Raw genomic sequence first — 57,671 nt, forward strand, 5'->3', positions numbered from 1 at the left:
GCGTGTAAGTCACATCCGATGATTGAGGAAAGAACTGCGGGTAGCGAGTTTCTAAATCTTTGACTTTTGCCATCGCTCCCCATCTTTCATAGCAATAGTGCGCCTCTTTCATGTAGGTTTGAGCAATCTTTGACCGACGGCGCTCTAGATAAAACTTGGCTGTTAATTCGTAGGCTAACGCTTCTTCTTGAAGATACTCATTATCTTTAGCTCCTTGAATCGCTTGTTCATAGAACTCTTCTGCCTCAAGCAACTCACCCAAAACTCGTGCTGTCTCTGCCTCAACGAGATGATATTTGTGCAGATAGTTCATCGGCGCATGATCTGCCCAGTGCTTCATTTTTTCTTGTCCGACAGCAACTTTTTTGAGAATTTCTGACCGCACTTGAGTACTGCTTCCAGAATAGGTTGCCAGTCTTGCCAAAGAATCATAGAGATAGTACAAAGGCTCAAGGGTTGAGCCAGTTAATCGGATCAAATAAGTTTCTGCTAGGGCTGCGTTTTCAACGGCTTGGGCATATTCAGAAAAGAGGTAGCATAGGAAAAGTTTGTTCAAATGTACAATAAAGAAAGTGCTTCCATCATTTGCAGCTTCATACTGTGGCAGTTCAATCTCCTCGTTGTAGGATTCGCCGATGAGGCGGGTTGAGTCGATCGAACCTCCCATTAAGTTGATGACGACTTGTCGAAATATTTGATTCCAAGTTAGTGCTGTTTCTTGTTTGATGTGATGGATTGCTTCGCCATAGATCACCATATCCCGTTTAACCTCTATGAGTTCTTTTCCATTGACGTAGAATTGACAACAGTGAGTATGAGCACAGTAGGCAGCAGACTCTAAATCTCCAGTTTCTAGCCCAATTTGATAGCCTTCAAGTAATGGCTGCAATAATTCTCTAGTATGTTTTTTCCAGTGAATGATGAAGTCATTGACAATCAGCAATGTTCTAGCTTTGAGTGCGTGATTATGAGACTGTGACAATAGATTTAGAGCAAGCTGTCCAAATTGATAGCCAGTCTCGATATTTCCGATCATTCCACAAAGGATTAACCCAAAGGTGGCATACGCAAAGGGAGACACAAACGCATTACCATACCGGATCGATAAGTTGACTTGTTTAGCCGCAAGCAGAGGTATCAAATTAGAAGCAGCAATTTGGGCAGCGATCGTAATACTGGATAAGATTCGCATCGCCGCTAGCTTGCTCGGTTCAGTCATCTCTGGCAAATCGATCAAGCTCTCAACCTCTTTCTCATTGAAGAGAGCGGTGATTGCATCTAGTTCAAGACGAATATCCGATTGACTGGGCGTTTTAGGAAAATTAATTCCCAGTTGCTCTAACACTTGTAATGCTATATCGATTGCTTTTAAGGGCTGGTTCTGTGCAATATCGATTTGAATTTTGACTTCGTAAACTTTTACAGTTTCGAGAACCGTTTTAGCTTCTTGTAGCACGATCGCTGCCCAGTCTTCTACCTGTTCAAACTCGCCGCACAAGTACGCAACTTCTGTTGTTTCTACAGATAACGCTAAGGTCAAGTCATAGTTGGTTTGCCAGCTAGAGGCTTCTAGCCATTGTCTCCCTGTCGTTAAATAGTTGCTTGCCGTACTATACGCGATCGCCCCTTTTGCTTTCTGACCTGCGATTAAATTCAATCGAGCAATCTCATTACGTTTGGTTTGATCAGAGACAAGCTCAGTTCCATGATTAAGATGATCGACAATCTCAAACAACCGCTCTAATCGCTGTTCTGGCAACGTTTTTTCGAGGAGATTACGACCGATTTGCAGATGAACCACTTGTTTGCACGACTCATCAATCAAGGTATAAGCCGCTTGCTGGACGCGATCGTGCGAAAACTTATACTCTTGAACTAACAAATTCTCATCCAAGTCAGACAAGGGCTGAATTAATCCAGCTTGAATTGCTGCGAGTAAATCTTGGGAAATTGCTTCAGGTAGTTCTTCACAAACAATTGCCAACGTTTCTAAATCAAATTCAGCCCCGACACAAGCCGCTAAACAGAGAAGTTGCTGGGTTGCTTCTGGCAGTTTCTTTAACTGACGCAACAGCAGCTCTACCACATTATCCGTAATATCTTGAGCTTCAATCTCAGCCCGATCCCACTGCCAGTTCAACTGTTTCGCATCAAAAATCAATAAATTTTCGCGATACAGCATCTTCAAAAATTCACTCACAAAGAAAGGGTTGCCCTCGGTTTTAAGTGACACAACCTGGGCGAGGGAACGAACAGTATCAAGACTGCGATGTAGCGTCTCAGTCAGCAATTGACTCAACGGTTTCAACGCTAGGGGAGTTAGAATAATCTCCTGAAGCACTGCCCCTTGATTTCGCAGTCTCTCCAGTGTCGAAATTAATGAATGTGTTGGAGTAACTTCATTATCTCGGTAAGCTCCGATCAAAAATAGATACTGGGTTTGCTCGTCGAGTAAGATCAGTTCGATTAACTTCAGTGTTGCAGAATCAATCCACTGTAGGTCGTCTAAGAAGATAACTAGAGGATGCTGCTTTGAGCAAAATACCCGCACAAACTTTTGGAACGTAAGATTGAAGCGATTCTGCGCTTCTGTGGCTCCCACTTCGGGTACAGGCGGCTGCTTGCCAAGGATCAACTCCACTTCGGGAATGACATCAATGATGACTTGTCCGTTGCTGCCCAAAGCGGTGAGGAGACGCGATCGCCACACTTCCATCTGTTCGTCGGGTTCCCCCAAGAGTTGCTGCACCAATTTTTGCAGGGCATCGACGATCGCACTGTAGGGAACATTGCGCCCAAACTGATCAAACTTACCAGAGATAAAATAGCCGTGCTTTGCCGTGATCGGCTTATAGAGTTCTTGCACTAATGCAGTTTTGCCAACGCCAGCGTAACCAGAAACCAGCATCAGCATTGGCAATGCGTGGGAAACAGATGAAGCGGATGACTGAATCGCACGATGCACAGATTCGTCATCCGCCACAAAATCCGTTACCACTACTCTTTCAAATGCCGCCAGTAACGCTGCAATCTCCGCCTCTCGTCCGTACAGCTTCTGAGGGATACAAAACTGTTCGGAAACATCTTGCAGACACAACGGGATAGAGTCAATTCGCCCAATTTCTGCCAGTTGTTGGGCGCAGCGTTCGAGATCGGTTTTGATTCCCCAAGCACTCTGATAGCGATCCTCCGCATTTTTCGCCATCAGTTTCACAATCAGGTCTGAAACAGGTTGGGGAATTGCAGCGTTCAATTCGTGCGGCGGAATCGGTGGTTTAGCAATGTGGCAGTGGACTAACTCCAGAACATCCTGGGTCGGAAACGGCAACTGTCCCGTCAACAGTTCGTAGAGGGTTACACCCAGCGAGTAGAAATCGGTGCGGTAGTCGAGCATTCGATTCATCCGCCCGGTTTGCTCTGGCGACAGATAGGCAACCGTTCCTTCCAGAAGATGGAGGCTTTTGAACGTGGGATTGGCGCGATCGAAGCGAGTGGCAATGCCAAAATCAATAATTTTGATCACACCCGTATTCGGGTTAAAGACAATGTTGCCAGGATTAATATCTTTATGGATGACATTCGCAGCGTGAATTCTGCCGAGTGTGTCCGTGAGAGCGATCGCCACATCCAGAAAAATCGGCAAGGGCATGGGACAGAAATCAGATTGCTGTCGCATCCAATATTCCAAAGATTCTCCACCAAAGTCTTCCAGGAGAATAACCAGTGTACGCTGATGGTCATGCTGGCTGTATGCCTTGATCACGCCTTCGATGTCAAGGGAGCGAATTATTTCATACTCCTGCCGATAGCGCGTTAATTCCTGAGCAGAGGGATAATCTTGCTTCAGAACTTTGGCAACAACCGCACAAGTATCTTGCTCTCTAATCCCGCGATACACTAGAGAAGCCGGACTCTCATAGATTTTGCTGTGAATGGCGACTCCAGGCAGGGTAATCATTCAACTCTCTCCCGATGAAGCGTTGCGAGCCGTCTCCCAAAGTATACCGCTTGCCAAACTTCAGAAACAGCCTTCATCTACTTTGAAAGATAAAGGTTCCAATTTTGTTTAGCAATTTCAGGATCGGCGGCAACTTGTTCGGCACAGTTGAGACGAAGATGACGATCGCCAAACGGGGCATTTACTAACGAACAATGATGCGGACGATCTGACCCTGGATACTGATTAGGCTGAAAGAATTGACAGGTTACACACATCTTTGCCACCGAAATCTGTCCCTGTTGTTGAAGCTTGCGAATCATTTTGATCAATCCCCGCAGAAAGATGACTTGTTCCTCCTCGGATAGCTCATCCACGGTGTTTAGCAGAAAGTCAGACCAGGACGCTGTTTGTGTTGCGCTCTGCTGTCCTTGAGGGGTTAACGTAAGGGCGATCGCTCGTCCATCTTGAGGCGATCGCGTTTTTTGCACTAACCCTTTCTCAACCAGCGACGTAACCGCATCACTGGCAGTAGCAGCCGTGACTGCAAGATGTTTTGCCACCTCTGACAACCGCATTCCAGCGTTGCCTTTGTCAATCAGAAGTGCCAGGATTTGCCCTTGAGTCGGTGTTAAGCCTTGTTGTCCAGCATCCTGCCAGGACTGACTTTTCAGCGCCAACCCAATTTTTTCTAGCCCAACCAAGATATGTTGCTCGATCGCGCTTGAAGCATCGAAGGGGTTTTCGCTGACATCAACAATTGGGTTTTCAGCGGGAAGGGCTAATTCTGTGTCGCGATCGCGTTGAGTGCTGTCCATGAATACTGACCGTATAAGGCACTAAGTACGTGATTAGCCCCATCAACCAGCGTTCACAGGTCATTTCCTCGCGTAACACAGCACTGCCATGATTCATCGCAAAGAGTAACGATCCGACAACGAGAGCCACTTTTAAGGCAGTGGGTCGCAGGGCTGAATCAGTCCAGACAGTGTACCAAAACTTCAGCGTTTTCAGCATGGCATCCTCTAAGCGGACGAAAAGGCAGATCTTTAAGCGCGATCGTGCCAGTGGCAGCACGGGTGACAGGGTGTTGCCCACAAAACATTACTTGCCTAGTTTCTGGGTCACTCCTTTAACGATGTGAAGGTGTTTTTCGATGCGCTCAATCACTGCTGTTTCACGCATATGCCCAAACCATCCATCTAGCAATTGCAGGTTTTGGTCAACCAGAAGAAAGGTGGGTGTCCCTGGTAAATGATTCAGCGTAAAGGTTGCTGATGTTTGGGTGTGTCGCTGCAAATAAGTGTTCACCTTCTGACGCAGTACGGCTTGCTCTGATGTGGGCAGGCGGTCAAAATCAGGGATTGCTTCAGTCGAAATCTCAATGTTTTCAGATGTTACGAGTGCTGCACCTGTAGTAAATTGATCGACTGCAACGGAAAAGTCGATCGTTTGAGAGTAAAACTCTCCTAATGCTTGCCGAGTTGCTCCAACCAGTTTCATCTCCGTCAGAAGCAACTCTGTATTGGCAGCAGTGTTGTACTGAAAATCTTCAAAAGCCGTTGAGAGTCCCAAGATATTCAAGCCCAACTGACGATACTTCCAATACAACTTGTTGACGAGGGGAAAACCGTAGATGAAACAACCAGGACAGTTGACTTGAAATACAAACAAAAGATTTAGCGCTTGGAGATCAAATGAACCTTGTAAGACACGATCGATCTTGAGTTGAATTTTCATGATGCTAATCGAGTAGGGTTGCCATTGACAGAAATCAAGCGATCGAGCCGAATCTCAGTTCCGTCTTTGAGTTTCAAAAAATCGGCATGGTTCGCAGCATACACATCCACAATCTGATCCTGAACTTCAACGACTTCTCCAGTTCCAGTGTGGTAGGAGATCTGACAAGTTTGCCGCAGCGTTGCCAAGGCTTCTAGCTGATCGTGAAACCCACAGTCCACCAAATAATAGTCATCCATTACCCAATCTCCTTCCAGTAGTTGTTAGCAGCCGCGGTGCCTTTGGCTCACGCTTCGCGTGTTCGTGGCAAACTCAGTGGCAACCGTTTGTCCTACGGCAATCAACATCATGGCATCGTTACCATAAACTTCCCGTAGCTGTTTGCGCTTCTCTTCATCGGGTTGAGTCAGCTTGATAATCAGTCGCGCAGTTTCACGGCTAATTGCCGTCCTTCCTCCGGTGTTTCGGTGATCAACGAGTTGTTAGGAACCAGTGTAATCGTATCCATTTCTGTCCTTCTAATAGGGGTTGACGGTGATTAGATGAAGTCGGGAAACCTGGTCACTAATCAGGTTGACTAATCCGCTATTTCTCGACCGCTGACAAATTCAACTGTTCTGGTGGGTAGCCTGTACCTTCCAGCATTAATTGAGCCACAACTCCATACGCCTCTATCCACGCCTGCTGCACGTCAGAAGTCCAGGCTGTGCCCAGACTTATTTCAAAAGCTTTCAGCAAGCTACTGCCCACCATTGGATAATGTTGCGGCAATACACCGTACCAAGCGTGTCGAGTGCCCAAGCTTTTTAACGTATCGCTTAAAACATCTGGTTTACCCAGGTTATTGACGGTAAAGACGAGAGATTGAAACAGTTGTTTGCGCTGCTTTTCCATATTGGTGTTGGCAAACAAAGGCTGGATTTCTGGATAGTCTGTAAACAGCACTGTGTAAAACTGTTTAGTCACTTCTGAACTGTTCGCTTTAATCTGAGCAAAGCTGCTCTCTAGCAATTCAACATTGAGAGCCATTTAATTTTCTCCGTTATTGAGGTTGCACACTGTAGGGAAGACTTAAATCCCCTGAACTAACGCTGTACGCTTGATAGACACCAACCATAGGGAGTTTTTTGTTTGTGGCATTCACCTGCATATAAACAACAACGCCATCAAACTTGAACTTTGTTTTGGATTGAATGCGTTGAGCCGGAACCAAAACACTGAGCTTGTTACCTTTTAGCAAAACAGGGAAACCAGGAGAATCAAAATACATTGGCATACCGGGATTGGTCGGTGGAAGCACAACAGTTTTGTCAGCTTTGTCGAACTGTTTGACCGATAAGTTACCGGGAACACGATCGTCCTTGACCAGTACGACCCAATGACTATGAAAAATGATGCCATCATCAGCATAGTTCGAGTTGTTGTTCTCATCCCACAGTGGCGTATCATCGAAGTCTGGATGAGATGTAACTGCTAGTGCCAAAATCCCTTCGACCTTCCCAAATCCAGCATCTTCGGGTTTTAGAGTCGTGGGAAAGACGTAGCCTAGCACAGGTGCACCATCAAGGCTACCCTTGGGTTGGGGCAATGTTTTGCCAGCCGTTCCTTTCACAGTTTGCTCGAAAATAAGTAAATCTGCGTCTTTGAGATAGCGAACGCTGGTGCCCAAAATCTCTAGATCCGGTGATTTTGGAGTTGGCACAACTTGAGTAGTCGTTGGTGATGTCACGGATTGAGTCGCAGGACGGGCATCTGCTTTAAGACTGGAATAGAGCATTGTCAACGCGAGGCTTAAACCAATACCGAGCAAAGCAATGAGAAAACGTTTCATCACAACCTCCTGTTGTATGAACGAAGAGCTAAGGCGAATAAAAGTAGTTAAATGCTATGCGTGCATACCGTCAATGCGCTACGGCGGTGATGCCTTTGCGTAGTGTAGAGAAGCATCAATTCCGGCGGAATACAGTTGATTCACTATCAGCAGTAATTAACCTCAGAAACAAAAGTGAGGTATTTTTGCGAAAGCATCGTTGATGGTGAACTGTTTATCGAAAGTAGGCGTGATGCCAAGACCAACAAAGCTGTAAGAAAAACAATCCCATCGCCAGCACGACAACACTAAATACTGACAGTGAGAACACTAGAAAAACATTAACAAATTCCATGAGTCCCTCCAGATTAGAAATAGGCATCTTTAGCATAGGGAGCACACCAAAGCGTCACCTGTAGCGTGATGGATTTGAACCAGGCTTGATACATCTTTTCAACGTCTTCCGCGCTGTGTCCCTTGTTTGACAGAAAAGGCTTGATGGTGGCTGTGATCGGGTAGATGAAGGCAATCAAGTACCGCATCCCAATATGAGGAGCGGCTTCAACGTGATCGGTCTGGTTTTTCTTAGCGTAAGTGTGGCGCAGACCGATTTCCTGCTGATAGTTCAGCCAATCCTGGTCATACGGTCGATTACAGGTGTCTAGAATCCATTGAGCGAAGCGTTTGCGAACAGCACTCAAGTAGTCAGAGTTTGGTTGTCCTGCATTGCTGAAGTAATAAAGTAGATGAGAGTTAGCAGCAACAAAGCCGTACCAAACATCGAGTACCGCAGCAATTTGGTCTTCCAACACGTCTCCTGCCATCCGTAAATATCTTTCATCTTCATCGGTAAACAAAACGGTCTGTTTGAGCAGTTCCAAATCGTTGAGTGTCAACGGTGAATGAGCGGTTTGTTCAGTTCCAAAGGTATAACCTGCGATCGCGTTCATTGATCAATCTCCTTGTCATGAGTGAGTCGTGAATATGTTTGACAGAATGCTTTAAGAGTTGGCTGATCAAGGCATCAGTAGAAAAGAGCCATGATCGCATTTACTTAGGACTCCTAAATAATTACATTTCCATCAGCAGTCTGTCAAGGAAGTTGTGCGAGAATCTTTGCCGAGATGCTTATCCCTCTTTTGTCTAGAAACAAAAGCTAAAAGCCTTGCTATTGTTGCGCTTTGCTCTTTTGTTATTAGAAAGTACAGAGAGCGATCGCACTTTCGCCCAGTGCTACCATTCAAAAGCAACAAGAGGTTGCAATCACTAGCACTGTAATTACAACAGCTAAATAGCATCAGCCTAGAAAGTAAAAGAGAAGCCCATAACCCATTGAAGCTAAATTGAGGCTGATTAACTACCTCTAACTTCATCTACTTGAAGTGTATAAAGTTTGAATGCTTGATGTCTTTCAGATTCTTATGAAGTTGCGAACTTGCTTCGATGTCATTTCTGGGAATTGCTTAAACTGTTGCCTTAAATGACTTCGACTGAGCGGCACGAATTAGCGTTGTTGCTAGTTCTCACCCCAGAGTCGAGAGGCGGAATCAGGATTGACATTTTTAGCGGCACGATTTAGCAAAGTGCGTTGCCAATTCGGTGCTAACAAGGGACAATCTGCCAGTTCAGCCGCTGCTTCTCGATTGTTCAAATCATGGTGCATAATTTGGTTTGCCCGTGTGATCGTCCACTGTGGAAAAGGGCGATTACCCCTTCGGGGAACTGCGTAGCAACCGCGCAATATAAGTTCCATTCCTGCCTCAACCGCGCCTTCTTTCAGTACACGGAAATACCAACCGGTCTGTCCAGTGGATTGAACTTGTAATGCTAGATCCCAGATTCGCCAGCGACGCGACAATTTCCAGTACGGCTGACGAGGTTGGGATATCTGAACCTGAGCTTCACCAATGTCATAGATATCTCCAATACACACCGATGCTTCAGTTTGATCGGTAACGGTAAAATTCTCCCCAAAATCTCCGTAAGAGAGATTAGGCAAATTCAACCGTGCTTGCCAGGAGGGATAGTGTTCAGCCGCATATACCAGCACTGCTTTTTCAACACCGCCATGATGTTTGAGATCGGCTTGACCATCTCCAGCTAAGTTGGTGCTGCCAAGCCAGATCCTCCCTTGAACTGGTTCTTTGAAGAATCCAGTAGACCAGGGGCGATCCATTGGATTGGGTGCATTTGCAACACCAAGCAATTTGGGCAGTCCAACCTGAATCGAAAGGATTTGGGCAACCATTTAGCCCTCCATGTTAGTATCTAATTGATTAGGACTCCTAAATAGTAAAAGAAAACTTGCCTGTATGTCAAGTTATTTTCCTGATTAAAGCTAATCTTCAGCTTTGAGTTTCAGTTAACGAGAACGATTGAAGTGAGATAATGTCTATAATTACTTGGTTCTGGAGAATAGCCAATAATTGCTGTAGTACCTCCCAAAAAAATGCTATCTTGTCTGTCAGGCAATATAATGAAAGTAAGTCGCTTGATATGCAAACTTATGGACAGTTCGATCGACACCCTGCTCAAGTCTGAATTAACCAAACTAGGACAACAGTTACGTGCTTTAAGAACTGAACGAGGTTGGACTTTAAACGAACTGAGCGAACAAGCAGATGTGTCTGAGGCATACTTGTCGCGCTTAGAATGTGGCGAACGACAGCCCTCACTGGCAGTTCTGTTTAACTTGGCACGAGTCTATGGTGTTTCACTGCCCGACCTATTTGGCTCGACTTTAGAAAACTCAAAGCCAGCAATTCCAGAACAAAAAGCTTCTGCGGGTGTTGTCATTCGTGCAGGCGATCGTCTACTTCAAGAAGGCAATGGGCTGCGCTACACTTCCCTCGCTGGCGGGAACCATCTCGCTGATTTGCATCCACTTCGAGTGATCGTACCTGTCGATCGACCCGCAGAACATCATTATCAGCATAGCGGTGAGGAGTGGCTCTATGTTCTCTCCGGTCAGTTAGTTCTGACGCTAGTAGACGAGCAGTTTTTACTCAATCCGGGTGACGCAGCTCATTTTGATGCGTTTCTCCCACACGATATCTCGGCAACCGGAGAGCAAGACGCTGAGATTCTTCTAGTTGCCTGTACGCCCACACGTTCTTTATTGAAAAGTTACCTCTCCGAGAAACAACCATGAGAATTCACTATCTACAGCACGTTCCCTTTGAAAGATTGGGCAGCATTTCGACTTGGATGACTAATCAAAACTATTCGGTATCCTCTACCAGACTCTATGCCGACGATCCCTTACCGACTGTGAATGATTTTGATTGGTTGATCATCCTCGGCGGATCGATGAATATCTATGAGGAGGATCAGTACCCCTGGCTAATCGCAGAAAAACAGTTGATTAAGCAGGCGATCGAGAAAGACAAAATAGTGCTTGGTATTTGTCTAGGAGCACAACTAATCGCGGATGCTCTGGGTTCAAGCGTGTATTTGGGAGAACACAAAGAAATTGGATGGTTTCCAATCAAAACAACAGAAGCCGTTCAGCAATCCAAAGCTCTTGAATTCTTACCTTCTGAATTGACTGTTTTTCATTGGCATGGGGATACGTTTGAGTTGCCAGAGAAAGCTATTCGTCTCGCCTACAGTGAGAGCTGTGCGAATCAAGCATTCCTTTACGGCGACAAGGTGCTTGGCTTGCAATTTCACTTGGAAGTTGAGCCGCAAGGTATACGGCAACTGATTGAGAATAGTGCATCAGAATTAGTTGCAGGAAAGTATGTCCAGAATTCCGAGGAGATGCTTTCCGCAGATAGGAATTTTGCAACAATCAATGCGGTCATGTACCACTTCCTTGAAATGCTCTCATGCCACGATCGCAAAGCTGTTCAGGGTCGTTAGAGCGCATTTCTAAATTAATGATTAAGCTTGCTCCTTGCATTCACCCAGCCGTTGCAGCATGAGTCGAATCATTGATCCCTGAATGATTGCCTCACTCATTTCCGGTAGTAATTCGTAGTCTTTACTCAAACGCCGATTTTGATTGATCCAAGCAAATGTCCGCTCTACCACCCATCGCTTGGGCAGCAGGACAAATCCGGGGTCTGAGCGTTTGACGACTTCGACCGTTGCCCCACAAAGTTGGGCGATCACTCGCGCGAAATTCTCGCCTTGATAGCCTTGATCCACCCAGATGAGCTTCAGGGCTTTAGCTTGTTCTGGCTCCAGGTTATCCACCGTCATCACCCCGCCACGTTGCTCAGAACAGTTAGCATTGACCACGACGACTGCCATCAACATCCCTAACGTGTCCACCAGAATAAACCGCTTGCATCCCTTGATTAATTTACCGCCATCAAACCCGTAGACCTCCCCTTTTTTTCCGTCGTTTTGACGGATTGGCTATCGAGGCTGCCAGCACTCGCTTGCGGTTGTTTCCCTACTGACACCCGCACCTGTTGCCGCAGGGCATCCTGAATTTGCTGCCAAACCCCTTTGCGTTGCCAGCGTCGGAAGTATTTGTATACCGTTTGGTAAGCAGGTAGATCCGTCGGTAAGTCGCTCCAGATGCCGCCGTTGTGAATCTGATAGAAGATCGCATTGAGAATCTCTCGCTGACACACTTGGCGTTTGCGTCCTCGTGCCTTTGGTCGAGGTAACAGAGGTTCCACAATCTCTCATTCACGGTCACTCAAGTCGGTGCTGTAGCGCTTGGCGGCGCGTTCACTTGCACGACGAAATCGGCGCGGCTTCAGAGTTTCTAGCATAACTGCGTTCGGGATAAACGAGGTTTTCTGACCTTGATTCAGTTCACGGTCATGCTCCATCTATTTAAGCTTTTATTTAGAAATGCGTTCTCAGGCTCGATCGTTTGTTTCTACGTTTGTACAATCAATTTGTGCCATGCCTTGAGCGAGGAAGGTACTTGTGGCAGATATTGTGGCTTCATGTTGTTGTAGAAGATCGGAGAGTTGGATTGAGAGCTTCATGGTGAGATCAGAGATAGTACAGTTGCTTTAATTTGGCTAGAGAAAGCGATGCGGCGAGATTCGATTTTTTATAAGTTGTTCAAGCAGCTTCCGGGATTGTTGTTTGAGTTGATTGAGGAAGCGCCGCCTGATGCCGCTCGCTATCGCTTTGATTCGGTGGAAGTCAAGGAGAGTGCGTTTCGGATTGATGGTGTGTTTTTGCCGCCGGATGATGCAGAATCTAAACAGATATTTTTCGCGGAAGTGCAGTTTCAGAAAGACGAAGAACTTTATCGGCGGTTCTTTTCTGAGCTTTTTCTGTTTTTGCGGCGGTCAGAGGTTGCATATGATGATTGGGCGGGAGTGTTGATTTTTGGATCTCGCAGTATGGAGCCAACTTCAGCGACTTGGTATCGATCGTTGTTATCGAGTTCTCAGATTTATTGGGTTTATTTAGATGAGTTGGGCGATTGGCGAGATCAGCCTGTGGAATTGGGGGTGATGTTGTTGACGATCGCTGAAAAATCAGAAGCTCCGGAACAAGCAAGATTCTTAATGAACCGAGGGGCGCAACTGGGAGGACGGAGAGACATAATAGAGCTAGTCAGTACGATCATGGTTTATAAGTTCACTGAATTGAGTCGAGAGGAGGTTGCGGCAATGCTAAATATTCAAGATGTACAAATTGAGCAGACTCGCATATATCAGGAAATTGAGGAACGCCAAGGACGGAATAATCGTGAGGCGATCGTGGTAGAGCTACTGACCGAAAAATTTGGCGAATTGTCTGAGTCTGTCAAAGCACAACTTGCGGCAATGCCAGTCGATAAGTTGAAGAGTTTGACTAAAGCCTTGTTAAATTTCCAAGAATTGGCAGACCTGGAAGCCTGGTTCGCTGCAAATTTGTAAGAGTTATTTTTTGGGCTTGTTTTTGCGAATTTCCCACGCTTCGGGAAAAGTTTCTGGAGTGGTTTGATTTCAGGTGCGAGTTGCTATCGCTTTATTGAGTCCAAGCGCTACACATTGGGCTTTGGCTTTCTGCAACAGTGGGTGATCTTTGCTGAGGGCTTTGTGCCAGATGACGATTTCTTTGCCTTGGTCGCGGAACTGGTCGATCACAAATTCAGGTGGGTCGCCTGCGGTGTAGTAGGAAGGTCGATTCGCTCCGCGAAGTTCCAAAGGATTGTCGCAGAAGATTTGGAAGAAGTGCGATCTATATGAATGCTTTGGGCAACAAGGTTTAGCCATTGGTTTTCGGGTGGGGTTTTCTTGGTGTAAGTCATTGTTCTAAGTTGAGGTGAGCCGTAAGCTACCAGACGATCGCTAGATCGAGGACAAATCCCGGTAAAACGTCTTCGCCAGATAGGTGGGTTGGGTCTTCTAAAATTTCAACGAGCTGTCCGATGCGATAGATTTCGATTCTGCGCGTTTTACGGTCGATCAACCAGCCGAGGCGGACTCCGTTTTCGATGTATTCTTGCAGTTTGGTTTGGGTTTCTTCGAGGGTATCAGAAGGGGACATGAGTTCGAGGACAAAATCAGGTGAGATTGGGGGAAATTTCTCTTTTTGCTCTGGGGTGAGTGCGTTCCAACGGGCATGAGCAATCCAGGCGACATCGGGTGAACGGGTTGCGCCGTTGGGCAGTTTGAAGCCAGTGGAGGAATCGAAGCAGACTCCTAGACCAGCTTGGCGATTCCAGATGGCGAAGTTGGCTCCGATTTCAAAGTTACGATTTCCGGTTTCTCCGCCTGTGGGTGACATAATGCTGATTTTTCCGTTTGCGTTGCGTTCAAATTTGACATCGGGATTTGCCCGACAGAGTTGATAAAACTGCTCGTCGGTAAGGTCGATGATGGGTTTGAGATTGAAGGTGTGGTTGACCATTGTTTTCTAGGTGTAAGCAGTTATTCAAGTAAATGAATCTGTGAAAAGGCGGTGTGAACTTTGTTAAATAAGCGTCGATCGCACGTCCATAATTCAGCGTTTAAGCGTTCTGCGAGGGCGAGATAGTGAGCGTCATAGGTCGCGGGTAAACTATTTTCTTGTGCTAAGACAAGCGATCGCTGATGCAGTTCGTTGTCTTGGTAAAGGGTGATTGGTAGGGTGAAGACGGCTTGGAGGAGTTGAGAGGATTCTTCGAGCGTGAGCGTGTTGGCGACGACATATCGATACAGCGCGTTGGTGACTTCGTAGAGAAAGAGTGAAGGGGCGACAAGGGTAACTTCAGCCTCTAGCCATTGTTGCCAAAGTGCGGAATAGGTGGGGTTTGTCGCGGGCGATATTGTGATCAGGCGAACGACAAAGCTGGTATCGACGCAAATTGTGGTCATGTTACGGGTTCAGTGGGTTGGGGTTGGGAAAACACGTTTCCATTAGTTGTCGATCGCGTTCTTCCCGCATTTGATGAATTTGGTCGGTGATATCGTCGCTAGAGAGATTGAGGGGGACTCCACCACGTCTAGCAGTGATTTGCTCGTGGATTTGGGCAAGGTCTCGCTGGATGGCTTGCCAGGGTTTTTGACGATCGAGCCGTTGTTCTAGTAGCTGGCGTTCTTCGTCGTTGAGGGATTGAATGATTTGAACGAGGGAGTTGACGAGTTGGGTGTTCATATTATTGAGTATCTATTTGCTAAACATTTTATCCCAGGCGGCTAGGACGAGTTTTTGGGTGCGGTATTCGCCGTGGGCACCTCGAAAAATTTAATCTGAGGGTCTTAGATTGAGACAGGTATGAGATCCTAGAAATAGGAAAGCGATAGAGTGAATTTCAATGAGACAACCAGGCTTTTGGGATTGGGAAGAGCGCCAAAGTAAACTAAATCAGAAGAAGGATTTATTGGTTCGTCTCAACGAGATCATGACTTGGGAAACATTTCGTCCCTTACTAGAGCAGATTCATGACAAACCGCGCAAGAATAAGGCTGGACGCAAGCCGATTGATGTTGTTGTGATGTTTAAGCTGTTGGTATTGCAGCAGTTGTACAACATTAGTGATGAAGAATTAGAGTACCAAGTTAGTGACCGATTGTCGAGTTAGTGACCGATTGTCGTTCATGCAGTTTCTTGGCTTTGGTTTGTCAGATGACATACCAGATGCCACAACGGTGTGGTTGTTCCGCAAACAATTGAGCGAGCAGGAATTGATTGAACCGCTCTTTAAGCAATTCGAGGACTATCTCATTGAGCAAGGCTATGCAGCTCAGGGTGGACAAATTGTCGATGCCACGTTGATTCCCGTGCCCAAACAGCATAACAGCGATGACGAGAACAAACAAATCAAGCAAGGAGAAGTTCCTCAATCGTGGCAAGACAAACCGCACAAACGCTCCCAGAAGGACACGGATGCCCGCTGGACAAAAAAGGGCGGTAAGAGCTACTTCGGCTATAAAGACCACATTTGTATTGATGCCGAACACGGCTTGATTCGGCGCTATGCCGTGACGGATGCATCGGTGCATGATTCTCAAGTGCTGGGGCAATTACTGGACGAAGATAACGAGAGCGATCTGATTTGGGCCGACAGTGCTTACCGCTCTGAGGCAATTGAGGAAGTTCTGGAACTGATTGGGTTTGAAAGTCAGATTCATGAGCGAGGCTATCGCAATCATCCCTTAAGCGAGGCGCAGCAGCAATCCAATCGCACCAAGTCCAAAACTCGCATCAAAGTCGAGCATGTCTTTGGCACTTGGGTGATGCAGATGGGAGGCAAACTGGTGCGTTCCATTGGCATGGTGCAGGCAAAGGCACAATTGGGACTCAAGAACTTGACCGATAACTTGCTGCGTTACACCTTCTTGGAAACCACAGCAGTTCGTTAGGGGCAACCGCTAGGCGGAACCTGCCGATTCAACCTGCACTGATGGAACTATTGAGTTAATGATCTAAGAAATTAGAGTTCTAAGTCGAAACTTTTTGTCTCATTTGAGATCCCATCTCACCCAAAACCAATTAATCGAGGTGCCCTCAGGCTTTAACAACCCCAACAGCGATAAAAACCCTTCTTCAATCCCGCTGTGCGGCGTTGCGGTCAGCAATAAGAGATGGCGTTCAGCTTTAGCCGCGACATCCTGCACGAGTTGATGCCGCTGCTGTTGGGCAGCACTTTGTCCACCCGGACGAGTACAAGTATGCGCTTCATCCACAATCACAAAATCCGGGCAGTGTGCAATAAAACTCGCTCGTCGCCGCTCTGATTTGGCATAGTCCAAGCTCACAATCATATGGCGATAGTACCGAAAGATATGCTGATCTCCAGACGGCAACTGTCGTTCTAGTTTAGAAACCGTTCCAGATCGCACCACTACTGCATCAATGTTAAATTTATCCCGCAGTTCTCGCTGCCATTGATCGCACCAGTGGGGTGGACACAGCACCGCAATTCGTTGGATTTCGCCTCGATCGAGCAATTCCCGCGCAATCAATCCAGCCTCGATCGTCTTGCCGATGCCCACATCATCTGAAATCAACAGTCGCACCGTCTCCAACCGCAACGCCATCAGGAGCGGCACAACTTGATAAGGACGCGGACGCAGCGGTAAGCGACCGAGCGATCGAAACGGGCCCGCACTACTCCGCAAACTCAGCCGCGCCGCATCCATCAGCATTAAGGCTGCCAATTGATCCTGCACATTGCTCGGCTGAGGAGTCGGAAAATTTGCCGATGCTAATGCGTCCAAGTCTAGAGGATCATAAATGCCGCACACTTCATCCTCGTCACCGCTCAACGGACGTAATCGAATAATTTTTGCTTGACCCGACGGGAGAACAATCCATTGGCGATCGCGGCAGGTCACAACAGAGCCGGGGGTATAAATTGTCATGGGCAGTTAACACCTAGAGATTGACGGACGCATCTCAATTATTCATCCCCACTATCGTAAATCCGGCTCAGTGCGTCCTGTAAATCTCGCACCTGCCTCTTAATTTCATTGTTTGATTAAGAACAATGGGAGCCATGTGTTTTCTGACAAACTGAAGCATGGGGGCGCGATCGCAGGAAACTACACAAATCATATTTGGAACCGTTTTGTCATTGATTTGAAGCTGAACCGCATTGGCAATCAGAAAAATCAACCGCCCCATTTTTTGCAAATCCTGCCGAACGAAGCCGTAGGAATATCGAATGGTGTCTGAGTTCAAACGATGAGTAATCAGCCAGCCCACTACCTGTCCCTAATACCGCAACCCCACGCTATTCAACGGCTCCAAGTTCTCTTCGGGCTGGAAGGGATATAGATCTCTGGGAATCTAGGGAGAAGTAGACTGTGATCGCCCAATGGCTTGACACTCATCCGTTGTAATGTCCTGCCAGGGAAAGATCTCATAAGCTGCTGGCAAGGTTTTTCGCCGTATCCAGGGGGCGTTCGCGAACGTTTCAGTGGTCGATCGACAGACCCACATTCGAGATTGCGGCGGTGTCCAGTTGGCGTTTTGCAGCAGCCGTTCTAATGCTGGCGTGGTGGGCTGTCCGGTGGTGTAAACCAAATCAGCCTGGTCGCAACCCCGCACCCTTAATTCTGCTGCTAATTGAGTTAGTAATGCAGTCCCTGTGCCCTGCTGACGGTGAGTTGGCTTTACAAAAATCGAGAGGAGCGAGCGTTGCCGATCGTCCATCGGGATGAATCTCTGCCAGCGCTAGTCCGATCGCCTGATTGTTAGTATCAGCAGCGGCGATCACGACGGTCGAGGGTGCAAATTTTGGGGCTTGTAATCGCGATTGGTAGAGTGGAAAGGTGAAAGACTGATAGGCGATCGCAGCAAAGGCATTATCCAGACACTTGAATGTGTACATTTCAGAATGGCTTCCTAATATCCAACTGTGTTCTCAGGGTTTTAATGAACTGAACGAATACCAATGTTGCGATCGGGAGCAACGATTACTTAGTGAGGCAAACGTTAATAACCCCAATAAGTAGCGGAATCACTCTTTCTCAATTGATCAAAGTTGTTAGATGTACCTAACGGCAATTTTTCAACAAGTCCACTGCACCAAAGTTGCGCCAACATTCGGGTTCCAGTTTGCGACCGAGAGGCACTTACCACTGTTGTAGTTCACTAACTGAAACTCACGAGGCCCTCCTCGGAAATACCACTTTTGATCATTTCCGCCATAACCATCCCACAGTCCGACCCATCCCCCGTCAGCGGTCGTTTGAGTCATAATACTGAGATACTTACTTTTCGCCTGACGGATATAATAAGTGTATCCATCACCAGTGGGGCTAATAGACCAATTCAAGGAACCGTTACAGGATTGTAGAATGGGAATTGTGCCATTTTTCGCGAACTCACTGCCACTCAAGCACAGCCCACTGAAGTAGCTACGAATTGTTGTAGTACCCCTATCCGTGGCATCAAAATACCACAGTTGGTTTGGGGATGCAGCTTGAGCGGGTAGACCCATTAATAGCGTCATGAGAGATGTGTAAAGTACGATCGCGCCCTGTACTTTTCGTTTTAGCGTGATGTAGCTCATTGGTTTACCTCAAAGAAGTCGAGTTTTTTTGAACATCAGATTCAGCTTGTCTGAGATCTATTTGATCCAAACTTGTACTGAAACTGTCATACGTGAAGTGAATTTGAATCACAGCAATCGAAACTGATGCAGTTGGCTAATGTGAGCAACTGAAAATAGGTGTAGGGACTAAGACGGGCTTTTACCAGAGTCCATCTGCCAGATCCGGTTCAACCGTTGAATTTGCCGCTGCACAACCATAGTTCGGTGTGTTCCATGATCGTGCAGACTACAACAATCGGAAGCGCGATCGCCCTTTTGTTCCATTTTACTCGCTGATCTTACTGACTTGGCATCCTCCTTCGTTACCGCAGGTGGAGATCCAGTTGTTGCACGCCCACTCAGCATCCTCTTTCTGATGACTCCACCAGATTTGGGCATCTCCAACAGATTTGCCCTTGTTGTAGCAAGTCCAGGTGCTAATCTTACTATTACTACTTTTTGGATTGCCACTAGGATCTAAACGGGTGCTAGAGGCAGTCAGCCCAAATCCTCCTGGGCCTGTAACTCCAAGGTTCCTATTGCCATCACCCCCTAATGCCGACCATCCTAGATAAGCAACTACTACAATCCCTACAATCCCTAATACGTTCTTAGTATTCATGAGCGGGTACCTCTGTGTTGTTGTGTACATCAAATCAAACGGAAATTTGCGACACCCAACATTTTTGAAACGTTGGGTTGTGCTGTCTGTAATGTGATTAAGACGGGTTCTTGCTGGAGCTTAACTGCCTAGCCGATTCAACTGTTGAATTTACCGCCGCAGAACCGTAGCGCGGTTCGGTTCCCTCCCTTTAAAGGAGGGCTAGGGAAGAGCTAAGGATCTTTAAACACTGCCTAGTTAGTCGTCGATGCTACGCTGCTTCGAGATACCAGAGTTGATCATCCCCACCGCTGCTATCCCATTGGATTACAACCTCTCCTGCATTGGTAGAACCATTGAAAATTCCCCACATCTTACTACTGTGTGCGTTTTGAATCAGGCAATAACCATTGCCCTTATCAATCAGATACCAATATTGAGAGCCATCGTTAGCGCCAGTCCATTGTAGAAGGTCTGCTCCATTGTTCAGGGAAGCCTCACGGACTCCGACATACAATCCACTTTTGACATTCTGAATCCTAGAATATCTGTTATCTGGATTTTGCGGGGTTCGCTGTGAGATCACCTCAAAAACTTGAGAACCATCATCGGCTCTATGCCATTGCAGTAGTTGAGGGCCGGGTTCGGTGCTAGCCTCTCTAATTCCAGCATACAGTCCACTCTGTTTGTTCTTGAATCTGACTGCCATTGTTTTTCTCCTTGTTGTTTGAGATTTGGATATCGATAAGCATCCATCTGCTTACATCACTTGATAGAGGCCCGTGTTTTGAACTGATGCAGTGAGTTTCGTGAAGTGAGTCAAGGCTTGCAAAACAAAGCATCAGATGCGACTCGATTAAGACAGGTTGTTGCTTGAGTCTAGCTGCCAGATCCGGTTCAACCGTTGAATTTGCCGCCGAACAACCATAGCTCGGTGTGTTCGATAACTCACGATCGCGCAGCCCACCACAATCGGAAAAGCGATCGCTAGAGAACCAAGCACGACATTCACTGCTGCAACATTAGTAGGCTGAACCGAGTGATGCTGCGTGGAAGGAACGATTATTTTGTAAGTGCTTAAACTGCCTTGCATTTGACCTCCGCTGAGATTTGAGAGAGCCAGGACAATGGGTAAAAGATAGGGTTGGTAATCAACCGTGAGCAACTGTTTGCTAGTATCACAAAACAAAAAGTAGCAGAACCGCCAATGATTACCAGACCGAGAGAGAGCAAGACGATTTCTTTGACGGATTGTTTGAAATGAGTAGACATGATGGCTTCCTTAAAGAAGTTGAGTTTTTTGACTATCAATTTCGACTTGCTTGAAGCGGACTCGTCATCAAAGACTACTATCTGAAATAGGTCACGCCACGATAGGTCAGCTTTTGAGGTGCTTGAGACGAAACTGCTGGGGTGGATGAATTCAATTTCAGAGCGACTCCCCGATATTTGCCGATGATGGGACGATCGCTCTTTTGAGTTGGTACAGTCAGTTGCTCAGACTGATAGAAAGTGCCGCGATAACAGAGTTCCATGATTGTTTTCCTCGATCGATCAGGCAGGCTCATCAAGCTTGCCCCTTTACACACAGTTAGTAGGTGGCGGTGTTTTTAACTGATGCAGTTGAGGGAGTGAACATGAAAACGACAGGTGTCGCCACTGCAAAAAATGATGACTTTATCGACTTTTCTCTGATAATCAACTATTGTTCAGTCAGCAAGTGCTTTTGAGTAGGCTAGTTTGGCAATGACTCAAAGTTCGGCATGTTGGCAACAGCCCTTACAATTTTTGGTGATTGGTGGAATTCTTGCCCTTTCGCCGCTTTCTGTCGCGCAACTCGCCCCGATCGCCGATGACACTCTGGGCAATGAGCGGTCGATTGTCTCACCCGATCAAGTAATTCGTAATCTTCCCAGTAACCAAATCGATGGGGGTGCTAGGCGCGGGAGCAATCTCTTCCATAGCTTTCGAGACTTCAATGTTGATAATGGACGAGGTGTTTATTTCAGTAATCCGACTGGCGTTGCCAACATTCTCACTCGTATCACAGGAGGAAATCCCTCTCAAATTCTCGGCATCCTGGGCGTAGAGGGTACTGCCAATTTGTTTTTGATCAACCCCAACGGCATCCTGTTTGGCCCCAATGCTCGGTTAGATCTTCGCGGTGGCTCTTTTCTCGCCAGCACTGCAAACAGCATTGCATTTAATAACGGTTTCGCTTTCAGCGCGACTGATCCACAAGCGCCGCCATTGCTGGCTGTGAATGTTCCCGTGGGCTTGCAGTATGGCAACAATCCAGGGGAGATTCGATCGCAGGGAGCAATTCTACAAGTGCCCGATAGACAAACCTTAACGCTAGCAGGCGGGGATGTAAATATTAGTGGCATTCAAGGTGAGGCATACCCGCGACTGTATGCGCGAGGAGGACGGGTGGAGTTGGCAGGCGTAGCAGGCGCAGGTGAAGTGGGACTGACACAGCAGGGGCAAGAGTGGCGATTGAGTTTGCCAGAAGGATTGGCAAGAGCAGATGTATCCATAACAAATAACGCAACTGTGAGTGTTCGCCTGGGTGGAGGCGGAAATATTGCAGTTAATGCCAGGACTTTGAATATTTTGGGAAACGGGTCAAAGTTGATGGCGGGGATGTTGAGAGGTTTGGGTTTTGTTGGCGCAAGGGCGGGGGATATTGACATTAATGCGACGCAAGTAACTGTGGCTGTAGGCGGTAATATCGCGGGCGGTATCTATAACGTCACGAACGAAAGCAGTGTGGGTGACAGTGGCAATGTCAACATCACTACTGACTCTTTAAGAGTCTCAGGATCTGGCGCGCGGGTGGAAACCAATGTCTTTGGAACGGGAAATGGAGGCAGTGTGGTGATCAATGCTCGCGATTCCGTCACTTTTGAAGGAAATAATGTGGCAGCAATAAGCACTCTAGGTAGAACGTCAACCATAGGAGAGGCAGGCAACGGAGGAAATGTCATCATTACCACTGGGTCGCTTCGTGTCTTAGGTGGTGCTGATATCAACGCTAGCACCTATGGTAAAGGGAATGGGGGCAATATCATCATCAGTGCCCGTGATTCCGTAATCTTTGATGGAGGTGAGGGTACTGGTGGGGCAGCAGCCCTAGTAGAGGAGTCGGGCAACGGCAACGGGGGAAACATTAACATCACTACTGGGTCATTGACCGTCATGAGGGGTGCTGATATCAACGCCAGCACCTACAGCACAGGGAATGGGGGCAATGTGATCATCAATGCTCGCGATTCTGTCACCTTTGATGGAGTAGGGAGTAGTGGATCTTCTAGTCGAGCAACTAGCAGGGTAGAAAAAACGGGCAACGGCAACGGAGGTGACATCAACATCACCACTAGGTTGCTCTCTATCACAGGGGGTGCTTTCTTTGCTACCAGCACCCTTGGTCAAGGAAATGCAGGGAATATCAACATTACAGCGAGGGATAGCGTGTCCTTTGATGGAGCTGTAGGTAGCCAAGGATCTGCCAGTGGTGCTTCTAGCACGGTGCAATTGGGAGCAATCGGTAAGGGCGGCGACATCTACATCACCACAGGCAATCTCGCTCTTTCCAATGGGGCAGGTATAAGTGCTAGCACGTCTGGTCGGGGAGATGCGGGAAATATCACCATTACGACGAGAGATTCAGTATTCTTTGATGGTGTGGACAGCGATGGATTTCCTGGCGGTGCTTTTAGCACAGTGGAGTCTCAAGCCGTAGGTCGGGGCGGCAGGATTGAGGTGAATACCAATCTGTTCTCAATTATGAATAGGGGTGTATTGACTGCTTCTTCTAACGGTCAAGGGGATGCGGGCAACATAGACGTGAATGCGCGTCAGATTCGCTTGGATAACCAGGGATCGATTCAGGCGCAAACGGCATCGGGGCAAGGGGGCAACATTAGGCTGCAAGTTCCAGATCTCTTGTTGTTGAGGCGAAATAGCTTCATTTCCACCACGGCGGGAACGGCTCAAGCGGGGGGCGATGGCGGCAACATCACCTTTAAGGGCAACTTCATTGTGGCGGTGCCCAACGAGAATAGTGACATTAGCGCCAATGCGTTTACGGGTAGAGGCGGCAGAGTCGAGATTAGCGCTCAAAGCATTTTTGGCATTCAGCCTCGTCTCCAACTGACTCCTTTGAGTGACATTACGGCTAGTTCTGATTTTGGTGTGGCGGGGGTTGTGGACATCAATACACCTGACGTTGACCCGAATCGAGGACTTGTGCAGCTTCCCGCTGATCTTACTGATGCTTCTCGGCTAATTGTGCAAGCTTGCCCGACGGGAAGTACGATCGCCAGGCAATCCAATGAGTTCATCATTACCGGGCGCGGTGGTTTGCCGCCGACTCCCAGCGAAGCCGTGAATCAAGATGCCATTCAGGTAGAGTTAGTCACCGCCGATGTTGAAGGTATACCACCCGTTTCGCAGCGTCAGCAACCAGCCTCAACGATCGCGCCTCCCATTGTAGAAGCTCAAAGATTGCAGGTCATGGCGGATGGTACTGTGTTCTTGATGGCAGCGCTCCCAGATCCCGTCGCTCCTTTGCCCGATCGTCTAGTTCCCTGCCCTTGAGAATTACAGCATGACCAGAAAATGGTTTGGATGGATGAATCAAAGCCGCTATGCACGGCACCGTCAAGCAACCCTTGTAAGTGATTTACGAGGGATTTCTCCATTACAAAGTTGGCAGTGGTCTGCAATCGACTGTAGTTCATCACATTTAGTCAGTTGGCTCGTCATGGGTGGAATTCTCTTTGTTTTACCAACTTCTGCCGTTGCTCAACTCGCCCCGATCGCCGATGACACTCTGGGCAATGAGCGGTCGATCGTCTCACCCGATCAAGTAATTCGTAATCTTCCCAGTAACCAAATCGATGGGGGTGCCAGGCGCGGGAGCAATCTCTTCCATAGCTTTCGAGACTTCAATGTTGATGGGGGGCGGGGCGTTTACTTCACCAATCCGGCTGGCGTTGCCAACATTCTTACTCGCGTCACTGGCGGCAATTCGTCTCAGATTCTCGGCACCTTGGGCGTGTTGGGAAACGCTAATTTATTTTTAATCAATCCCAATGGCATTCTGTTTGGGCCCAATGCCCGATTAGATTTTCGCGGCGGTTCCTTTCTCGCCAGCACCGCAAACAGCATTCTGTTTAACAACAGTTTCGCCTTCAGTGCTACTGATCCTCAAGCACCGCCGTTGTTGACCGTGAATGTGCCGATCGGCTTGCAGTATGGCAGTAATCCAGGGAAAATTCGATCGCAGGGAGCGCGTTTACAGGTGCCCACTGGTCAAACCCTAACTCTGGCAGGTGGCGCTGTGACTGTGGATGGTGGACAATTGTTCGCGTTCGGTGGACGGGTGGAAGTAGCAGGTGTGGCAGATGCGGGTGAGGTAGGGCTGACGCAACAGAGGCAGGAGTGGCGGTTGAGTGTACCGGATGGATTGGCAAGAGCGGATGTAGCGATCGGGAATGGTGCAAATGTGAATGTTCGCGCTGGCGGTGGCGGGAACATTGCAATTATCGCTCAAAACTTGGCGATCACAGGAGCCGGAACAGGCTTACGTGCAGGAATAGCAGTGAACCTGGGGACTGTAAGTGCTCAAGCAGGAGACATCGACATTAATGCAACAAAGGCTGTTAACCTCAATGCAATGCTTATTTCCAATGCTACTGAACCACGCGGCACAGGTAATGCTGGTGATATTCGTATCACTACAGGTACGCTTTCCCTCACCAATGGAGCGTTATTAAGTGATAGCACGTTTGGTCAAGGCGATGCGGGAAATATCACTATTACAGCGAGAGATGCGGCATCTTTTAAGGGCGCGAGTAGCAATCGATTTACCAGTCTTATTAACGCAGTGGAAACTGGAGCGATCGGTCAAGGCGGCAACATCAGTATCACTACAGGTAATCTCTCCTTCAGCAATGGGGCGCAAATGAGTACGAGTGTTCGTGGACAGGGAAAGGCGGGAGATATCATCGTTATAGCAAGAGATACGGTGTCCTTAGATGGGACAGATAGCAATGGACAGGGCAGTGGTGCTTTTAGTGAGGTGGCAGCTAGAGCTACGGGTCAGGGTGGAAACATCAGTATCACTACAGGCTTGCTCTCCCTTACTAACGGAGCGGCAGTGAGTGCGACTACACTTGGACGGGGAAATGCAGGGAATATTACGATTACGGCGAGAGATGCAGTATCTTTTGATGGCGCAAGCAACAATCAATTTTCCGGGGGTGCTTTTAGCCAGGTGAGATTTGGAGCCGAGGGGCAGGGAGGCAGCATCAGTATCACCACAGGTGCACTCTCTATTACCGATGGGGGAAATGTCAATGCCAACACGAATGGTATTGGGGATGCAGGGAATATCACCATTGTGGCGAGAGATGCAGTGTCTATTCGTGGAGTGGGTAGCAATGGAATTCCCAGCGGTGTTGTTAGCAATGTAACTCGTGACGGCGTTGGTCAAGGAGGCAACATCAGTATCACCACAGGGGTACTCTCTATCACCAATGGGGGAAATGTCAATGTCAACACGAATAGTATTGGAGATGCAGGAAATATCACCATTGTGGCGAGAGATGCAATATCTATTGATGGTGTGAACAATAGTAGAATCTCCAGCGGTGTTTTTAGTCAGGTAACATCTACAGCTACAGGTCGGGGCGGCGATATCGGCATCACCACAAATTCTCTTTCTCTTACCAATGGGGCAGAAGTCGCTGTTAGCACTTTTGGACGAGGAAATGCAGGAAATATCACCATCATAGCCAGAGATGGGGTGTTCTTTGATGGGGTGGGCAGCAACAAATTTGCCAGTGGTGCTTTTAGCCTAGTGAATTCTAGGGCGATCGGTCAAGCCGGGAAGATTACGATTCAGACTGAACTGTTCTCGATTGCAAACAAGGCTATATTGTCTGCTTCTTCGAGTGGGCAAGGGAGTGCAGGCAACCTAGACGTAACGGTTCGTCAGTTGCGTCTGGATAATCAAGGCTCGATTCAGGCACAAACGGCATCAGGGCAGGGGGGCAACATCACACTGCAAGTGCCGGATTTGCTGCTGTTGCGGCGAGGCAGCTTTATTTCCACGACAGCGGGAACGGCTCAGGCAGGCGGCGATGGCGGCAACATCACCTTTAAGGGCAACTTCATTGTGGCAGTGCCCAACGAGAACAGCGATATTAGCGCCAATGCATTCACGGGCAAAGGTGGCAGAGTTGAAATTACGACTCAAGGGATTTTTGGCACTCAGTTTCGTCCTCAACTGACTTTCTTGAGTGATATCACCGCTAGTTCTACGTTTGGCATTGCGGGTGTCGTAGCAATCAATGAACCTAGCATAGATCCCAATCGCGGACTGGTACGACTTCCTGTTGATCTTACCGATGCATCCCGGCTGATTGTACAAGCCTGTCCTACAGGAAGTACGATCGCCCAGCAATCCAATGAGTTCATCATTACCGGGCGCGGTGGTTTGCCGCCGACTCCCAACGAAGCCGTGAATCAAGATGCCATTCAGGTAGAGTTAGGCACCGCCGATGTTGAAGGTATACCACCCGTTTCGCAGCGTCAGCAATCAGCCTCAACGATCGCGCCTCCCATTGTAGAAGCTCAAAGATTGCAGGTCATGGCGGATGGTACTGTGTTCTTGATGGCAGCGCTTCCAGATCCCGTTGCTCCCTTGCCCGATCGTCTAGTTCCCTGCCCTTGAGGATCACAGCATGACCAGAAAATGGTTTGAACAAATTCGCGGCTCACTACATCGCCAAACAGCCCTTCTGTTTCTAGTGGCCCTATTTATAGTAGGGATGGGTCTGCCGATCGCCGCTCAACAATCAACTACGCTCAAACCTGTTCTTCAAACGACTCAAACTGGCTCGGATGCCAAAGGATTCGATCGGCAAGGGAGACAGCGCTACGAAGCGGCGCAATATGCTGAGGCGGTTATGTTTTGGCAACAAGCGATCGCTACCTTCAAAGCACAGAACGATCGCTCAGGACAAGCTCAGACCTTGAGCAATCTTTCCTTGGCATACCAGCAGTTAGGTCAATGGGACAAAGCGAGTGAAGCGATCACCAATAGCCTTACTTTAATTCAAGCTTCAAACTTCAAACCTCAAACCTCAAAACAACTGCTCGCTCAAGCATTAGAAGTCAAAGGTCGTCTGCAATTGTCGCGCGGAAATGCGGAAGCGGCTCTAACCACTTGGCAACAAGCAGCAACGCTCTACACTCAACTGAATGATCAATCGAGATTAGTTCGCAATCAGATCAATCAAGCTCAAGCTCTACAAAGCCTTGGATTGTATGCTCAAGCTCAGAAGCAACTCACAGCAGCGACTCAAATCCTTCAGAAGCAGCCTGATTCAGCCTTGAAGGCGATCGGGCTACGTAGTTTGGGCAATGTTTTGCGCGTGACTGGCAACTTAACTACTTCTCGCCGAGTATTGCAGCAAAGTCTAACGGTCGCAACCACGATTGCCTCCAGCAACAGCAAAGCTACCGCCAACTCTCAAGAAATGGGAGAAGCGCTACTTAGTTTGGGTAACACTGCCACCGTTCAACAAGATACTACCGCCGCGATCGCCTTCTATCAACAGGCAGCGACTTATGGTTTGCTGACGGCCGTTCCTGCCCAGCTTCACCAACTCGATTTATTACTAGATCGACAACAACCAGCAGCACGATCGACTTCGACAAGCTCTGTAGGATTACTTCTGTCACAACTTCAGACACAAATTAACAACTTACCCCTCAGCCGCACTGCCGTCTACGCCCGGATTGATTATGCTCAAAGTCTGATGAAACTGGACAATCAGGATGTTAAACAAACAGCCCAAGTGTTAGCGATCGCAATTCAACAAGCCCGCAGCCTACAAGATGCCCGCGCTGAGTCCTACGCGATCGGCACATTGGGACATCTCTATGAACAGACTCAGCAATGGTCAGATGCAACGACACTGACTCAGCAGGCATTACGCATCGCCCAGACCCTTGATGCAGCCGATATCACTTATCAATGGCAGTGGCAGCTAGGAAGATTCCTCAGACAACAGCAAGACATCACCGGGGCGATCGCAGCTTACGATCAAGCAGTCAAAAGCCTTCAGGCGATTCGCTATGACTTAGTGAGCGTCAATCCTGATGTGCAATTCTCGTTTCGAGACAAGGTTGAACCTGTCTATCGGCAATTCGTCGATTTACTGTTGCAAACACACAATAGCGTGGAGCCAAGTCAAGACAACATTCGTCAAGCTAGAAGCACGATCGAAGCCCTTCAGTTAGCCGAGTTAGATAACTTCTTTCGCGCTGCTTGTTTAACCCCAAAACAACAACTAGATGCCGTCGTTGATCAAGCTGATCCCACCGCAGCAGTCATTTATGCCACGATTTTGAGCGATCGCGTCGAAGTAATTCTCAAGCTACCACAACAACCCCTGCGCCACTATGCTACCCGCCTACCCCAAAGCCAAGTCGAAAAAACCCTGACAGAACTGCGCCGCAACATTGCCGAACCAGACGCGCTACGTCAGACCCAGATTCAATCGCAACAAGTCTATAGCTGGCTGATTCAACCTGGAATTGAAGCGATCGCCCAAAGTCAGACCAAGACATTAGTATTTGTCCTGGATGGGTTGCTGCGAAACGTTCCCATGTCAGCCCTGTACGACGGACACCAATACCTGATCGAAACCTATGCGGTAGCCCTCTCGCCCAGTCTTCAATTATTTGACCCCAAACCATTACAGCCAGGTCGGTTAAATACTCTCGCTGTGGGGCTGGATCAAGCGCGGCATGGGTTTTCTCGCCTGCCCAATGTCAGTCATGAGTTAAAGCAAATTCAATCAGAGGTGCAGAGTCAAGTATTACTAAATCAACAGTTCACAACGCAAGCATTTCAGACAAAAATGAGTTCACAATCGTTTGCGATCGCTCATCTAGCAACCCACGGTCAATTTAGCTCAAAAGCAGATGAGACCTTCATTCTGGCATGGGATAAAGCCATCAACGTCAACGAACTAAATACCCTGCTGCGCTCAACCGAACAGCGATCGCAACCCTTAGAACTTCTGGTGCTCAGTGCTTGTGAAACGGCAGCCGGAGATCAACGAGCCGCCCTGGGGTTAGCAGGGGTAGCAATCCGAGCCGGGGCCCGCAGCACGATCGCCTCTTTATGGAGCGTAAATGACGAATCGACCGCTTTGTTAATGAATCAGTTTTACCAGACGCTAATCAATCAATCTCAACCGAGAGCTGAGAGCTTACGCCGTGCCCAACTTGCGTTACTAAAAACCCCAGAATATCAGCTACCTATATTTTGGGCACCCTATGTTTTGATTGGCAATTGGCTATAAAAAGCCACTGAAACAAGCATCGATCGCTAAAAGCCTGAGAATTTGGGGAGCGATCGAGCTTTCAAGCCCTGTACCATTCTAAATCTTTGGCTGGAATTGTCGGCGTTGCTGAATCAGGGGATGAATTGCCCCAAAGCGGCGGGAACCCCAAGGTTCAAAGTCCCCCAATTTTGGGGGATTTAGGGGGCGAAAAGATGGACACTTCCCACAGATTCATCCCTCCAATCAGCAACGCCAAATTGTCATTACGTCAAAATAGGTTTCATCTACTCTAAATCCTTGATCACCGAATCTCAATCACCCTAAATCTCCTTGAAAAGAGAGACTTTGAACTCAGCTTTAGGGAATTTAGGGGTTTGGCCGATGGAGACGAAGCGAAAACGACTTGTGTCACGGTAGCCTTAGAAAAGAGAGATTGGGGGAGGTCAAGGAGCCATTGTGCCTAAAAATGAATTTGGGGTAAACCAAGATTTCCAGTTCAGAGTCCTCTATTTGTAGGTGATTTGGGAGGCAAGCCGGATCAGCGACCCCTTGTAGGTATCTTGAAGCGCACGAAGCGGAGAATCTCATCTTTCATCCAACTCACATTGACCAGAGCATCAAATTGGCAAATTCACCCTATCGCAATTCAGATGCCTGTAATGAACTGTTAAGCAGTACCATAAAGGGTGCCAAAAGATAGATTTCGAGAAGACTATGCCCAACGCTTATGTGATCGGTCTGGGAAAATCAGGAAACGCAGCGGCTCGATTACTCAAGCGCGAAGGCTGGCAAGTCACTGTGAGCGATCGCGGCACCACCACCGCCCTCCAACAACAGCAGCTAGAACTTAACGCCGACGGCATCAAAGTCAGACTGGGAGAAACCTTTAGCCCCGATGCCAAAAAGCCGGATCTCGTCGTCGTCAGTCCGGGTGTGCCCTGGGATGCTGCCAACTTGACGCGGGCAAGAAATCTGGGCATCGAAACGATCGGCGAAATGGAACTCGCGTGGCGACATCTGCAAACCTGCCCATGGATCGGCATCACAGGCACCAACGGCAAAACCACCACCACCGCCCTGGTTGCCGCCATCTTTCAAACCGCAGGCTTTCAGGCTCCCGCCTTTGGCAACATCGGGCTGGCGGCCTGTGAAGTCGCCATGTCAAACCCCAAACCCGACTGGGCGATCGCCGAACTCAGCAGCTACCAGATCGAAGCCTCTCCCACGATCGCGCCTCGCATTGGTATCTGGACAACCTTTACCCCCGATCACCTGGCTCGTCATAGAACCTTAGAAAACTACTTCAACATCAAAGCTCGTCTGCTTCAACAATCTCAACAGCAGATCTTCAATGGGGACGATCCTTATCTAAGAAGTCTTGGCACACAGCGCGCCTTTCCCATTACCTCAGAGGCCTGCTGGACGAGTATCAATGGTAAATCAGAACTAATGGGCAATCCTGATAGGGGGGCTTATATTCAAGACGGGTGGGTGATCGTGCGCGGAGAAGCGATCGTTCAGGTCAGTACCTTACGAATGCCAGGATCGCACAATCAGCAAAATCTACTCATGTCCGTGGCGGCGGCCCATTTAGCAGGCGTTGAGAAAGCGGCAATTCAGGAAGCGATCGCTCAATTTCCGGGCGTTCCTCATCGACTCGAACACATCTGCACCTGGCAAGGAATCGACTTCATCAATGACAGCAAAGCGACGAACTATGATGCTGCCGAAGTCGGATTGTCTGCGGTCAAAAGTCCCGTAATCCTGATCGCGGGCGGCGAGGCAAAATTGGGAGACGATAGCGCCTGGATCAAGGCAATTCAACTGCAAGCGGCGGCTGTTTTACTAATCGGAGATGCGGCCAAAAGCTTTGCTAACCGCTTAGAAGGAGTCGGCTACACTCGCTACGAAATTGTCGGAACGATGGAGAGAGCAGTGCGGCGATCGATCGAGATTGCTCCCCCTCAGTCTGCTCAGGTTGTTTTACTTTCTCCAGCCTGTGCTAGTTTTGACCAGTATCCCAATTTTGAGCAACGAGGCGAAGACTTTCGTCAACTCTGCTTGAATCTGTTGTCAACAGGAGACCAGAGGCGTTAGACCAAAGGCAGAAGACAGTAGTAGGCTCTCAAGGTCGTTCAGTCCAAAGTCTTCTACCAGATTTGGCTTAATTCACGAGCGAACTGGTATAACGTCTCAATCAACGCTACGATCGCAGCAGCCATACTAAGAGATCAGCAAAGATTGTGACAATTTATAACCCTTCTCTCCGTGAAGAACCCAAAAATGCGAAAGCCAGCATCATCCCCCCACGGGAACTAGAATCGCTCTTTAAGTGGATTGAAGGCACAGGTCGATTTCTCGCTTACGAACTCGGTGACAGCCCCGAAAGTGCCATAGAAGCAGAAGAACTAGAAGCCATCATGGGCACCTCTGCAATCTACGACCTGGAAGAAGAAGAAGACGACCTTGACCTGGAGGATTAAAGAAAAAGGCGTTGCTGAATCAGGGGATGAGTTGCCCCAAAGCAGCGGGAACCCCAAGGTTCAAAGTCCCCCATTTTTGGGGGATTTAGGGGGCGAAAAGATGGACACTTCCCACAGATTCATCCCGCCAATCAGCAACGCCAAGAAAAAAAGACTTTGTACCAATTCACCATCAAGTTACACATCTTCTGATCCCCTACCCCTCTTAAAAAGAGAGGAATAGAGTCCAGTTACCCTTTCTTAAGGCGGTCAGGGGGATCTAGATCTATACAACTTCACCCAGAATTGGCAATAGGGATGAGGAACAACCTTAAGCGTTCTAAGTGCAGAACAATCAATGCAGAACGATCGATTTTTCTCCTCCGTCCTCCGTCCTCCCTCATCCCTCATTTTTTCCCCGCTCTAACAGAACATGAAGGCTTATTTCCAAACCAACCAAAGCATCGCGCAAGTCTTGAGCCGCTCGCTGGGGGTTTGTCGGTTCTAAAGTAACCGGGTCACAAGGACGAATCATCAACACGCGCTGTACCAGGGTTAGAAACGACTGTGGTGCTTCCCATAAAGGGAGTAGGCCGGCAGCAAGATGGGGACTCAACAACACTTGAGCTTGAGACGGTGCCGCAGCAGATAAATATTGACTGAGATTAAACGATCGCTGTTGTCCGATCGCGTCGATCAAACTGGCTTTAACGAGCGCGGTTTGTAGTTGAGGATGAAGGTGAATCTGTACGGTTTCCCAGACCTCCATTGGCCAGGCTTGGGGAAGCTGCAACGACTCAGATTGACCCTGCCCACACCAAAAATCGAGCAGACGATGCACCGGGGCAATTAGCTCAAAGAGTTGAAGACGGTCTTCGATCGACAATTCTGGCAAACTCAATTCCCACACCTTTGGCAACGCTTGAGGCTCTTGAAAGACACTCATCAAGTCCCAATCGCGCTGATTGACCATACAGATAAATTCTAGATTGGCGCTCCGCAGCGCTGCAAACAGTTCAGGAATGGTGTAGCCCTTGTCTCCTTGAAATAGATAGTTCATCAACACATACTCTTGCGGGCTGTCGATCGCCTGCTGAGGGTTCCAGGTTTGTCGTTTGAGGGGGGCTTCTTCCTTAATCGCCTTCATTGTTTCGAGGACAACCCCAATCTCGATTTCTCCCGGATTGCGCTGCATCAAACCCATCGCCGTAAATAACTGCTGCGCCCGAAAGAAGTTTTGTCGTTGATAGAGACTGTGCAAATTGCCCCGCAGAATGCCTTTTGGTTTGAGCGCGGTTTTTAGCGTCCGCAAAGTTTGGACGAGATCAGGCATCAAATACAGCACTTCGTCACAGTTAATATAGTCAAACTTCATGCCTAGCTGAGAAACCTCGTTGAGGGGCAGCGTATAAAACTGAATCTCGGTAAAGCCATGAAATCGTAATCGTTCGCGGGCTAGTTCGACTGATTGTTGAGAGAGATCGATGCCGATGATCGTTGCGCCAGGGTTGGCTTCTGCTAGAAGTAGCGTGTTGTAGCCCGTCCCGCAGCCGACATCTAGAATGGCGATTTCCTGGGGGTCAATGCGTTTTTGATGATACAGATAGAATGGCGTAACAAAATTATGGATATAGAGCGCATTGGCATCTTGTTTGGGAGATTTCTCGATCGGCGTTCTCGGATAAGGTGAGCTATCAAACTGCTGCCGAATCTTCTCAAACAGGTCAGAATTTTGCGGATTCACAGAGTCGTCTCCTTTATTGTGAATTTGAGCCAGTAGCCTCGATCGACTCTACGCTATCATCGTCTCACTGCCAGAAGATCACAAATAACCTCCCCGAATAAACCCCTTTAGTCGGTTACTAGCTGGCAAATCTCCCCTGAATCCCCTTAAAAAGGGAGGGAACCGGACGTAACAGCCAGTTTTGGGCATCGAGAGACATTGAGGCAATTCACACCACCACTTCACGGTGCATTCTAGAACTCGACAATTTTAGAACTCACCAATTCTAGAACTCACCAATTCTAGAACAATGTTACTGTACGATTTAGTGTCGATCGTGCGAGTAGATCACCGGACAAGTCGAGTCACCATTTCTCATAAGGCGGCTCATAGCCCTGGTGGATTGGGTCTGTATTACTCTGAAGTACAACCCGTACCAGTAAAAGAACGCAACTGTAGATTAATCATGACCGGGGCAAAAATGTGACTACCTGAACCACTCACGATCGATTTGACCCCCAATAAAACCGCCCAATCAAATCACTAGAATAGAAACTAACTAACTTAATTGAATTAGACTGCACCATTTTCGCACACAGGACATACAATCAAACCATTAACCTCATAGGAAACAAAAATGTCAGCCAGTGTTCTAACCGATGACTTTAGACAACTCCTCGAACAACAACGCGAACGTTTGACGACTGAGCGCGATGCTATCGTGCAATCTGCGATCGAACAGGCGACGACAGCCATCGATCGCAGCCTAGATCATATCAATGCTTTGTTAGGGGGAGCGGCTGTGGCTTCTCCTAACAATAGCGCCAGCAATGGAAGCAGTCAGGCTAGTGTGGTTGAGTCTCTCGTTGAAGAGGCTACATCAGAACCAGAAGAAGCACCTACCCAAAAGAGAGTCCCCCGTAAGACAGCGGCTAACACCCAAAAAGCAGGCAAAGCCCCGGCCTCCTCTGCAAAAACCAAATCAAACATCAAGGTCAAGTCTGTTGAGCCAAAAGGCAAAGCCAAGTCTTCCTCTGACAAATCCTTTGAAGCTCCCAAACTCAAACGCGAGTTCAAAGATTTGACCCCTGCCAAAGCAATGGAGCAGGTACTGATCGCTTCCCCCGATCAGGTTTTTACGACCGATGAAATGATTCAGTTGCTCTTTGGATCGTTAGATGAGTCGGTGTTGCCAAGAACGCGCCAGAGTGTTGCGCTGATGTTTTCTCACGGGCTACGAAGACAGGATTACATCAAAGTCCAAGAAAATCCTGCCCAGTACAAACTCAACCCTGAGCGAGGAGCACAGTCCAAGTAATGATCTTCCTGATCAGGGGCAGTAGCATCAGTGATGTGAATGGATACTCACGATCGAGATTGAGTATTCTGCGAAATTAAATAAACTACCCATGTCGCGATCGTGAGTCATGGGTCAGATATTTTTTGTCGCCTCAAACTGATGCACAGGTCTTTAGGTCACCATTCAGGATGCGAATTAAATAAAGCCTGATTGATCCGTTGGATGTGTTACCTAACAACACTTTTCTCACGAGAAATTTCAGGCTATTTAATTCATAGCTCTGATCTGTCAAAATCTCTGAAATCAACGGAGAGGGGGGGATTCGAACCCCCGTTGAGTTGCCCCAAAACGCATTTCGAGTGCGTCGCATTCAACCGCTCTGCCACCTCTCCAAGGAGCGTTAGCGTCCTATCTAATCATACTACAAGGGTGAAGCGTCGGTTTCACGAATTCCTAAAGTCTGCTCAAATCGTTTGCCCGTCCAGCGAATGGCTCCATCCTGGCGGGTTTGGTAGACTCGCGTCTGGTGAGTTTGGAGCCGATCGACCGTTTCTTGATCCACCTGGTGGGAATATGCGATCGCTACTTTGGGATGCAATTTCTCTACCCAATCGGACTCGATCGCCTGACCCGACCACCACAACACCGAGTGACGTTGTAAACCGTCAGAAGCAACCTGCTGATTTTTGAGCGAATCTTTGAGCCACAGCCACTGCTGATCGCCAACTTGTAGCTGAAGGATGTCAGGATTGCGGCTGATGGGCTGTACAGAGGTCGATTGAAGGTTTATGCGCTGCCCCACCGACAAAGGCAGGTAGCGTCCTTTTTGAGCGGCGATCGCGTCGGTCAGTTGAGAATTGGGTGCGGTCTGGTAAAAAGATCTGACGGGCATCTGGTCAAGTAGGGTTGTCCAACCGCTGTTTGATCGACGAGTTGAGGGGGTTGAGATGGCCCAGTCGATCGCATTGATGCCTTCTTTTTGCAAAAAAGGTAAGAGCGTCGATCGCACCGTGGCTTCGTCTCCACTACTGACTAAGGCAACTTTGCCTCGATCTTGGATCACCAGAATAGGATCTTGAGACGTTGCTAACACGGTTGCCTGAAATAAGGTTGCTTTTGCATAAGAGGCGGGGACAAACACGAGCGCGATCGCAGCCAATCCAATTACCCACAGGTGTCGCTGAAATTGGGGACGCAGCCAGGGCAAGCCAATCAGACTATAGAGAACTATCAGAGAAAAGGCTGAAATCGTACCAACGGCGATCGCATTCCCAGGAAGTTGGCAGAAAAAATCGACGATGGTCAGCAGCCAAAAAGTTGGATAGTGTAATAACCAGGCGGAAACAGTGCCCGCGATCGGAGATGCCAGCGCGAGTAGAGCACTAATCATTCCACCAATACTAATGATTGAGATCAGAGGCGTGACGATAATATTGGCAAGAATGCTGTAGGGAGAAACCACGCCAAACACATAGAGTAGCAGCGGCAACGTCCAGATGTAGGCAGCGATCGGAATCGCGATCAACGTGGCGATCATTGTCGGCAACCAGTCCAGTCGTTTGACCAGGGGTGAAACCGTGATTTGTAAGCCCATCGTCGCTAGAAAGCTGAGTTGAAACCCCAGATCCCAGATCCAGATGGGGTTAGCTAATACCAAAATCATGGCGGCGAATAACAGTCCGCTGAGTGGTTTGACTCGACGTTTTGTTGCAAGTCCGATTAATAAACCACCGCCCATGATCACGGCCCTAAGAACGGCAGGCTGTAATCCTGTTAATCCCAAAAAGATCAGGAGTGCAAATGCACCACACCCGACTTGAATGCGCTCTGAGAATCGTTTGGTCAACTCCAAAACGACCCCTAAGATGAGAGAAACCTGAAACCCAGAAGCGGCAAGGGCGTGACACAATCCAATACGAATAAATTGATCTTTGACATCAAACGGCAAATCAACCACTCGACCACCCAACACCATCGCACTGACCAGTTGACCTTCTGGACTACCGAGCCAATCGATCTGCGATCGTACAATCTTCTGCCGAATCACCCACCAGCCCCAGGGATTGCCAGCCTTGACCACTTCCAGCGATTTCCCCTTGAGTCCTGCAAAACAGCCTGACTGCGCCAAGTACGCCTCAAAGTCAAAGCCACCGGGATTCGTCGCAGGTTTTGGCTTGTAAAGGGAGCCTGTGAGGGCGATCGTTTGTCCGGGGTGTAGTCCCGTTGCTTGAAGTAGGGGCACCGTTGCGTAGAGATTTCCTCGGAAGCGATCGGGCGCAATTTTTGAGTTGGCACCATCGACGCGATTCACGTCTAGCCAAAGTTGAGCGTTGCCGCTTCGAGTCAGGCGGGGCGTTTCGGTAATGATTCCTGATGCGGTGACGGTTTGTTTTTCTGCGACTGTTGGCACCAGGCGACTAATATCAAACGCCCCCGGTTGAGGAAGTCGAATTTGAAAATAAAGGCTGGCAACCAACCCGACAAGGCCTGCTGCAATCCAAATTTTGGGACTGAGTTTACCCTTCCAGAATCGAGGTAGGGCGATCGCCGCGATTCCGCCCAAAATCAGCACTCCTACGCCACCCCAAGGAACAGCCGTCGCCAGCAATCCTAGAATGTAGGCCAAACTTAGAATAATGGGCGCTGCATTTTTAGGCATAGTCAGGCGCTTGGTTGAGTAAAGAACCCCTTCAGAGTGCCCAATTGTGAAACGCGCTTAAGCGACCCGTCTAAGAATTTGACTAACTGTGAGCATTGAGAAAGATTGAGAGGTAACGACGCTCAACATAATGTAACTCCACAACGTTGTAAAAATTCATCGTTCTACACCCTGAGAAGCACCCTGATGGGTAATAGCGATCGCTAGAGTAGAAAGTCATTCTTGTGGTGAAGAGTTTCCTAATTCTTCAAGTACATCAAGTTCTTTGGTTACTGATTCAGAACTTAAGAACCGACCTGTTTTGGGATACCCTTCTTGACTCGGTGAAAGACATACTGAGGGTCAGTTAATGGAATATGCAGAACTCCATCCTCTAATCACTGTCTCTACTTCACCTGGCTAAGACGGGCGATCGACCAATTAAATAGTCCGTTGTTGAATTTGATAGCACTATTACTGTCAGGAGACTTCTCATGACTATGCAAAGTCAAGCAATGTTTGAATCACCTGCTTCCTATGAAGCAAACCCTTACTCAAATCCTGAGTTTGAAAACGAGTGGGAACAGCAGGAAACGAACCCCTACACCAATTCTGAGTTTGAATGGGAACAGCAGGAAGCGAATCCTTACTCCAATTCCGAGTTTGAAAATGAGTGGGAACAGCACGAAGCCGCGAATCACAGTCAAGGCTACGCCAACCCAGAGTTTGAGGACGAATGGGAACAGCAGGAAACGAACCACTATCATCAAGGTTACGCAAACCCAGAATATGAGCAAGAAGGCGAATACTTCTTCAAAAAAATCGGTCGCTTTCTTAAAAAGAATGTGTTGCCGCTTGCAAAAAGATTTGCGCCTAGTGTGGTGCGATCGCTGACCAGTCTGATTCCTGGAGTTGGGGCGATCGCGGCTCCTCTAGCGGGCAAACTCACCAGCGCCATGCTGCGAGAAGGCGAAATGGAAGCATCCCAAATGGAAGCCGAATTTTTTGGCAACAACGAGTTTGAAGCCGAAATTGGCACGAGCGAAGTGGCTTACGAAGCAGCGCTAACAGAATTTATGGCGGCTCAAGCAGCGGAAGCAACCACCGAATCCGAAGCTGAATCCATGATTGCGGCCACTCTACCGATTACGATTTCGATCATGGGCGGTAAGCGGGCCCTGCGTCCCGTGGTCGCCACAATGGCACAAGCCAGCGCTCGGCGTTCTCGCCTGTTGAACCAACAAGGAACGGCGGGGAAACAAATTCTTCGAGCCGTGCCCGCAATGGATCGAACGGCGATCGCAACGCTCAAATCGGCGGCTCGTGCAGGTCAACCCATCAACAGTGCCACAGCCCTAAAAGCAATGGCGGCAGCCACTCAGCAAGTGATGACCAATCCCCAAAAGCTGCAAAAAGCGATCACTCAAAATCTGGCGGTGCGTCAAAAAACAGCGCCCTCCAGCGCCCGCAATCCGATGAATCCGCGTCGAGCCGCCAGCGCCAGTTGCCCAACCTGTGCAGGTCGCTAATCACCCGTAGGAGAAAGGACGATGATTTCAGCCGCTTCCCCGCAGCCGAGTTTGACGACTCAGCCTGCAAAATCAAGCTCGATCGGCGAACAACGCTTACTCGACAACTGGCTCAACATTCAATCGCTCAATCTAGTCCGCCATGCCAAGTCACTGCGGCCCTTTGCCAAAGACGAATTTGGGACGGGCCCCATTGCTCCTAGCGAAGCCCACATCGAAGCCGTCAATCGCTTTGTCGATCGCTTTCGGGTGCAGTTGATTGAGAAAACGCGCTGGGTAGAAGCGGCAGCAAGTGCGGCTCGTCGAGACCCTACGGGCGATCGCTTTCGAGTGCTGCTAGAACGTAAAGAGACAGTGAGTAATCAGGTGCTCTACCTCGAAGGCATTTGGGACTTCTACTTTGATCTATTTGTGCAGCGGCTGTCTTCGTTTGGGGAGCGGTTGAGAGCCATCGATCGCATTGCCATCAACTGTTACGAAAAAGTCTATGTGGGGCTAGGTACGGCGCAACCCATGCCCAGTTTGTTGCCCTTTAGCTATGCCAACAGTGGCTTTAGTCCGGCGACCTTTCGACGGGGGGTTCCTTTACAAAAGCTGCGCTACAATTCCAACCTGTTTCCCTTGATTATGCTGCCGCAGCACCGATTAGACAATGTGTGGGCGCTCTCCAGCGTTTTGCATGAAGTGTCTCACAATTTACAAGCAGATTTGGGGCTATGGGAAGTCATTCCAGTCCGACTGTTTCAACGTCTGACGACAGAAGGACGATTTTCTCCAGAGGTGGCGCAGGTGTGGGCGCGGTGGCACAAAGAAACGATGGCCGATATGTTTGCGCTGATGTTGGGGGGAACGGCTGCGGTTGAGTCGCTCATGGATGTGGTGGGGCGATCGCCTGCCAGTACGTTGCAGTTTAGTGCTGAGGCGGTTCATCCTACGCCCTATTTGCGCGTGTTGATCAATCTAATTTTGCTACGGCGATTGGGCTTCGATCGACTAGCCTCCGATCTGGCCCGCGTCTGGCAGCGCCTCTATCCCCGGATTACACCCGATCAGATTCCGCCCTTTTTCATGAAAACCTTCTACCCGGCTGCGGAAATGGTCGTCGATACGCTGGTATTTCAGCCCTATGCTCAGTTTGGCAACAAGTCGATGGCGCAGGTGATTGACTTTACGCCCGCGCAACTGGATCTAATCGAACAGGCCGGACGACGGTTGGCAGCAGGCAGCGATCCAGGAGCCATTCCCGTCCGGCTGATGGTAAGTGCGGCTCGGTTCGCGATAGATCAGCAACTTGCCACCCCCCAAGCCATTACAGACAACTTTTACCGCATGTTAGGACGGCGCTAGATTTTCCAACAACAGATCTAGAACCTCATCCCTCCTCGCGAAGCGGAACAAAGTTCTCCCTCATCCCTCATCCCTCATCCCTCATCCCTCATCCCTAGATCACACGAGGTAGTCACGATGACATTTCCCTATCTAGTCACGGCTGGTCAGACCAGTCCCTTTACGGCTGAACAATTACAGCAACTTCGACAAACTTTCATTGATCAATTTCTGTTTGCTCAACCCACCCTTACCGACAATCCGGTAGCCGAACAACTGTCACAGATTACTCGGATTTTGAGTCATTCTGCTGGCAACGAAACCACGGTTTATGACAATGGTTCTGCACGATCGACGGCCTCCAGTGCCGCCAACGGTCTATCGCAGCAAGTCGAGCGGGCCCTGACGCAGGTGTTAGGACGCGCCCCCGGTCGTGGCTCAGATGGATTCATCAGCGCGTTGAACAGTGCCTTTCCGACTGCCAAGAATGGTCAGGTGATGATGACTCCAGCCCGCAGTCTAGTCTCGCTCTACAACCCCAATGAGCTAAACGGCATGACGGGTCAGCTTTCGGTCGCGCAAGCCAATTTATATCGTCAAGGCAGCATTATTGGGCAGGATGCGCTGAAAGTGCTGGAAGGATTAACGTCTTTTGATCCGACGGCGGATGTGGATGCGGTTGAGGCCCTGCGATCGCTCATCCAGTCTCAGATTCGCACGCTAGTCGATGAGTTTGGTCGCTTAGACGAACCGCGCAAACAGCGAGTAGAAACTTACCTCAATACGCTGAGTGTCAAAAGTCCTGTAGGCAGTGAGAGTGGGGGCAATCGGCTAATCGGCGGCTCTCTACTTAAGTTTGGTGAAAAAGCCCGCTTGATCAATCGCAATGGTCAAGTCGAGGCGGTGCTGCCTGTGACACTGGGGGACGAAACTCAGATTGCTGGATTTGAACTGTTGATTAATTACGTGGATACCTTGAGACGAATCTGGGTTGAGTATGACATTACGACCTCGATCGAGACTCAAGTTACCGGACGATACAGCGAACGACTCTCCCGCGCCAGCATTATGCTCCCGGTGATCAGCGATAGTAATGCGAGTTTGATGTCTGCAATGGATTCAGTCGGCTTTACCGAAAGCGAACGGCGATCGGATGCGGCCCTGTTTGACACGTTAGAATCCCCCGGTTCTGTAACGATCAGCAGCGGCAACAACGGCACGAATTTGACCATCACCGCTAACTTTGCATTACCCAACATTACGGTCAATGACTTTGATGAATGGGTCGATCGCTTTACAACCCTCGAAGCGCCTTCTCTATTGTCTACATCGGGACAGTTTGGCTTAGATTTTGTCACTGATCAAGCAGACACGCTGTTCTGGACGATCGCCTCTGTGCTTTATGCCATCACGCCTGATGTAAACAACTTATCGAATGGCGGTGTCTTCAACAAGCGCAATCAAACCAAGCTGCTGGGCAGAGTCTTGTCCTTTGAGCGGGTACAGCAAACCTTGAGTGAGCTTGTGTTTCAACTCGATACGCTGGCAGATCTGGGCGTGGGTAGCGTGTCGTCTGCGTCACCCATCACACCGACCAGACCCATTGGCTAAATCTATTGACTAACTTTGAGAGGAAGCGAATCATGAAAGCACGCGACTACGATCGCCGCAATGACCAGGTGGCAGCCCTGCTGCAAAATACGATCGAGCAACTCGGCCCCGAACTGGTCGCCAATCCGCAGCTAGCAGAAGTGCTAAATCGGATGGTGGATGACCAACTACAAAAATATGAGGAATCACAATCAGGCAAAGCTTCTCCAGCCGATGGCGGACTGGCGGATCTCATTGGTCTGGGCAAAGACAGCACAACCGACCTGGGAGAAGCTCAAATTTCTAGCGGCGTAATCGACTATGACGACACGGTGAGAAGTGAGCGCATTCTAGCCAGTGCCGACCTCTATTACATCTATATGCACGAACGGTTAGGCGTTTTCCGCGTCATCGACAAACTACAAGAACTGTTTCGAGCCGGAACTTTGCGAATTTCGAGCGGTGAAGGGGCTTATGGTCTCTACCGATTCGACAAGCACAACATTCTGCGCTACCACAAACAAGAACGGATGCGGGCTTATCGGCGCGTCTTTGGCTACACGACGACAAATCCTGGCCCCGGTGCGCGTCCAAATCCTCAGTTTCACGGATTGTTTACACACTTTATTGGCGAAGCGGCGAAATATTGGCGCGATAAGCGAGTCAGTGAAGTCATTCGTGAACGGGCAACTGATCCGACTTTTGGGTCGATCGCGATCGTTCGGCGAGCCGGATTGGATCTGCGAAACAACCTGAAAAATTCTTCCTACGGCTACATCAATGTGCTGCGGGTGGAGACCAGTCAGGCGCTGGCGGAATGCTTTAAAGTGCTGGAATCGCCCGATGTGCGCGCTCAGTTTGGGGCAGACAACGCCTGGGAACTGATCGAACTCGTCCTCTGGCAATATTTCCAGGAATCTGTTCACGCCAGCACGATGAACCGCATGGCCGTCGCGGGACGAGAAGTGATTCGTTGGTTAGCAGAGCCGTTTGTACTTCAGAAGAACCGCACCGAGTTTGAAGCCTTGCTGCTGCGGATTGCAGAGTACACCGAGGAATGGATTTCTAGTGAAGAAGGAATGCGGATGAGCCGTCCTACACCGCCGCCGCGTCAAGTCTATGCACCCGGAGCGCCTCCTAATGGAATGCGTCACAATCCAGCGATGGGGCGATCGAATGGCAGGATGCCCGCTCCGCGAATTGTGGGGTAGCCTCAGACAGCCAAACTCAAACGGTCAAGTTCAACAATCGAAGATTGAGCCTCAGAGCATGGGTATTTGAGGTTCGATCACCGACATTCAAGTTCAGAAGCGGAGCCTTTGACCTCTAACCTGCATCGTTCGAGTTCAGAACTCCAGCTTTTAAGTTGAGAACTCGATAATTCGCGTTCAGAACTGCAACCTTCGAGATCAGAACTCAAAGATTCGTGTTCGGAACTCAAAGATTCGTGTTCGGAACTCAAAAATTTGACATCAGAACTGAATCAAACAAGTTCAGAACTGCGTGATTCGCGTCCAACCTTTGCCGAGTCATGAGAACTGAAGCACGATCGCACCCTCATTCCTCACAAGTCAATCTATTGTTTTTGACTACTTGTTTCTGACCGTTTTGAGTTCTCTCACACCTCACGCCTCCACAATGAAATTTCTTTGAATAACCAAGGCTCTGACCATGAACCAGCAACAATGGCTGTTTGAAGTGCCCTTTAATTTAGAAAGCGCTTCTCACTACAACGGACTCAACGAAAATCTCAACGAAAACTTTGAGCAACTCACCGAATGGGAAGCATTGCCCGTCGGCCTTCGCTCACCTCGATTTCGCAACAACGCACGCCTCCAAGCTGCCGCCAACAACAAGCCCCCGATGCGGCCAGGAGAACGAGGACAGGCGGTACAAATTCTTCAACAAGCTCTGATTGATTTGAAGTTTCCCATGCCCATTTCAACTCGACGACGGGGCACCCCTGACGGCATCTATGGAGCGGAAACAACTGCTACGGTTCGCAAATTTCAACAGAGATACGGACTAAAACCAGATGGCATTGTCGGCAAAAACACCCTGAGTCGGCTCGATCGATTGTTTACAACTCGGACTACCGAACCCAGATGCGGTGTGCCTTCAGCCGCGCTAGAAATGCCAGCCTATGAAGCCGAATTGTTTGAGTCCACATCCAAAAAGGCAACCCCAAAAGCCAGCCTCTGTCTCTATCAACAAGGCAACAAGTCCAGTGGATTTTTCTCCAATCAGGCGGGCCGTTGGGCAAAGCGAATTAGCGCGATCGCCAACCCAACTGCAACCAATGCTTGTGGGACGATCGGCGCAACTCCCTACCGCACAGGCGAAGACATCATTAGAGCCATCAATGAAACCTTTCGCTGCCTCAATCAACGCCTCAAAGAAGTTCACATTTTCAGCCACTCCTATCCCGAAGGAATCATTGGCGATGGAGACTGTGTAGGACTGTATCGAGACTCAGCCCGCAGCACTTGTGCAACTATCCAATCAGGAGGCCGCAGTGTTTCTCAGATTCCAACCGCAGTCTTAGCGCAAGATGTTGTATTTGTTCTGCATGGCTGCAACACTGCCGTTAACTGTGGTCAAGATTCAGTCAATTTTGCCCGTGATCTCTTTAACCATCTCGCTGCTCAATTAGACAATCCCAGAGTGTTTGGGCATCCGGTCAGCGTCTGTGCGGGTCAACAGTGCCGTTGGTGTGAATACTCAAACAAGCATCCCAAAGGTCGGCGACTTGCCACCATTCCGTCCATCTATAGCGGTAATGGGTTCTGCGGCAAGATTTGTTAGAGGAATAGGTGGCGTAAGCGTTGCATATTTATTGGCAACTCATCACTCACGCTTTCTACGATCGCTCCTTCCACAGTCAACTTGACTTAGAGGCGTTGCTGAATCAGGGGGTGTGCCCCAAAGCGGCGGGAAACCCAAGGTTCAAAGTCCCCCATTTTTGGGGGATTTAGGGGGCGAAAAGATGGACACTTCCCACAGATTCATCCCTCCAATCAGCAACGCCAGAATTGGGGGCGATCGCTCACCCACGCTATGATGACAATGACTGGCAGCAGAAGGACTTTTAACGATGTACGTCCTCGTCTCACCCGAAAAAATTCAACTTCCCGCAGGCACGGTCTTGCGGCTTCCGGCAACTTGGCAAGACTACCAAAAACTCTGCCAGCAGCGCGGTGATGGAGCGATTCCTCGCATCAAGTATCACAACGGAGAAGTCTCGCTAATGTCGCCCTTGCCCATCCACGGTCGAGATGCCAATCTTGTTGCTGATGTTGTGAAAGTTCTGCTGGATCACGACGATCGCGAATACGATGCCTTTACTCCCGTCACAATGACCTTGCCAGAAGAGAGCGGGATTGAGCCAGACTACTGTTTCTACATCGACAATTGGCAAGCCGTGTCAGGCAAAAAGCGCATTGACTGGCAAACCGATCCGCCTCCCGATTTGGTAATCGAAATTGATGTGACTAGCTACTCTGAGATCGACGATTATTTGCCCTACCGAGTTCCAGAAGTCTGGCTATTCAAGCAGCAAAAACTGTTGATTTATCAGTTGCAGAACTCAACCTATCAACTGCAAACCCAGAGCCGCTATTTCCCAAACATCGACCTCGAAAGCACGATCGCCCGTTGTGTTCAGATTGCCTACGATCGCAACACCAGTGCCGCAATTCGAGATCTCAGACAACAGTTGAACCGCTAATGCTCAATTTGAGTTCTCACCCATTTGCGAAAAACTTTCACCAGTTCCAGGTAATCGATCGTTTCGGCTTGTTGTAAAAATACAGCGATGTCTGAAATTGGCAGATTTAGAAAAAATTGACTTTCCGGGGAGGTGATGTAGGTTCCGTTCTGTAGTTGTTTGACCACCAACGAATCTCCGTTATAAATCCAAACTTCTGCGACTCCTAAATCTGCATAAACCTGAAGACGATTTTTGGAACTGTTGGTAACATCAACTTCAATCACTAAGTCCGGTGCAGGATCTTCCTTGAGATCCAGCCGTCGCTTCCCCCGAACGGCATCAATGTTAAAGATGTAGAAACATTCGTCTGGTTCAGCTCCACTCAATTCAGGTCGTTTGAATGTAGTTGAACCTAGCGGATAAATTTGCACTTCTAGCTCTTCCGCCAGCGTTTCTACAAACCGTCCTATCACCTTTTTACTCAGTTCGTGTTCTGGAGAAGGAGCCATGATTTCTAAATCGCCACGGTTGTAGGTTAGTCGCAGACGACGATCGCTCAATTCCTCCAGTAGCGCCTCATAGGTCTGCCAGCTAATCCCCGATAGGTGAATTATTTCAGCAGGTGTCGCAAACACTGTTGCAGTCATCGATTTAACTAAAAAACTGGTACTTTCACTTTATAGGATACAGAGTATGATTATCGACTGCCACTGTCATGCCGGAAAAGGCGACCTGCTGACGGGCCCCTGGAGTACTGATGCCCCCGTGGAATCTTATCTCCGTCGCGCCAAAACCGCAGGCATCGATCGCACTGTCATCTTTGCCCCTTTTCATAGCGACTATGCAAAAGCCAACCGCAACACGGCTCAAATCATTGCTCAACATTCCAAACAATACATTGGTTTTGCGATGGTGCATTGTGAACGAGACCGCGATCGCATTTACCCAATGGTGCATCAAGCCGTGACTCAGTGGAACTTTCGCGGCATCAAAGTCCATCGCCATGACGCACCCGCGACTCGTGAAGTCTGCGAAGTGGCTCAAGCATTCAATCTACCACTGCTCTACGACCCTGCCAATGAGACAGATTTAGTGGATCTACTAGCCAGTCAATATCCCAAAGTCAACTTTATTATTCCTCACCTGGGTAGCTTTGGGGATGATTGGCGTGCCCATCTGCGCGTGATCGACCAGCTTGTTAGGTTTCCTAATGTCTATGCCGATACGTCTGGAGTGCGCCGATTTGACTATCTGGTGCAAGCGATCAAGCGGGCGGGCGCTCACAAGATTTTGTTTGGGTCAGATGGGCCGTGGCTACATCCGGGTCTGGAGTTACAGAAGGTTCGTTTGTTAGGATTGCCCCCACAGCAACTAGACCAAATACTCGGCAAGAACTTATTAAAACTGATTCACGGAAGCATTCAAAGAACTAGCAATCCCGTGACAGAGCGCAATGGCTCAGAGACAGCTCATCATGTGCCTGCTCATTGATAAGAACTTGTAGCTCGAACAGTCATAAAGTCCGCCAGAATTGGCAGCTTGGGGGGCAGAAGAATTCAATTAACGAAGCGAAAGAACTGGATTGAGTCCCTACAGGTTTAGTCTGTGGCTGGCATTGTGCAAACAGTAGAGTCAGGTTTATTCAGTTCTAATGACGGGTTGTTTCGTGATTGCCAGTTGTTCTAGTCGCGTTGCCGCCAGCATGGGGGCATCATACTGACGAATTGCCCGTTGAAAGTCCTTAGCGCGAGTCTGGTAGCGACGATCGGATAGTAGCTTTTTCACCGCAGCGCGAATCTGCTCAGGAGTCGGCTTTCCTGTTTTCAAATCAATTCCAACACCCGCCCACTCAATTCGCGCACACACTTCAGGCTTATCTTCTGATTGTCCCGCCGCCACTAAAGGCACCCCCGCCGCCAAAGCCATCTGCACACCGTTGTATCCGCCATTTGTAATCATCACATCGACATGGGGCAGTAGCTCAGAATGAGGAATAAACGACTCAATTCGAGCATTGGCAGGAATTGCATCAGGCGCAAGACTCTCGATCGCTTTGCCAATTGTAGTCGCAACAATCAAGACTTCTTCCTGGGCAAGTGCCCGTAGGGTTGGCACGATTAACACGTCTGGATCGGTGGCAACGGTTCCTTGAGTCACATGAACAACAGGCTGGCTCCCTTTGAGATCATCCCACCAGGCAGGGGGCGTAAACTCCGTTGCAATTGAAGAAAGTAGCGGCCCCACAAAATGGACTTGAGCAGGTAAATCTCGACGAGGATATTCAAACTCTGGAACTGTTCCAGCGATGTGCAAAAAAGGTGAGAGGGTGTCAAAGAAAGGGGTTGTGCTGTGAGGCAGCCCCAAGTCGGCACGAACTTGATTCGTGTATGCCGTCACTTCTCGAAACAGCAGCGCTTGAGCAAGCCAGTTTAATCCCCGATTGCGAAACTGTCCGAAGGGGGAGGCATCTGGTTTGAGTCCCAGACCAAACGGGGCTGTATCGCGACTGCTAAATGCCAGAGCGGAGATGCCAAATCCTGCCCACGGTGGCCCGCCTTGTTCGTGAATCCAGGCAGCGCCCAAAAAGCAAAAATCTGTCAGCAGCACATCTGCCGCAAAGTCCTGCAAAATGGCTGTCAAGTCTTTTACCTGCCCCACGGCGGCATCAATAAAGAAGTGCTTCAGGTCAAACTTAAGTTGGGCGGCACCGCGTAGCGCATTGCGTTGGGTTGTCCAGTCCTGCGGGACATTTTCTGGATAAGAATAATCAAGCCCAGAAGCGATCGGCGCAAATCGTGCTCCTGTAGACTCGACTTTCGCCTGAAATGCACTTCCTGTATACCAACAAACTTCGTGTCCTCGATTGACTAACTCACGCACGATCGAGAGGGCCGGACTCACATGCCCCACCACAGGAATCGTTCCGATGAGAAACTTAGCCATTCCACTCACCTCACGTTGGTCAATATTCTATTATCTGCCAGAATGCCTGGTGATTAATGTTAGCTTCGCAAGTGCCTTCGGCTGGTCTACTGGAACCGAGACATTAGATTGACTCTGCTATTGCCACAGCCGTCACACTTTATATTCTCCAGATTGGTATCGATGGCTTTTGCGAATGGTCTTCTCCTCCATCCAAAACTGACTCTTAAATGGTTGCTCAGAGCCTTCGCCTTCTCTCAATTTTGTGTGAACTTTGAGACTTCAAACATCGACTTTGGACGTGGCGACTCCTTGCGGGTAGCTCGAAGGGACGGATTCCTCGATGACTTCGGCAGGCTGACTGGACTTAGATCTTGCACCCGAAAAGTCGCGCAACAGCCCCATCAAGGCGGGTACAACGGTGGGCGTGAGAATGGTGGAGAAAGCAAGTCCGCCCGTTAAAACAATGCCCAATCCTTGATAGAGTTCTGAGCCTTGACCGGGTAAGATGGCGAGAGGCAACATTCCCAAGACGCTGGTTCCCGCAGACATAAAAATGGCGCGTAATCGATCTTGAGTTGCCCGATAGAGCGAGGTGTCGTAGTCAACTCCTTGTTCCTGAAGCTGTAGGGCCCGATCGACCAATAAAATCGCATTATTAACCACGACTCCCGTCAAGATCAGGAATCCCAACGCAGTAATCATATCTAACGCCGCAGACACACCGGGAATTCGATTTGCGATTACTAGACTCAACAGTGCGCCACTCATTCCCATCGGAATCGTTGCCATGATCACGACTGGGTAGAGAAATGACTTATACAACGCGACCAGTAATAGGTAAGTGATCAAAATCGACAACAAGAAGGCAGTCGCTAACTGAGAAACCGTTGTGGCTAGTTGGTCAGCCGTGCCAGCGAGTTCTAATCGAGCACCAGCAGGCAGATTGGCTCGTAAGGGCGCGAGTACTTCCTCTTCGGCCCGTTGAACGATCGCCGCTAACGGAGCATCCGGATTGAGCGAAGCGGTGAGGGTAATCGATCGCTCCAAATCAACGTGATTGATCACATCGGCTCCGGTGGCTTCTCGCACTTCGGCAACGTCGCTGAGTTGTACTCGTCTTCCTCTCGCGTAGAGGGGCAACTGGCGTAACTGTTCGGGGGTTTGCACAAAGGTATTTTGTAGCTCGACCGAGACATCCAATTCTTCTTTGCCGTCGATAAAGTCTGATGCAAGACGACCGCCTAGAGCCGCTTCGACGACAGAACCCACCTCAGATTCAGAAAGCCCAACTTCGGCCAGCCGTTCTCGGTTGGGAATGACTTGAAGTTCTCCGGCACCCATGACAAAGTTCGATCGCACATTGCGAATGCCATTAAAGGCGCGAAGTTGGCCCGTGATTTCCTTCTCGACGTTGCTCAACTGAGTCAGGTCAGATCCGACAATATCTACCTCAAATTCCTTGCCAGGGTCGCGAAAGATTGAGGGTCGAACTGGCACCATAAACCGATATCCAGCGAAGTTGTTACTCGCAGCGCGAAACCGATTTACCATGTCGGCCAATCCCTGAGTCGTCGCAAATTCTGGCTTGAGAATCGCCGCGATCGCCCGCAATGCCCCAGGACGATCGACAAACATGACGCGATCGACTTCCGGCTGCGCTCTAATAAAGGCTCGGACTGGCTCCGATTGGCGAATCGACTCTGCAATACTGGTTCCTGGCAAAGGTTCTGAGCGCCACTGAATCAGGTTGCGGTTGCCTTCGGGCAGATAGTCGGCAGGCGGCAGGAGAAAAAAGCTGGCAACCAACAGAGAGACGGGAATCGAAAGAACGAGCAGCCGACGGCCCATTCTGCCTCGCCCGATCGACCAGCGCACCGTCTTAGACAAAAAGGCTTCGAGCTTGCCCTGGAAGTGGCGAAACACCGCAGAACATTTGGCAATCGATCGCTCAAACCAATTGCCGCCGCGATATTCCCCACCTTCCATCATCTGCATGGCTTCCGATTCTTTGAGAAACAAGCCAGAGAGCATCGGAACTAAGGTAATCGCCGCCACTAGCGAGAAGATCGCCGAACAAGACAGCGTAATCGCCATGTCTGCATAGAGTTGTCCCGCTTCACCCGTCACCACTAGTAAGGGAATGAAGACGACCACGTTGGACAAAGTGGAACCGAGCATCGCGCCCCAGACTTCTTGCGTCCCGTCGATCGCCGCTCGAAACGCATTCTTGCCCTGCTGCATGTGAGTAAAGACGTTTTCGATCACGACGATCGAGTTATCCACGACCATGCCAACCGAAAAGGCCAATCCGGCCAGGCTAATGATATTCAGAGAGCGTCCCAACAGTGCCATGACTGTGAATATCATGACCGACGAAATTGGAATGGTAATGGCAATGACGGCAACGGTTCGCATGGAACCCAAAAATAATACGAGGACGGCTGTTGCTAATAATGCACCTCCGATCAGGTTTTCTTGAACAAAGGTAATCGATTGGTTAATGTATTCGCTCTCATCATAGTTATAGACAAAGCGAATGCCTTCATTTTGACGATCGAACTGTTCCTGTAGTTCTGTAATCGCCGCTCTCACCCCTTTTGAGACTTCTGGGACGTTTGCGCCAATCTGCCGAATGATCCCGACTGCCACCGCAGGCTTATCTTTAAACAACAGCGCACTATCCTGAAGCTTGCGCCCCATTTGCACCTGTGCCACATCGCGAATGTAGACAATTCCACTCGGATCGCGTCTTAGTACAAATCCAGCAATCTGATCGATGTCCTGCGATCGGCTCAACGTGCGAACCCGATATTCCCGTCGCCCTAGTTCCAGGGGCCCGCCCCGAATGTCTCGATTGTTTTCTCGCAACACGCGCACCACATCCCCGATCGTCAGATTGCGATCGGACAAGGCTTTGGGATCGATTTTGACTTCGACTTCGCGCAGCCGACCGCCCACTACAATGAATTGCCCTACGCCTTGAATCCGACGCAACCTCGGCAAGACGACTTCTTCGGCCAGGTCACGGTAGCGATCGGGATTTGGCTCAAACCCATCCCTGGTATCAAACGGAATCCACATCATCGGCGAACTGTTGCCGCCCACTAATTCCACATTCGATTCTTGCGCTTCGGGAGGGAGACTCTGCACCTGTTGCAGACGGTTGATGACATCCACTAAGCGATCGTTCACATTCGTGCCTTCTTGAAATTCCAATGTAATGGCACTTCGTCCCGCACGAGACGCACTGCTGACTTCTTTAACGCCTAGCACTTCTTCCATCTGTTCTTCAATCGGGCGCGTGATCAAATCTTCAACTTCAGACGGCCCGGCACCCGGATAAACCGTGTTGATGGTGATTTCGGGGCGATCGCCTCCAGGCTGCAATTCTAACGGTAGTCTCAGCAAAGAGAACACACCCAGCAACGCTAACAAGCAAAACAGCACAAAGGTTCCGTGTCGCCAGCGGACGGCGGTTTCAATCAATTTCATGACTTGTCTCCTACGACTTTGACTGGCATTCCTTCATTCAAACCGTCTCCACCGCGAATCACGATCGCTTGTCCTGATTTCAATTCGTTACTGTAAATCGCGACTTTCTCTCCCATGTCAGAAACCATTTCCACAGGGGTTGGCTTTGCTTTCCCATCAGCAATCGTAAACACAAGCCACTGATTTTGTCGGCGCGTTAACACATCGCGAGAAACGACGAAGTTCGATCGATTGGAAGGCAGGGTCAATGTGCCCGCGATCGCCATTCCAGGCAGCAGTCCTTTGGGCGGATTGGTCAACTGAACTCTCACTCTTTGTCGCCTCGAAGCACTGTCCGCAGAAGGCACCACAGCGGTAATTTTGGTTTGTCCTTTCCAGTTGGGTAGAGCGCGGGTGGTGAGAGCGATCGGCATTCCCGGCGAAACGCTGCCGCTCAAGTCTTCGGGCAATTCTAAAAACACGTCGAACTGATCACTCGAAACTAGCGTTACCACCTGACCTGAACTCTGCACCAGATCGCCTCGGCTGATGTGTCGAGTTTGTACAATTCCCGATTCGGCGGCGACAATTTGGGTGCGTTGTTGGGCGAGTTCTGCCTGATTTAAGCTTGCTTGAGCCGCTGCAACATTGGCTTTTTGAGCATCGATTTCTTCGCGAATCACGCCCGCTTTTGCTTCTGCTAGTTCCGCTTCTGCCTCAAGTCGTTCTCCCTTTGCTGCATCGACTGCGGATTTGGCTTCGACGAGTAGCCGTTGAGAAATGGCTCCTTCTCTGACGAGGCTGTTGGTTCTCTGTAAGTTGTCTTGGGCTTCTCGCTCTCGCGCTTTGGCTGCACTGACGGCCGCCTGTCGTTGAGCAATGATTTCGGGTCGCGTCCCGACTTCGAGCCGAGCTAAGTTACTGCGCTGTTGGGCCAGTTGGGCCCGTGCCTGAGAAATGCCTAACTGTTGGTCAGCGTCATCAAGAACCGCGATCGTCATCCCCGCTGTGACGCGATCGCCTGGTTGAACCCGAATTTCTTCAACAATGCCGCCTGTTTGAGCGCGAATCGTCGATTGTTGGCTGGCTTCGACCTGTCCTAATAGCTGCACACTCCGACTGGCAGTTCCCGCAGCAAGTTGAACGGTTTCGACGGCGCGAGGCGGTTGTTTTTGAGGTTGAGCCACCGCAGGTCGAGCAGTTCCCGCTGGACTAAACCATCGCCAAGCAACCAGTCCGCTAGTCGTCAGAGCAATCGCACACACGAACCAGATCCAGGGCTTGCGACGGTTGGGATCAGGGGATTCTGTCGTTTGCGTCGGAGTAATAGGCTGATCTTGAGCATTGGAAGATTCCATGATTTGTGACCGATCGAGGGTTAGAGGACAAAGCAAACTTCAAACGTTGCAGTGAGCGATCGCACAGAACTCAAATAAACAAGCAATAGAACTGGGACAAAAAAGTTGCTAGAAAGATTAATTAAACATTAAGAGTTCAAGCCGCTATAGAGATCCTACATGATTTATCAAATTGTTTGCATTGAAATCATTGCAGGAGCTGTAGCACCATAATTTCTCTACGCCCCGTATCCCAAGGCAACTTGGAGTAATTGTCTCAGAAGAATCTGACAGGAATATGACAGGAATACTAAAAATTCCCCAACACATAGCCCACTACCGCAGGCAGCCATTCTGCAATGATCAGGGCACACAGACCACACTGAACGATCCCATCATCAAAGCCTGCTCCTCCGATGCTGAGAGGAGATCCTGCATTTTCAGGGCGGACATCCTTGAGATGAAGCAGATCAGCCCCGATCGTCGTTCCCAAAACTCCCCCCGCAAATGCCACAGAAGCGCGATCGACTCCACCAGACACCAAAGCCATTGCTGACAGGGCAGCGATCGTCGTGATCAGCCAAAATCTTGGTCGGCAAGTCACAATGCCTTTTCCTGGAATGACCGTCACGAGAAAGTAGCTGATGGAGGTGACGATCGCAGTCACGATCAAAATAGTTAGTGGTTGAACGCGATGAAATTGATAAAGTGCCAAGACGATCGGAATCAGTCCCCCAGCTAAATTTATGCCAATGTAACCATAAGGTTGATATCGAGTTCTATCGGAAACTGAAGCCCAGCGTTTTAACAACCAGAGCGGCAGGAGTTCGAGTTTTCTTCGTCCTGATGGATCATGCCTAGTCAAGATGAAAAATGGCAAATTGATAAAGCACCCAAGAAAAGCTGTAATCACAAGCGGCAAACCCAGCCCAGACGCAATACCTAAGCGAGTCATCAGAGTGGAATAGACAATAGGATAAATTTTGAAAATCAGAAAGATTGTGTAGCCAAAAGAGAGCAGCACAAATGGCAGAAACACTAGCAAAAGCAAAAGACAACCTTGACCAGATCTCGGTAAAATAACCCAGCCGGACTCTTCTCTAATCAAGTCAAAATTTAGAGCAAACCAATAGATTAGTTGATGCCTGATAGAACGCATGGCCAAGAGAAGTAGAGATGGTTAGACTCTTTATCAGTTGCCAGTGCTAACTTTATGCATTGGAGCGATCGCTAGTGTAGAAATGACACTCAAAGATCAATTTGGTATAACTCATCAATCTTCGGGGGAAGTGCTTAATAACCGTTTGATGTCAGTTGTAGAAGCTCACAAGCGGTTGCCATCTTTGCGATAAGTGTTGAGTTTGATGAGCCATCAATCGAGTGTGGCGATAGATATTGATTTACATTAAAAAAGCGAACCCCTCGATCGGTTCGCTCAATAAGTTGAGGGGCTTGTTAGATTTAACGAAAAAGATTCGTCACATTAGAGGCTGAGGGCGAGTTGTAATTCGGGAGAGGCTCCTAATGAGGCAGGAAGGGGTAACGGTTCGCTAGAGACAGCGGGACAATAACGGGCATAAGAGCAGCGATCGCACTGTTTATTTGGGGTTGGCTCCCAGGTTTGGTCATGGCGCAATCGCACCGCCAAATGAGAAATGACCTGCTGTACCTGTTTTTTATGTTTGCGAGTCGCTCGATAGCGCACCATCTCACCTGTTCTCAAAAACAAGAGACTCAAGTATTTCAAGCTTTGCTGATAGGTTTGCTCTAACGCCAAATAATATAGACCAATTTGCAGATCCATCTCATCCGCGTCCGGCAGCTTAAATTCTCGGCTCGACTTGTAATCAATTAGTTCCAGTCCGTCTTTTAAGTAGTCGATGCGATCGTATCGTCCGGTGATGCAAAACTCTAGATTCTCGACTTGTAGATAAGCCTGAATTTTGCCCTCCACGGCCAACGGCTGTCGCAGCGACGACTCACCCGCCACAAACTTTTGATAGTAGCCCTCTAAAATATCTCGCCCTTCAACAATTTGCGTTGGACTTAAGCCCGCCGAATTCTCATCCCAACAGCGGTTTACCCAGCGCACATCTGGAATCGGCTCGTTGTAGTGCCAGTCGCGATGAAATTTTGCTAACGCTTGATGCAGTGCAGACCCTAGAGCCGCAGATCCAAAAAATTCATTAGAACTGAGCCGTCTCTCATAGCGCAGGTAGTAGGCGTAAGGACACCGACTGTAAGCTTGAAGTTTGGTTGCAGAAATTTGGTAACTCATAACCCGATCGTGGTAGGGGGGTTGAAAACGAAACGTTTAGACTTGTTCGAGCGGACGCTTAAACAGCGAATCGAGGTAGACACGGGCAGTCTGGCGATCGTTGGTCGTGCGGTTTTGCAGCAAAAACAGAGACAGCGCTGCCGAAAATACCCGGTCTTGATCCCAGTCAGGACGTGCTTCTAAATAGCTTAAAAAAGACTGGTGCAGGGTTTCAGGAATCTCGACCAGAATGCTGACGTTGGTATCCATAGGAGGCCTCTTGAATTGAACGAATGGCGGGAACGATCTGAACTTCTACCTGTGAATCAACACAGGAAAAATTCGCGCAAGCCAGACCTCCTGAGAACTGCTCTCTGTTAAATCCGTTTCTAGCAGAGGCGAAGTTTTGGGAGGTCTGAGCGCTTCAGGTCAGTCGCTATATTTTGCGCGATCGGTCTCAGAAGATCAACGTTGCAGTTTGTAACAGTGGGCTTAAGAGTAAAAACTGATTAACGAATGAATAAGGGTTTCAAGCAGTTTTTCGTTACATAAGTTTACACAAGCACCCTTTTTTCTTGTCCCTCTGGACTTGTTAGCAAGTTATCCACAGGAGAACCAATCAAGCGGATCAGAGGGGATTTACTTGTGGATAACTTTTCTCAACCTGTGGAAAAAGTGTGGAAAAGGCTTTCAATCTCTGTGGAATGCCTGTGGATTGTGTGGGGAAAACAGCTTGAAATGTAAAGTTTTGTAAAGTTTTTGGCATTCCCCAATCCGCCAAACTTGAGCTTAAGAATTGTCAGGGAACGTTCATGCTGTTCACTTCCGAGCGCATCTGCTGGAGACGAAAAAGCAATCTCTTCGAGTTACCCGCGAGGGCCTACCCTTTTTTTAGTCTCCTATGAACCCTATCAACGGTCGTCTGAAGATTAAGACGTAGAGATGGAGACACTTCTATTAGCTTTTTGCCCAACCATCCAATGATCTTAATCAACTGATCTTAACCAATCAGATTCAGACTGTCGCAAACAAGAACAAATTGTCCAAAGCGACTCGATCGCGCCGCTCCCCTTAGATCAACCCAAAACTAAACGCAAAATAGACACATCAAATTCCGAGAACTGGCTCCAATTTTGAGGAACAGCCCCACGCACAACAATCCTACTCATCGACTTTTAGCAAAACTTAGGTAGCGATGAGTTGTTTATTTTATGACAAAAACTATTTCTGGCAGAGACTAGTTTTTTAGACCGCGCTGTTTAAATCGACGGGCAGCCCCTAATATACCTAAGCCCAAGATTGTGGCGATCGACGCAGGTTCTGGGACAGGAGTTCTGCGCTCAGACAGAGGGGTGTCTGCTAGATCAGAGGTCAATCTAGTCGTGAAGCGTTGGGCGGTTGAAGCGTTGCGATCGCTCAGAGAAGTCAACACACCTTCTGCAAACAAGCAATCCGCTGGAACTGTCTGATCACACTCTGATCCAGTGCGAAATAGTTGAAAGTAGCTGCTGTCCCATTGAG

At 48.9% G+C, this 57,671-nt stretch carries 52 protein-coding genes, 1 tRNA gene and 1 pseudogene (1 of these 54 running past the window's edge); 19 read left to right on the forward strand and 35 right to left on the reverse strand.

The window, feature by feature from the left end:
- The 11 genes from ACKFKF_RS13730 to ACKFKF_RS13780 all read right to left on the reverse strand — a co-directional run.
- Positions 1-3,958, reverse strand: a 3,958-nt coding sequence (locus tag ACKFKF_RS13730; protein WP_446868218.1) for an ATP-binding protein, incomplete at its 3' end; no start/stop codon positions are given.
- Between the two features lie 77 nt (positions 3,959-4,035).
- Positions 4,036-4,755 carry a MarR family transcriptional regulator gene (locus tag ACKFKF_RS13735; RefSeq protein ID WP_446868219.1) on the reverse strand — a complete coding sequence of 240 codons (720 nt, stop codon included), beginning with the start codon at positions 4,753-4,755 and terminating at the stop codon, positions 4,036-4,038.
- Positions 4,706-5,035, reverse strand: coding sequence for a nitrate/nitrite transporter NrtS (nrtS, locus tag ACKFKF_RS13740; RefSeq protein ID WP_446868220.1), 330 nt, complete (start codon positions 5,033-5,035; stop codon positions 4,706-4,708). The genes ACKFKF_RS13735 and nrtS overlap by 50 nt, the downstream gene beginning before the upstream one ends.
- 6 nt (positions 5,036-5,041) lie before the next feature.
- Entirely contained in the window at positions 5,042-5,677 is a 636-nt protein-coding gene (locus ACKFKF_RS13745; protein ID WP_446868221.1) for a hypothetical protein, read from the reverse strand.
- A complete protein-coding gene (locus ACKFKF_RS13750) occupies positions 5,674-5,916 on the reverse strand; it encodes a hypothetical protein (RefSeq protein WP_446868222.1) in 243 nt (80 codons plus the stop codon). The genes ACKFKF_RS13745 and ACKFKF_RS13750 overlap by 4 nt, the downstream gene beginning before the upstream one ends.
- A gap of 24 nt (positions 5,917-5,940) precedes the next feature.
- Positions 5,941-6,120, reverse strand: a complete 180-nt coding sequence (locus tag ACKFKF_RS13755; RefSeq protein WP_446868263.1) for a hexameric tyrosine-coordinated heme protein — start codon at positions 6,118-6,120, stop codon at positions 5,941-5,943.
- Positions 6,096-6,185, reverse strand: coding sequence for a hexameric tyrosine-coordinated heme protein (locus tag ACKFKF_RS13760; protein ID WP_446868223.1), 90 nt, complete (start codon positions 6,183-6,185; stop codon positions 6,096-6,098). Before ACKFKF_RS13760 ends, ACKFKF_RS13755 begins: the two co-directional genes overlap by 25 nt.
- Positions 6,186-6,262: 77 nt before the next feature.
- Positions 6,263-6,706 carry a globin family protein gene (locus tag ACKFKF_RS13765; protein WP_446868224.1) on the reverse strand — a complete coding sequence of 148 codons (444 nt, stop codon included), beginning with the start codon at positions 6,704-6,706 and terminating at the stop codon, positions 6,263-6,265.
- 13 nt (positions 6,707-6,719) lie between these two features.
- Positions 6,720-7,508, reverse strand: a complete 789-nt coding sequence (locus tag ACKFKF_RS13770) for a hypothetical protein (protein WP_446868225.1) — start codon at positions 7,506-7,508, stop codon at positions 6,720-6,722.
- Between the two features lie 347 nt (positions 7,509-7,855).
- The gene (locus ACKFKF_RS13775; protein WP_446868226.1) at positions 7,856-8,437 is read right to left on the reverse strand and encodes a protoglobin domain-containing protein; all 582 of its coding nucleotides are present in this window, start codon (positions 8,435-8,437) and stop codon (positions 7,856-7,858) included.
- A 566-nt stretch (positions 8,438-9,003) separates the two neighbouring features.
- Complete coding sequence (locus ACKFKF_RS13780; protein ID WP_446868227.1) at positions 9,004-9,735, reverse strand: MOSC domain-containing protein; 732 nt, start codon at positions 9,733-9,735, stop codon at positions 9,004-9,006.
- Positions 9,736-9,993: 258 nt separating this feature from the next.
- Between ACKFKF_RS13780 and ACKFKF_RS13785 the strand changes: the two genes are divergently transcribed.
- The gene (locus ACKFKF_RS13785) at positions 9,994-10,638 is read left to right on the forward strand and encodes a helix-turn-helix domain-containing protein (RefSeq protein ID WP_446868228.1); all 645 of its coding nucleotides are present in this window, start codon (positions 9,994-9,996) and stop codon (positions 10,636-10,638) included.
- 56 nt (positions 10,639-10,694) lie between these two features.
- Positions 10,695-11,351 (forward strand): type 1 glutamine amidotransferase, encoded by a 657-nt coding sequence (locus ACKFKF_RS13790; protein WP_446868229.1) that lies wholly within the window; start codon positions 10,695-10,697, stop codon positions 11,349-11,351.
- A 21-nt stretch (positions 11,352-11,372) separates the two neighbouring features.
- On the opposite strand, the gene ACKFKF_RS13795 is transcribed toward ACKFKF_RS13790, so the two are convergent.
- Positions 11,373-12,124, reverse strand: a protein-coding gene (locus tag ACKFKF_RS13795) for an IS5 family transposase (protein WP_446868264.1) whose coding sequence is annotated in 2 segments (ribosomal slippage) — positions 11,373-11,833 and positions 11,833-12,124 — 753 coding nt in all. Because the reading frame shifts where the segments join, the coding sequence is not laid out codon by codon here.
- Positions 12,125-12,487: 363 nt separating this feature from the next.
- Between ACKFKF_RS13795 and ACKFKF_RS13800 the strand changes: the two genes are divergently transcribed.
- Complete coding sequence (locus ACKFKF_RS13800) at positions 12,488-13,327, forward strand: Rpn family recombination-promoting nuclease/putative transposase (RefSeq protein WP_446868230.1); 840 nt, start codon at positions 12,488-12,490, stop codon at positions 13,325-13,327.
- A gap of 69 nt (positions 13,328-13,396) precedes the next feature.
- Here the strand turns inward: ACKFKF_RS13800 and ACKFKF_RS13805 are convergent, their stop codons facing one another.
- The 4 genes from ACKFKF_RS13805 to ACKFKF_RS13820 form a co-directional block, all read right to left on the reverse strand.
- Positions 13,397-13,597, reverse strand: coding sequence for a hypothetical protein (locus tag ACKFKF_RS13805; RefSeq protein ID WP_446868231.1), 201 nt, complete (start codon positions 13,595-13,597; stop codon positions 13,397-13,399).
- A 130-nt stretch (positions 13,598-13,727) separates the two neighbouring features.
- Positions 13,728-14,303 (reverse strand): Uma2 family endonuclease, encoded by a 576-nt coding sequence (locus ACKFKF_RS13810; protein WP_446868232.1) that lies wholly within the window; start codon positions 14,301-14,303, stop codon positions 13,728-13,730.
- A gap of 20 nt (positions 14,304-14,323) precedes the next feature.
- Positions 14,324-14,749 (reverse strand): type II toxin-antitoxin system VapC family toxin, encoded by a 426-nt coding sequence (locus tag ACKFKF_RS13815; RefSeq protein ID WP_446862683.1) that lies wholly within the window; start codon positions 14,747-14,749, stop codon positions 14,324-14,326.
- Between the two features lies 1 nt (position 14,750).
- A complete protein-coding gene (locus ACKFKF_RS13820; protein WP_446862682.1) occupies positions 14,751-15,029 on the reverse strand; it encodes a hypothetical protein in 279 nt (92 codons plus the stop codon).
- 160 nt (positions 15,030-15,189) lie between these two features.
- Here ACKFKF_RS13820 and ACKFKF_RS13825 point away from each other — a divergent pair.
- Positions 15,190-16,237, forward strand: a pseudogene (locus ACKFKF_RS13825) (IS5 family transposase).
- A 99-nt stretch (positions 16,238-16,336) separates the two neighbouring features.
- Here ACKFKF_RS13825 and ACKFKF_RS13830 read toward each other — a convergent pair.
- Positions 16,337-17,239, reverse strand: coding sequence for a DEAD/DEAH box helicase (locus ACKFKF_RS13830; RefSeq protein ID WP_446868233.1), 903 nt, complete (start codon positions 17,237-17,239; stop codon positions 16,337-16,339).
- Between the two features lie 136 nt (positions 17,240-17,375).
- On the opposite strand from ACKFKF_RS13830, the gene ACKFKF_RS13835 reads away from it, so the two are divergent.
- The gene (locus ACKFKF_RS13835; protein WP_446861661.1) at positions 17,376-17,552 is read left to right on the forward strand and encodes a hypothetical protein; all 177 of its coding nucleotides are present in this window, start codon (positions 17,376-17,378) and stop codon (positions 17,550-17,552) included.
- 114 nt (positions 17,553-17,666) lie between these two features.
- Here the strand turns inward: ACKFKF_RS13835 and ACKFKF_RS13840 are convergent, their stop codons facing one another.
- The 7 genes from ACKFKF_RS13840 to ACKFKF_RS13870 form a co-directional block, all read right to left on the reverse strand.
- Positions 17,667-18,002: a GNAT family N-acetyltransferase gene (locus ACKFKF_RS13840; protein ID WP_446868265.1), complete on the reverse strand. Its 336-nt coding sequence runs from the start codon at positions 18,000-18,002 to the stop codon at positions 17,667-17,669.
- Positions 17,905-18,210: a hypothetical protein gene (locus ACKFKF_RS13845; protein ID WP_446868266.1), complete on the reverse strand. Its 306-nt coding sequence runs from the start codon at positions 18,208-18,210 to the stop codon at positions 17,905-17,907. The genes ACKFKF_RS13840 and ACKFKF_RS13845 overlap by 98 nt, the downstream gene beginning before the upstream one ends.
- Positions 18,211-18,390: 180 nt before the next feature.
- Complete coding sequence (locus tag ACKFKF_RS13850; RefSeq protein ID WP_446868234.1) at positions 18,391-18,894, reverse strand: RICIN domain-containing protein; 504 nt, start codon at positions 18,892-18,894, stop codon at positions 18,391-18,393.
- Between the two features lie 307 nt (positions 18,895-19,201).
- A complete protein-coding gene (locus ACKFKF_RS13855) occupies positions 19,202-19,537 on the reverse strand; it encodes a hypothetical protein (protein ID WP_446868235.1) in 336 nt (111 codons plus the stop codon).
- A 250-nt stretch (positions 19,538-19,787) separates the two neighbouring features.
- Positions 19,788-20,225, reverse strand: coding sequence for an RICIN domain-containing protein (locus ACKFKF_RS13860; RefSeq protein ID WP_446861666.1), 438 nt, complete (start codon positions 20,223-20,225; stop codon positions 19,788-19,790).
- Between the two features lie 147 nt (positions 20,226-20,372).
- Entirely contained in the window at positions 20,373-20,609 is a 237-nt protein-coding gene (locus ACKFKF_RS13865; RefSeq protein WP_446861667.1) for a hypothetical protein, read from the reverse strand.
- Positions 20,610-20,865: 256 nt separating this feature from the next.
- On the reverse strand, positions 20,866-21,051 hold the full coding sequence (locus ACKFKF_RS13870) for a DUF4278 domain-containing protein (protein WP_446868236.1): 186 nt from the start codon (positions 21,049-21,051) through the stop codon (positions 20,866-20,868).
- 211 nt (positions 21,052-21,262) lie between these two features.
- Here ACKFKF_RS13870 and ACKFKF_RS13875 point away from each other — a divergent pair, with 211 nt between their 5' ends.
- The 5 genes from ACKFKF_RS13875 (at position 21,263) to ACKFKF_RS13895 (ending at position 32,366) form a co-directional block, all read left to right on the forward strand.
- Positions 21,263-24,115 carry a two-partner secretion domain-containing protein gene (locus tag ACKFKF_RS13875; protein WP_446868237.1) on the forward strand — a complete coding sequence of 951 codons (2,853 nt, stop codon included), beginning with the start codon at positions 21,263-21,265 and terminating at the stop codon, positions 24,113-24,115.
- A 10-nt stretch (positions 24,116-24,125) separates the two neighbouring features.
- The gene (locus ACKFKF_RS13880) at positions 24,126-27,257 is read left to right on the forward strand and encodes a two-partner secretion domain-containing protein (RefSeq protein ID WP_446868238.1); all 3,132 of its coding nucleotides are present in this window, start codon (positions 24,126-24,128) and stop codon (positions 27,255-27,257) included.
- Positions 27,258-27,267: 10 nt separating this feature from the next.
- Positions 27,268-29,901 carry a CHAT domain-containing protein gene (locus ACKFKF_RS13885; protein ID WP_446868239.1) on the forward strand — a complete coding sequence of 878 codons (2,634 nt, stop codon included), beginning with the start codon at positions 27,268-27,270 and terminating at the stop codon, positions 29,899-29,901.
- A 696-nt stretch (positions 29,902-30,597) separates the two neighbouring features.
- The gene (murD, locus tag ACKFKF_RS13890) at positions 30,598-31,980 is read left to right on the forward strand and encodes a UDP-N-acetylmuramoyl-L-alanine--D-glutamate ligase (protein ID WP_446868240.1); all 1,383 of its coding nucleotides are present in this window, start codon (positions 30,598-30,600) and stop codon (positions 31,978-31,980) included.
- Positions 31,981-32,126: 146 nt separating this feature from the next.
- Positions 32,127-32,366 (forward strand): DUF3134 family protein, encoded by a 240-nt coding sequence (locus tag ACKFKF_RS13895; RefSeq protein ID WP_446861672.1) that lies wholly within the window; start codon positions 32,127-32,129, stop codon positions 32,364-32,366.
- Between the two features lie 379 nt (positions 32,367-32,745).
- On the opposite strand, the gene ACKFKF_RS13900 is transcribed toward ACKFKF_RS13895, so the two are convergent.
- A complete protein-coding gene (locus tag ACKFKF_RS13900; RefSeq protein ID WP_446868241.1) occupies positions 32,746-34,089 on the reverse strand; it encodes a class I SAM-dependent methyltransferase in 1,344 nt (447 codons plus the stop codon).
- A 289-nt stretch (positions 34,090-34,378) separates the two neighbouring features.
- On the opposite strand from ACKFKF_RS13900, the gene ACKFKF_RS13905 reads away from it, so the two are divergent.
- Both ACKFKF_RS13905 and ACKFKF_RS13910 read left to right on the forward strand, forming a co-directional pair.
- Positions 34,379-34,555, forward strand: coding sequence for a hypothetical protein (locus ACKFKF_RS13905; RefSeq protein WP_446868242.1), 177 nt, complete (start codon positions 34,379-34,381; stop codon positions 34,553-34,555).
- Between the two features lie 150 nt (positions 34,556-34,705).
- On the forward strand, positions 34,706-35,386 hold the full coding sequence (locus tag ACKFKF_RS13910) for a hypothetical protein (protein WP_446868243.1): 681 nt from the start codon (positions 34,706-34,708) through the stop codon (positions 35,384-35,386).
- A gap of 289 nt (positions 35,387-35,675) precedes the next feature.
- Here ACKFKF_RS13910 and ACKFKF_RS13915 read toward each other — a convergent pair.
- Both ACKFKF_RS13915 and ACKFKF_RS13920 read right to left on the reverse strand, forming a co-directional pair.
- Positions 35,676-35,760 (reverse strand) — tRNA-Ser (locus tag ACKFKF_RS13915).
- 29 nt (positions 35,761-35,789) lie between these two features.
- Positions 35,790-38,027 (reverse strand): ComEC/Rec2 family competence protein, encoded by a 2,238-nt coding sequence (locus ACKFKF_RS13920; protein WP_446868244.1) that lies wholly within the window; start codon positions 38,025-38,027, stop codon positions 35,790-35,792.
- Between the two features lie 473 nt (positions 38,028-38,500).
- Here ACKFKF_RS13920 and ACKFKF_RS13925 point away from each other — a divergent pair, with 473 nt between their 5' ends.
- The 6 genes from ACKFKF_RS13925 (at position 38,501) to ACKFKF_RS13950 (ending at position 46,178) form a co-directional block, all read left to right on the forward strand.
- Positions 38,501-39,535, forward strand: a complete 1,035-nt coding sequence (locus tag ACKFKF_RS13925; protein ID WP_446868245.1) for a hypothetical protein — start codon at positions 38,501-38,503, stop codon at positions 39,533-39,535.
- 21 nt (positions 39,536-39,556) lie between these two features.
- Positions 39,557-40,882, forward strand: a complete 1,326-nt coding sequence (locus ACKFKF_RS13930) for a hypothetical protein (protein WP_446861677.1) — start codon at positions 39,557-39,559, stop codon at positions 40,880-40,882.
- Positions 40,883-40,999: 117 nt separating this feature from the next.
- Positions 41,000-42,472 (forward strand): hypothetical protein, encoded by a 1,473-nt coding sequence (locus tag ACKFKF_RS13935; protein WP_446868246.1) that lies wholly within the window; start codon positions 41,000-41,002, stop codon positions 42,470-42,472.
- A gap of 32 nt (positions 42,473-42,504) precedes the next feature.
- Positions 42,505-43,662 (forward strand): hypothetical protein, encoded by a 1,158-nt coding sequence (locus ACKFKF_RS13940; RefSeq protein ID WP_446861679.1) that lies wholly within the window; start codon positions 42,505-42,507, stop codon positions 43,660-43,662.
- 460 nt (positions 43,663-44,122) lie between these two features.
- Positions 44,123-45,256, forward strand: coding sequence for a peptidoglycan-binding domain-containing protein (locus tag ACKFKF_RS13945; RefSeq protein ID WP_446868247.1), 1,134 nt, complete (start codon positions 44,123-44,125; stop codon positions 45,254-45,256).
- Between the two features lie 289 nt (positions 45,257-45,545).
- A complete protein-coding gene (locus ACKFKF_RS13950) occupies positions 45,546-46,178 on the forward strand; it encodes a Uma2 family endonuclease (RefSeq protein WP_446868248.1) in 633 nt (210 codons plus the stop codon).
- Here the strand turns inward: ACKFKF_RS13950 and ACKFKF_RS13955 are convergent.
- A complete protein-coding gene (locus tag ACKFKF_RS13955; protein WP_446868249.1) occupies positions 46,175-46,807 on the reverse strand; it encodes a Uma2 family endonuclease in 633 nt (210 codons plus the stop codon). The genes ACKFKF_RS13950 and ACKFKF_RS13955 overlap by 4 nt on opposite strands.
- Positions 46,808-46,853: 46 nt before the next feature.
- On the opposite strand from ACKFKF_RS13955, the gene ACKFKF_RS13960 reads away from it, so the two are divergent.
- Complete coding sequence (locus tag ACKFKF_RS13960) at positions 46,854-47,651, forward strand: amidohydrolase family protein (RefSeq protein WP_446868250.1); 798 nt, start codon at positions 46,854-46,856, stop codon at positions 47,649-47,651.
- Between the two features lie 147 nt (positions 47,652-47,798).
- Here the strand turns inward: ACKFKF_RS13960 and ACKFKF_RS13965 are convergent, their stop codons facing one another.
- From ACKFKF_RS13965 to ACKFKF_RS13995, 7 genes are all read right to left on the reverse strand, one after another.
- Positions 47,799-49,103 carry a nucleotide disphospho-sugar-binding domain-containing protein gene (locus ACKFKF_RS13965; protein WP_446868251.1) on the reverse strand — a complete coding sequence of 435 codons (1,305 nt, stop codon included), beginning with the start codon at positions 49,101-49,103 and terminating at the stop codon, positions 47,799-47,801.
- 261 nt (positions 49,104-49,364) lie between these two features.
- A complete protein-coding gene (locus ACKFKF_RS13970) occupies positions 49,365-52,577 on the reverse strand; it encodes an efflux RND transporter permease subunit (protein WP_446868252.1) in 3,213 nt (1,070 codons plus the stop codon).
- Positions 52,574-53,914: an efflux RND transporter periplasmic adaptor subunit gene (locus tag ACKFKF_RS13975; protein ID WP_446861686.1), complete on the reverse strand. Its 1,341-nt coding sequence runs from the start codon at positions 53,912-53,914 to the stop codon at positions 52,574-52,576. Before ACKFKF_RS13975 ends, ACKFKF_RS13970 begins: the two co-directional genes overlap by 4 nt.
- A gap of 289 nt (positions 53,915-54,203) precedes the next feature.
- Positions 54,204-54,848 carry a DUF1614 domain-containing protein gene (locus tag ACKFKF_RS13980; protein WP_446868253.1) on the reverse strand — a complete coding sequence of 215 codons (645 nt, stop codon included), beginning with the start codon at positions 54,846-54,848 and terminating at the stop codon, positions 54,204-54,206.
- A 528-nt stretch (positions 54,849-55,376) separates the two neighbouring features.
- Positions 55,377-56,171, reverse strand: coding sequence for a RecB family exonuclease (locus ACKFKF_RS13985; RefSeq protein WP_446861688.1), 795 nt, complete (start codon positions 56,169-56,171; stop codon positions 55,377-55,379).
- 36 nt (positions 56,172-56,207) lie between these two features.
- Complete coding sequence (locus ACKFKF_RS13990) at positions 56,208-56,420, reverse strand: DUF2811 domain-containing protein (protein ID WP_446861689.1); 213 nt, start codon at positions 56,418-56,420, stop codon at positions 56,208-56,210.
- Between the two features lie 967 nt (positions 56,421-57,387).
- A protein-coding gene (locus ACKFKF_RS13995) for a PEP-CTERM sorting domain-containing protein (protein WP_446868254.1) crosses the window boundary here: on the reverse strand, positions 57,388-57,671 show its final stretch. 607 nt of this gene lie beyond the right edge of the window; only the last 284 of its 891 coding nucleotides appear in the window; the start codon falls outside the window, past its right edge; it ends in the stop codon at positions 57,388-57,390.

The sequence above is a fragment of the Phormidesmis sp. 146-12 genome (assembly GCF_052939495.1).

Bases quoted from the DNA above. Each gene is read 5' to 3' on its own strand.
- ACKFKF_RS13735 (WP_446868219.1), bottom strand. From the start codon at position 4,755: ATGGACAGCACTCAACGCGATCGCGACACAGAATTAGCCCTTCCCGCT.
- ACKFKF_RS13745 (WP_446868221.1), bottom strand. From the start codon at position 5,677: ATGAAAATTCAACTCAAGATCGATCGTGTCTTACAAGGTTCATTTGAT.
- ACKFKF_RS13750 (WP_446868222.1), bottom strand. From the start codon at position 5,916: ATGGATGACTATTATTTGGTGGACTGTGGGTTTCACGATCAGCTAGAA.
- ACKFKF_RS13760 (WP_446868223.1), bottom strand. From the start codon at position 6,185: ATGGATACGATTACACTGGTTCCTAACAACTCGTTGATCACCGAAACA.
- ACKFKF_RS13765 (WP_446868224.1), bottom strand. From the start codon at position 6,706: ATGGCTCTCAATGTTGAATTGCTAGAGAGCAGCTTTGCTCAGATTAAA.
- ACKFKF_RS13770 (WP_446868225.1), bottom strand. From the start codon at position 7,508: ATGAAACGTTTTCTCATTGCTTTGCTCGGTATTGGTTTAAGCCTCGCG.
- ACKFKF_RS13775 (WP_446868226.1), bottom strand. From the start codon at position 8,437: ATGAACGCGATCGCAGGTTATACCTTTGGAACTGAACAAACCGCTCAT.
- ACKFKF_RS13780 (WP_446868227.1), bottom strand. From the start codon at position 9,735: ATGGTTGCCCAAATCCTTTCGATTCAGGTTGGACTGCCCAAATTGCTT.
- ACKFKF_RS13785 (WP_446868228.1), top strand. From the start codon at position 9,994: ATGGACAGTTCGATCGACACCCTGCTCAAGTCTGAATTAACCAAACTA.
- ACKFKF_RS13790 (WP_446868229.1), top strand. From the start codon at position 10,695: ATGACTAATCAAAACTATTCGGTATCCTCTACCAGACTCTATGCCGAC.
- ACKFKF_RS13800 (WP_446868230.1), top strand. From the start codon at position 12,488: ATGCGGCGAGATTCGATTTTTTATAAGTTGTTCAAGCAGCTTCCGGGA.
- ACKFKF_RS13810 (WP_446868232.1), bottom strand. From the start codon at position 14,303: ATGGTCAACCACACCTTCAATCTCAAACCCATCATCGACCTTACCGAC.
- ACKFKF_RS13815 (WP_446862683.1), bottom strand. From the start codon at position 14,749: ATGACCACAATTTGCGTCGATACCAGCTTTGTCGTTCGCCTGATCACA.
- ACKFKF_RS13820 (WP_446862682.1), bottom strand. From the start codon at position 15,029: ATGAACACCCAACTCGTCAACTCCCTCGTTCAAATCATTCAATCCCTC.
- ACKFKF_RS13830 (WP_446868233.1), bottom strand. From the start codon at position 17,239: ATGACAATTTATACCCCCGGCTCTGTTGTGACCTGCCGCGATCGCCAA.
- ACKFKF_RS13845 (WP_446868266.1), bottom strand. From the start codon at position 18,210: ATGTACACATTCAAGTGTCTGGATAATGCCTTTGCTGCGATCGCCTAT.
- ACKFKF_RS13850 (WP_446868234.1), bottom strand. From the start codon at position 18,894: ATGAGCTACATCACGCTAAAACGAAAAGTACAGGGCGCGATCGTACTT.
- ACKFKF_RS13855 (WP_446868235.1), bottom strand. From the start codon at position 19,537: ATGAATACTAAGAACGTATTAGGGATTGTAGGGATTGTAGTAGTTGCT.
- ACKFKF_RS13860 (WP_446861666.1), bottom strand. From the start codon at position 20,225: ATGGCAGTCAGATTCAAGAACAAACAGAGTGGACTGTATGCTGGAATT.
- ACKFKF_RS13865 (WP_446861667.1), bottom strand. From the start codon at position 20,609: ATGCAAGGCAGTTTAAGCACTTACAAAATAATCGTTCCTTCCACGCAG.
- ACKFKF_RS13870 (WP_446868236.1), bottom strand. From the start codon at position 21,051: ATGGAACTCTGTTATCGCGGCACTTTCTATCAGTCTGAGCAACTGACT.
- ACKFKF_RS13875 (WP_446868237.1), top strand. From the start codon at position 21,263: ATGACTCAAAGTTCGGCATGTTGGCAACAGCCCTTACAATTTTTGGTG.
- ACKFKF_RS13880 (WP_446868238.1), top strand. From the start codon at position 24,126: ATGACCAGAAAATGGTTTGGATGGATGAATCAAAGCCGCTATGCACGG.
- ACKFKF_RS13885 (WP_446868239.1), top strand. From the start codon at position 27,268: ATGACCAGAAAATGGTTTGAACAAATTCGCGGCTCACTACATCGCCAA.
- murD (WP_446868240.1), top strand. From the start codon at position 30,598: ATGCCCAACGCTTATGTGATCGGTCTGGGAAAATCAGGAAACGCAGCG.
- ACKFKF_RS13905 (WP_446868242.1), top strand. From the start codon at position 34,379: ATGTTACTGTACGATTTAGTGTCGATCGTGCGAGTAGATCACCGGACA.
- ACKFKF_RS13910 (WP_446868243.1), top strand. From the start codon at position 34,706: ATGTCAGCCAGTGTTCTAACCGATGACTTTAGACAACTCCTCGAACAA.
- ACKFKF_RS13920 (WP_446868244.1), bottom strand. From the start codon at position 38,027: ATGCCTAAAAATGCAGCGCCCATTATTCTAAGTTTGGCCTACATTCTA.
- ACKFKF_RS13925 (WP_446868245.1), top strand. From the start codon at position 38,501: ATGACTATGCAAAGTCAAGCAATGTTTGAATCACCTGCTTCCTATGAA.
- ACKFKF_RS13930 (WP_446861677.1), top strand. From the start codon at position 39,557: ATGATTTCAGCCGCTTCCCCGCAGCCGAGTTTGACGACTCAGCCTGCA.
- ACKFKF_RS13935 (WP_446868246.1), top strand. From the start codon at position 41,000: ATGACATTTCCCTATCTAGTCACGGCTGGTCAGACCAGTCCCTTTACG.
- ACKFKF_RS13940 (WP_446861679.1), top strand. From the start codon at position 42,505: ATGAAAGCACGCGACTACGATCGCCGCAATGACCAGGTGGCAGCCCTG.
- ACKFKF_RS13945 (WP_446868247.1), top strand. From the start codon at position 44,123: ATGAACCAGCAACAATGGCTGTTTGAAGTGCCCTTTAATTTAGAAAGC.
- ACKFKF_RS13950 (WP_446868248.1), top strand. From the start codon at position 45,546: ATGTACGTCCTCGTCTCACCCGAAAAAATTCAACTTCCCGCAGGCACG.
- ACKFKF_RS13955 (WP_446868249.1), bottom strand. From the start codon at position 46,807: ATGACTGCAACAGTGTTTGCGACACCTGCTGAAATAATTCACCTATCG.
- ACKFKF_RS13960 (WP_446868250.1), top strand. From the start codon at position 46,854: ATGATTATCGACTGCCACTGTCATGCCGGAAAAGGCGACCTGCTGACG.
- ACKFKF_RS13965 (WP_446868251.1), bottom strand. From the start codon at position 49,103: ATGGCTAAGTTTCTCATCGGAACGATTCCTGTGGTGGGGCATGTGAGT.
- ACKFKF_RS13970 (WP_446868252.1), bottom strand. From the start codon at position 52,577: ATGAAATTGATTGAAACCGCCGTCCGCTGGCGACACGGAACCTTTGTG.
- ACKFKF_RS13975 (WP_446861686.1), bottom strand. From the start codon at position 53,914: ATGGAATCTTCCAATGCTCAAGATCAGCCTATTACTCCGACGCAAACG.
- ACKFKF_RS13980 (WP_446868253.1), bottom strand. From the start codon at position 54,848: ATGACTCGCTTAGGTATTGCGTCTGGGCTGGGTTTGCCGCTTGTGATT.
- ACKFKF_RS13985 (WP_446861688.1), bottom strand. From the start codon at position 56,171: ATGAGTTACCAAATTTCTGCAACCAAACTTCAAGCTTACAGTCGGTGT.
- ACKFKF_RS13990 (WP_446861689.1), bottom strand. From the start codon at position 56,420: ATGGATACCAACGTCAGCATTCTGGTCGAGATTCCTGAAACCCTGCAC.